Origin of the sequence: Rhizobium metallidurans, assembly GCF_014196505.1 — a bacterium.
Lineage (GTDB): Bacteria > Pseudomonadota > Alphaproteobacteria > Rhizobiales > Rhizobiaceae > Rhizobium > Rhizobium metallidurans.
Genome location: NZ_JACIDW010000003.1, coordinates 1 through 56,212, shown reverse-complemented (window position 1 = coordinate 56,212; position 56,212 = coordinate 1). Strand labels below are relative to the sequence as shown.

Here is a 56,212-nt window from a genome sequence, read left to right as displayed (position 1 = left end):
TACCCCATTTCGCGCAATGATATTCCTCTTCACAGAAGAACTATATGACGTTTACGTTAACGTCAATAAATGAGCCCGATCCTGCCATGGACGACCTTTCCTTTTGATCGTCGCGCGCCGTATAAACGCAGCGAACAACAGGAGACTTCAAAATGGATCTGGGCATCAAGGGCAAACGCGCGCTCGTGCTGGCATCGTCGCGCGGGCTTGGCCACGGCATCGCGGTCGCCTTAGCGCGCGAAGGCGCAAATGTGCTTTTGTGCGGACGCAGCGGCGAAACGCTGGAGGCGAACTGCAAGGCGATCAATGCCGAGGGCAAGGGCAAGGCCGACTGGATCTGGGCCGATCTTTCGGAGGAGAACTTCGTCGAGACGGCAACGGCAGCCGTCAAAAGCAAGCTCGGCGGCGTGGATATCCTGATCAACAATACCGGCGGCCCGACGCCCGGCACCACCGAGGACATGACGGCCGAGCGGCTGGAGACCTATTTCTTCTCCATGGTCCTCAGGGTCATCACGCTCACCAACGCGCTGCTTCCCGACATGAAGCAACAGGGTTGGGGCCGCATCCTGACGGTTGCGTCCTCGGGCGTGATCGAGCCGATCGGCAATCTCGCGCTTTCCAACACGCTGCGCCCTGCGCTCGCCGGCTGGAGCAAGACGCTGGCCACAGAAATCGGCCGCTTCGGCGTCACCACCAACCTGCTGCTTCCCGGCAGCATCCTGACGAGCCGGCTCGACGATCTCGACGGCGCGGCCGCCAAGCGCACGGGCAAGAGCATCGACGAGATCCGCGTCGCCAAGGAAGCGGCCATCCCGGTCGGGCGGTATGGCAAGGTGGAGGAGTTCGCGGCGACCGCCGCCTTCCTGTGCAGCCAGCAGGCGAGCTATATCACCGGCAGCCTTGTGCGCTGCGATGGCGGCGCCGCGCGATCCCTCTGATCGCAAACGACAATCGGGCGCCAGCCACCGGCGCCCGACCATGGTTGTGTCACATTCACGCCATCGTCGATCTTTTTAGAATATGAGAACATTACGAAAATTTAAGCCATTCTATCCACTTAGTGATGCCCTTGCGGGGATTGTGTCTTTTTCGTGCCGCAATAAACGTGGCTGAATAGGACATACTCAACAGCCCCCGACCGGTATCAACCATGAAGAAACTCTGGATCAGCACCTGCCTTATCGCCGCAGCCGGCTTCGGCGCGTGGCACTACAAGGATCGCATTCCCTATCTCCAGCAATTCGGACCGAAACCGACCGAGCAGGCCGATGCCGCCGGGGGCAAACAGGCTGGAAGCGATGGATCCCAGCAGGGTGGCGACCAGAAGGGCAAGGGTCGCAAAAGCGGCGGGCCGACGCTGGTGAAGACCGTGGCCGCCGCAAAGACGGTGCTGCCGCGCGACGTTACGGCGTCCGGCTGGGCCGACGCCGACGACAATACGACGATCGCCGCGCAGGAACAGGGGCTGGTGACCGAGATCATCGCCACCGACGGTGCCACCGTCAAGCAAGGCGATCTCATCGCCAAGCTCGACAGCCGAACGGCACAGGCCGCGGTCGACAAGGACAATGCGATGATCGTGCGGGATACCGCGACGGTCGCCGAGGCCGAGACGGCGCTTACCCGCGCCTCGGAGCTGTTGACGTCGAAAGCCGGAACGCAGCAGACCTATGACCAGGCGAAGGCCGCGCGCGACACCGCCGTCGCCACCGTCCAGGCGGACAAGGCGACGCTCGCTTCCGATCAGGTCCTGCTTGAGCATACGGAGATCAAGGCGCCGTTCGACGGGCGGCTGGGCGACGTCGCCGTCAGCCCCGGCGCCTTCGTGACCGCGGGTGCGGCGATCGTTACGATCGCGAAATACGATCCGATCTACGTGAAGTTCCACCTACAGGAGCGCGATCTCAGGCAGTTGAAGCAGGCGCTCGCCGCTGGTCCCGTCGATGTGACCACCGTGCCGCCGTCGGACAAGGGCAAGCCGCGCACCGGGCATATCAGCTTCTACGACAACACCGTCGATACCGCGTCCGGCACCATCCTCGCCAAGGCGAAGTTCGAGAATGCATCGGGTGCGCTGTGGCCCGGCCAGTCGGTCAACATCGTCGTGCATTTCAACGACAACGAACAGCAGGTCGTCGTGCCGACGGTGGCGGTGAGCCCCGGCGCCGACGGCTTCTACGCCTTCGTCGTCAACGACGGAAAGGTGCGGCTGGCGCCCGTCACCGTCGCCCGCGCGAATGGCGGCTATACGGCGATCTCGGCGGGCCTTTCCGAGGGTGACCATGTGGTTATCGAGGGTCAGGCGCAGCTCGTCGACAAGCAGGCGGTGAAGGAAGAATTCGATAGCAAGGCGATCAACGTCGCCGCGGCCGATCAGCCGAAGACAAGCGAAACCATCGTGGCGGGCGCGCAAGAATGATACCGAATTTCTGTATCCGGCGCCCCGTCGCCACCACGCTTCTCGCCATCGGCGCCGTGCTTGCCGGCATCGCCGGTTATCAGCTGGTGCCGGTGGCAGCCCTGCCGCAGGTCGATTTCCCGACGATCAACGTCTCGGCGGCACTGACCGGCGCCTCGCCGAAGACGATGGCGACGTCGGTCGCGACACCTCTCATCAAGCAGTTCGAGACGATCCCCGGGATCAGCGAGATCAGCGCCACCAACTCGCTCGGCAACACCAGCATCGTGCTGCAGTTCGATCTCAACCGCAATATCGACGCGGCCGCCGCCGACGTTCAGGCGGCGATCTCGCATGCGACGCGGCAGCTGCCCGACAACATGACGACGCCGCCGAGCTATAGAAAGACCAACCCGGCCGACGCCCCCGTCATGCTGCTCGCCGTGCAGAGCGATACGATGCCGCGTAGCAAGCTCGATGAAATCGCCGAGAACATCATCTCGCCATCGCTCTCCACCCTGCCCGGCGTCGCCGAGGTCTCGGTATTCGGCGCCCAGACCTATGCCGTGCGCGTCGAGGTCGATCCGAACAAGCTGCTGAACCGTGGTCTTGGCATCGATACGGTCAACAAGGCGATCCAGGCCGCCAATAGTCAGGTTCCCGTCGGCACCCTGCAGAACGACAGCCAGAGCATGACGATCAACGCCGACACGCAGCGTACCAACGCCGAACAGTTCCGCAGCCTCGTCATCGCCAATCCCGGCGGCGCGCCGATCCATCTCAGCGATGTCGCCGATGTCGAGGACAGCGTCGAGAACCAGAACACCGGCAGCTGGTACGACGGCAAGCAGAGCATCATCCTGGCGATCCAGCGCCAGCCGGACGCCAACACCGTCGCCGTGGTCGATGCGATCAATGCGAAACTGCCGGCGCTGCACGCCGAGATACCGGGATCGGTGACGACGCAGGTGATGAACGATTCGGCCAAGCCGATCCGCGACGCGATCTCGGACGTGAAGTTCACGCTGTTCCTGACGATCGGCCTCGTCGTACTCGTCATCTACCTGTTCACCGGCCATCTGACGGCAACGCTGATCCCGGGCCTCGCCGTGCCGTTGTCGCTGATCACGACTTTCGGGATGATGTATGTGCTGGGCTACAGCGTCGACAATATCTCGCTGCTCGGGCTGACGCTCGCCGTCGGCCTCGTCGTCGACGACGCGATCGTGATGCTGGAAAACATCCTCCGGCACGTCGAGGGCGGGATGCCGATGCTGGAAGCGGCGATCAAGGGCTCGGGCGAGGTCAGCTACACGATCGTTTCCATGTCCGTCTCGCTGATCGCGGTGTTCATCCCGATCCTTCTGATGGGCGGCGTGGTCGGGCGCATCTTCAACGAGTTCGGCATGGTGGTGGCGATCGCCATCGTCGCATCCGCCATCGTGTCGCTGACGGTGACGCCGATGCTGGCCTCGCGGCTCGGCAGCGGCCATAGCCAGCCACCCTTCTTCATCCGCTGGTTCGACGCCGGCTTCGAGCGGACGCTGCGCGGCTACGACCGCGCCGTTGGCTGGTGCCTGGCGCATCGCCCGGCCATTCTCGGGCTGTTTCTCGCCTCGATCGGCCTGACGGTCTACCTGTTCATGACGCTGCCGACGAGCTTCTTCCCGACCGAGGATATCGGCCGCCTCAACATTTCCACCCGCGCCCGCCAGGACATCTCCTACCCGGCGATGAAGGACCTGCAGAACCAGGCGGCGGCGCTCGTCAAGCAGAACCCGGCAGTCAACCACGTCATGTCGATCGTCGGCGGCAATGCCCGCAGCCCGCTCAACAACGGCACGATGTTCGTCGAATTGAAGGACAAGAAGGACCGGCCGCCGCTCGACCAGACGCTGCGCGAACTGCGCGCCAGCATCGGCAAGATCCCCGGATTGCAGGCCTTCATCACGCCGCAGCAGAGCTTGCGCTTTGGCGGGCGGCAGACCGCCAGCCAGTATCAGCTGGTGGTTCAGGCGCTCAGCGCCGACCAGACAAACCTGTGGGCCAACAAGATCCAGCAGGCGATGCACGGCGATCCGCGCTTTACCGACGTGACATCGGACGCGCAGAACAACGCGCTGCAGGCCGATATCAAGGTCGACACCGAAAAGGCCGCCGCCTTCGGCATCACCGACGACCAGCTGCGGACGACGCTGCAGGAAGCGTTCGGCGGATATGCGGCCGCGCAGATCCAGTCGACCGGCGACAGTTACGACGTGCTCGTCGAGTACGACACCAACGCGCCCTGGGACGACCAGAAACTTCAGGGCATCCGCGTGGCCTCGTCGAGCGGCGCGCTGGTTCCGCTGTCGAACTTCGCCACCGTGCAACGCACGACCGGTCCAGTGACGATCAACCAGACCGGGCAGCTGGTCTCGACCACGGTATCGTTCAACCTGCCCGCCGGGCAAGCGCTCGGCGATGCGACGGCGGCGATCGACCAGATCAAGAAGGACATCGACATGCCAGCGGACGTGTTCACGTCCTATGGCGGCACGGCGCAGATCTTCGAGCAATCGCAGAGCAATACGCCGCTCTTGATCCTGGCGGCGGTGCTGACGATCTATGTCGTTCTCGGCGTCCTCTACGAGAGCTTCATACACCCTCTGACGATCCTGTCCGGCCTGCCGGCCGCCGCACTCGGCGCGCTTCTGGCGCTGAAAGTCATGGGCTTCGACCTGTCGATCATCGCGCTGATCGGCCTCCTGATGCTGATCGGCATCGTCAAGAAGAACGCGATCATGATGATCGACGTGGCGCTGGAGAACCTGCGCTCCGGCACCGGCATGACCTCGTCCGAGGCCATCCACGAAGCCTGCGTGCGGCGTTTCCGGCCGATCATGATGACGACGTTCTGCGCGCTGCTCGGGGCGCTCCCGATCGCGCTCGGCTCGGGCGCGAGTTCGGAGCTGCGCCAGCCGCTCGGCATCGCCGTCGTCGGCGGCCTCATCGTCAGCCAGGCACTGACGCTGTTCATCACGCCCGTCATCTTCGTCGAGATGGGAAAACTCAGCGACTGGCTGCTCAGCTTCGGGCGAAAGAAGACCGAAGACCTGGACGAGGAGCCAACGCGGGCCATCGCGGCGGAATGATGTCACGGGCGCCCATCGGCGCCCCGTTTCATTTTGCGCTTCCGCGTCTTGAATAAGACAGACCGCTGTGGCATCACGCGCCCTCCTGAATTCGGGCGTCCCTTGGCGCCCCGGCGGAGCGATTGCTCCAGTCTCCAGCAACGATCGACATTGAGAGGTGCGAGCATGGCTCAAGCGCTAGGTCTGGACTTTGGCACGACCAACACCGTACTTGCGACCGCGGACGGCAAGACCACCCATTCGATGGGCTTCACCAGCTCGGCGGGCGAAAGCGACAGCATGCGTACGGCGCTGTCCTTCATGAAGGACGGCAAGCTCGGCGCTTCGGCGCTGAAGGTCGAGGCGGGCCATGCGGCGATCCGCCAGTTCATCGACAATCCCGGTGACTGTCGCTTTCTGCAGTCGATCAAGACATTCGCCGCCAGCGCCCTCTTCCAGGGCACGCTGATTTACGCCAAGCGCCACAGCTTCGAGGACCTGATGGAGGTGTTCATCCGCCGCCTCAGCAATTACGCCGGCAGCAACTGGCCGTCGGACGTGGCGCGCATCGTCGCCGGCCGGCCGGTGCATTTCGCCGGCGCGAGCCCCGATCCTGTGCTGGCGACGCAGCGCTACAACGAGGCGCTGTCGCGCTTCGGCTTTCCGGAGGTGCACTATGTCTATGAGCCGGTCGCGGCCGCCTTCTACTTCGCGCAAAACCTGAAAAGCGACGCGACCGTGCTGGTCGCCGACTTCGGCGGCGGCACGACAGACTATTCGCTGATCCGCTTCGAGACCGTCGGCGGCCAGCTGAAAGCTACGCCGATCGGCCATTCCGGCGTCGGCATTGCTGGCGATCACTTCGACGCACGCATCATCGACAACGTCGTCGCGCCCGAAATCGGCAAGGGGAGTCATTTCAAGAGCTTCGACAAGATCCTTGAAGTGCCGACCAACTACTACTCCAGCTTCAGCCGCTGGAACCAGCTGTCGATCTTCAAGACCTCGCGCGAATATGAGGATCTTAAGAAGCTCGTCAGGACCGCACTCGAACCCGAGAAGCTGGAACTCTTCATCGATCTCGTCGACCACGACGAAGGCTACCCGCTGTATCAGGCCGTGTCGGCCACGAAGATGGCGCTGTCGGCGGCCGATGAAGCCGAATTCAACTTCTCGCCGCTCGGACGCGCCGGAAAGCGCATGGTGGCACGCGCCGATTTCGAAAGCTGGATTTCAGACGATCTCGCGCGCATCGAAGGCGCGCTCGATGATGTGCTCGAAAAGACCAACACCGAAGCGGGCACGATCGACAAGGTGTTCCTCACCGGCGGCACATCCTTCGTTCCGGCGGTGCGTCGCATCTTCACCGAGCGCTTCGACACCGATCGCATCGAGACCGGCGGCGAGATGCTCTCGATCGCGCACGGCCTGGCGCTGATCGGCGAACGCGACGATATCGCGCAATGGACAGTGCAATAGGCCGGGATGTGGCGGCTGCGCACTTTCATTGAGGCCCTGGCTTCGGTAATGTCGCGCCCATGATCTCCGTCAACGACCTCTCTCCGGGCGAACTCGCAGCACTTCTGCATTTCCATGCGGATGCCGGCGTCGAGTGGCTGCTGGAGGACGAGGCCGTCGATCGCTTCGCCGAATTCGAGGCGATGAAGGCGGCGCGACGCAGCGCCGCCCCTGCCCCACAGGCTCCGGAAGCGCGTGAAACGGCTTCGCGTGCGGCGACCGCCTCCACGCAGCGCGGCGCGGCCCAACCCGAGCGCTCGGCACAGCGTCCGCAGCCAGCGATCCCTGACAGCGAAGCGATCCAGCAGGCACGCTTCGCCGCCGAAAGCGCGCGTTCGCTGTTGGAACTGAAGACCGCGCTCGAGGCCTTCAATGGCTGCAATCTCAAGCACAGCGCGCGCTCGACGATCTTTGCCAGCGGAGATGCTGCGAGCGGTATCATGCTGATCGGCTCGGCGCCCGGCGCGGAGGACGATCGCGAGGGGCAACCTTTCGCAGGGCGCCCCGGCCAGTTGCTGGACAAGATGCTTGCCGCGATCGGGCTCGACCGCGCCGGCATCCTCCTGACCCAGGTCATTCCATGGCGCCCGCCGGGCAATCGCGTCGCCTCGCCGGCGGAGATGGACATCTGCCGTCCCTTCATCGAGCGGCAGATCGCGCTTGCCGAGCCGAAAGTGATTCTCCTGCTCGGCAATTTCGCGGCGCGGGTGTTTTTCGGCGAAGGCGACACCATTCACGGCTTGCGCGGCCAGTGGCGAGAAATTGCCGCAGGCGACCGCGTCGTCCCCGCCATCGCCACGCTGCATCCGCAGGATCTCTTGACCGCTCCGGTCAATAAGCGCTTGGCCTGGAACGATTTATTGGCATTTCAGGAAAAATTGACGGAAATCAATTCTGCCTCCTAAATAACCAACATTGACAGATTTGCGACAATAGCCATGCGCATAGCGCATTCCTGCCGCGTATTCCTATGCCTTGTGAAACCCATTGTGCGCTGCAATATTATCAGTGTGTCTTGGGAGGAATCATAAGGAACCAAGGCCATGAGCAACACTCGTCGTCCTACACACTGCAGATTTGAAACCTTGAGAACCGCAAACAGCCACGGCCGCACCACGCAGAGCTACTGCCGCACCGGCTTCGCCGCCAACGAGCAGATGATTGCTCGGGGCACTGGCGCAAGCGGTCGCATCGTGCGCCCGGCCGCCATCTTCGCGGATTTTCAGCAGTATTGATCGCAGGGTTCGGCCACCCGCCGTCCCTGCCGTTTTCCGGCTATTCTCATGACGACCCGCCTTATCTCACTTCTTTGCAAGATCGACGCCATCGAGCATATCCGCGCGGCCGTATGCGCGGCGCAAGCCTACGATAGCGAATCCTGACGCGGCGCCTTCGGGCAACACGCCAAGATCTACTGCTTTCCCGACATCTCGCTTGCGGCGTGAAACGCCTGGTCGACATAGGCGAACTTGATCGCCTGCCACTGGCAATATTCCTCGACGAACGCGCGCGAGATCCAGAGCGGCGGCTTCTTTTTGTCGACGTCCCATCCCATGAAGCCGTCCTGCGTCGCCTTGGCGAAGAGGCGCTGCAAATGGGTGCGCGATATCATGAAGTCGGCCGCCAGTGCCCTGCTGTCGATCGGGCCGACGAAGAGGCGGTCGGGATGCTTATCCTCCGGATCGATCCTCGACATGAGATAGTCGACGATAAGCCCGCCGGCGTCGTTCCACATGAAGAGCCCAACCCGCTTTGGCGGCTCGCGCCAGGCCGGATCGCGCAGGCAATCGCGCGCGATGCGCGGCTGCATCATCCGTATCCACCCGGGATTCGCGCGGAACCGCTCCGCCCTGTCGCCGTCATCGAGAACGTCGAGCGCCAGCAGGTTGGACCAGACCCAGCCGACCATCGCCTGTTGCGCGGTCTCGGCCACCTCGTAGCGGCGCGGTCGCTTGCGCTCTTCGCCGGGAACGCAGGTGATGAACTTGTAGGTCGCGACTTCATCGATGTAGCTGCGGATCGTGTTGCGGCTCGCCGCCTTGAAGGCGGTAATCTCGGATGTCAGCGCCGTGGCCGTCAGCCCCGACGATGCATCGCCGTCAACGCGCTCCATGCTCAGCGCATAGGCGACTTGGGTCAGCAGCCAGCGCTGGTGCGACGCAAGCAGGCGCGCAAGCCTTGGCCCAGCATCGAACATATCGCGCATGCGGCCTGCGTGAAATCGAATACCCAAAATGAACCTGGGATCGGCTATCAGGTCTCTGGCACTAAACGGCATTTATCTCCCGGACGGCGCTCGACTTGCCCATGCACAAGCTCAGCAACATGAAGCCGCCACTTATTTTCAACATAAGAGTGTATAAATAAATGAAAATTGCTCATGTTTACAAAGCATGGCGGGCGCTCGCGCGCCACCCTCAAATTCCGTGGGAACGTTTGCTCGGGATCAAAAATGCATGAGTTTTGCGACACTTAGCCACACAATTTCGTGACCATGTCGTTACGGAGAACTGGCCTTTCGCGCAGCCGACCGCTCGAGTTCCAGCTGATGCTCGCGGTAGATGATGAAAATGCCGGCGGCGACGATGACGGCGGTTCCGATCAGCATGCTGGTTGTCGGGATGTCGTCGAACACGAAGTAGGCGAGCACACTGCCCAGAACGATGGACGAGTATTCGAACGGCGCGACGGTCGAGACATCCGCATGGCGGTAGCTTTCCGTCAGAAAGATCTGTGCAACGCCACCGCAGAAGCCGGCGGCGATCAGGTAAAGTTGTGGAGCGAGATCGAGCATGTCCCAGCCGAAAGGCACCGTGAACAGCGAGAAGACCGAGGCGGTGATCGAGAAATAGAGCACGATGGTCGAGGTCTTTTCTTCCTCGACCAGCTTTCTCACCTGGATCATGGCAAGGCCGCCGAGAACGGAGGCGAGCAGCACCGTGACCGCGCCGATCGCCTGCTCCGTCTCGACACCGCCATCGCGAAACAGCGTGAGTTTCGGCCAGGACACGATCGCCACGCCGATCAGGCCGACGAAGACCGCGCTCCAGCGATAGATGCGCACCGTCTCGCCGAGAAGCAGCGCGGCGAAGACCACCGCGATCAGCGGCATGGCATAGCCAAGCGCGATGGCTTCCGGCAACGGCAGATGCAACAGTCCGTAAAAGCCGAGCCCCATCGAGATGATGCCAAGCGTGCCGCGCTTGAGATGACCGACCGGATTGGTGGTGTAGAACGACGTCTTCAGCTGCCCGCGATAGGCAAGGAAAGCCACGATCGGGAACAATGCGAAAAACGACCTGTAGAAGGTGACCTGGCCGGGCTGGATGCCGGCGCCGGCAAGCTTGATGAAGGTCTGCATCCCCAGAAACAAGACGACGGAGGTGATCTTGCATGCGATGCCTCGCATCGGATTTTCGAATACCGGCCGCATGTCAGAAACTCGCGAATTCACCATTTGAACGTCGGGGGATCGCATCGGATTCGATGCCTGCCCAATGTGCCAGCGGTTCGTTCGAAAGAACAGGATAAAACGTCGGAAAAGCGCGGTGTGCGTGCGGCGTCGGCCGGAAATGTGTCGTTTGCCCCTCGGAAGTCGGGGAATTTGGCGAAACCGCCCAATAATAATCGGCGTCGATCCGCGCCATTAACAGTTTGAGAACCATAAACTCGCATTGATTCTCCTATTGCACACATAGCTTTTCATAGATCCACAACTTAAACCTGTTTCAGGAGGCATGCTCATGATGCCGTCTACGACACCCGAACGCCAGCAGCCGGCGGCAACGCCGCGCTCCATGCGGGTCGTGACAGAGGGGATCGGCTCCGATCTCGAACGCTTCAGCGCCGACAATACACATGTCGTCAAGCAGATCAGGCTACTGGCGATCAACGCGCTCATCGAAGCGGCGCGCGCCGGCGAGACCGGCAAGGGCTTCGCGGTCGTCGCCAACGAGGTGCAGCGTCTCGCCCAGATCGCCAGCGAGATCGCCGGCACGTTCGAGAGCAACGTTCTCGGCCGCATCGGCCTTTCGCGCCGAATGGCGGATGGGCTGGTCAACGAGCTCGAAGGCGTGCGGCTGACCGACCTTGCGCAGACGCTCGTTCAGCTGATCGTTCGCAATCTTTTCGAGCGGACCGCGGATGTGCGCTGGTGGGCGACGGACGCGGCGCTCTGGCAAACCTTGCAGGAACCCGGCGCGGAAAGCGCCAGCTTCGCGGCCGAGCGTCTCGGCGTCATCAACCGCTTCTATACCGTCTATCTCGATCTCGTGCTGACCGACCTCAAGGGCCGGATCATCGCGTCGGCAAATCCCGATTTCCAACGGCGACTCGTCAATATCTCGCTGGCTGGCGAAGCCTGGTACAAGACGGCGATCCTTTGCCAATCCGGCAGCGATTACGTGGTCGACGAAGTCTGCAACAGCCAACTGCATGGCGGACGTACGACGCTGGTCTATGCGACGGGCGTGCGCGAAGGCGGAAAGCTCGATGGAAAGCTCATCGGAACGCTCGGCGTCTACTTCGACTGGGAAAACCAGGGACAGGCCATCGTCGACAAGGAAGCCAATCTGCCGCCTCAGGTCGCCGACCGTACGACGGTGATGATCCTCGACGGCGCCAAAAGGATCATCGCCTGCAGCAATCCATCCCTGATGTTCAGCCGGTTTGCCCTGCAAATTCAGCATGGGCAGGAGCGCGGCAGCTATTACGACAACAACGGCTCCATCGTCGCCTATGCGAAGACGCTCGGCTACGAGGATTACGACGGATTGGGCTGGTATGGGGTGGTTGTACAACAGACCGAAGATGAGACCGCGATCAAATCGATCCTCAATCTGAGATAGCGAGGTCGGAGCTACAATATCCCTGTTCTCGCGGCAACCAAACACGCATGCGCGACCTTCGGCTTTAGCTTTAGTTCAGACTTTAGTGTAATTATACCAATTAAATTTTAAGGCAGAGCGCCCACTCTGTTTGCGAAGCATTGTCTAAAGGTCTCAGGGAATATCATGCGCACAGATACCGGCCAGGTCATCAATCTGGCAGATTACCGTCCCACCGATTTCGTACTCGAGCGCGTGGATCTGACGTTTGAACTTGACCCGACCGCGACCAAGGTAGATGCCCGCCTGATCTTCCACCGCCGCAAGGGCGCCGATCCCAAGGCGCCGCTCGTTCTGGACGGTGACGAACTCGCTTTGTCCGGCCTGCTCTTCGACCAGACCGAAATGAAGGCCAGCCAATATACGGCGACGCCCGACAGCCTGACGATCCGCAACCTGCCGAAATCCAAGCCGTTCGAACTGACGATCACCACGATCATCAATCCGGAGGCCAACACCAAGCTGATGGGCCTTTATCGCACCAACGGCGTCTACTGCACCCAGTGCGAGGCCGAGGGCTTCCGCCGCATCACCTATTTCCCCGATCGTCCCGATGTGCTCGCGCCCTACACGATCACCATCATCGGCGACAAGGCCGCCAACCCGGTCATGCTGTCCAACGGCAACTTCCTCGGCGGCGCCGGCTATGACGAGGGCCGGGCCTTCGCCGCCTGGTTCGATCCGCATCCGAAGCCAAGCTACCTCTTCGCGCTGGTGGCCGGCGATCTCGGTGTCGTCGAAGACACGTTCGTCACCATGTCGGAACGCGAGGTCACGCTGAAGATCTACGTCGAGCACGGCAAGGAAGCGCGCGCGGCTTACGCCATGGATGCGCTGAAGCGCTCGATGAAGTGGGACGAGGAACGGTTCGGCCGCGAATACGATCTCGACATCTTCATGATCGTCGCCGTGTCCGACTTCAACATGGGCGCCATGGAGAACAAGGGTCTCAACGTCTTCAACGACAAGTACGTGCTGGCCGATCCGGAGACCGCGACCGACCAGGACTACGCCAACATCGAAGCGATCATCGCCCACGAATACTTCCACAACTGGACCGGCAACCGCATCACCTGCCGCGACTGGTTCCAGCTCTGCCTCAAGGAAGGCCTGACTGTTTATCGCGACCACGAATTCTCGGCCGACATGCGCTCGCGTCCGGTCAAGCGCATCGCCGAGGTGCGCCACCTGAAATCCGAGCAGTTCCCCGAGGATGGCGGCCCGCTGGCGCATCCGGTGCGCCCGACCACCTATCGCGAAATCAACAACTTCTACACGACCACGGTCTACGAGAAGGGCAGCGAAGTCACGCGCATGATCGCGACGCTGCTCGGCAAGGATCTGTTCAAGAAGGGCATGGATCTCTATTTCGACCGGCATGACGGCCAGGCCGTGACGATCGAGGATTTCGTCAAGTCCTTCGAGGATGTGAGCGGACGCGACCTGACGCAGTTCTCGCTCTGGTATCATCAGGCCGGCACACCGCTCGTCACCGCCGCAGGCGCCTATGACGCCGCCGCCAAGAGCTTCACGCTCGCGCTCGAGCAGATGGTTCCGGCGACGCCCGGCCAGACCGACAAGAAGCCGATGCACATTCCGCTCAGCATCGCGCTCTTCGCCGAAGACGGCACGCCGCTTGAACCGTCCTCGGTCGATGGCGCCGAGTATGGCGACAACGTGCTGCATCTGACGGAGCGCAGCCAGAAAGCCACTTTCAAGGGCATCGGCTCGCGGCCGATCGTCTCTATCAACCGCAGCTTCTCGGCCCCGATCAACCTGCATTTCGATCAGTCGCCCGCGGATCTGGCGCTTCTCGCCCGCCACGAGACCGATCACTTCGCGCGCTGGCAGGCGCTGACGGACCTCGCATTGCCGACGCTGCTTGCGGCCGCCCGCGATGCCCGCGACGGCAAGCCCGTCGTCGCCTCCAAGGACTTCGTCGAGGCGCTGCTCGCGGCAGCGGCGGACGAAACGCTGGAGCCGGCCTTCCGCGCCCAGGCGCTGGCGCTTCCGAGCGAATCCGACATCGCCCGCGAACTTGGCGGCAACAACGATCCCGACGCCATCCACGCCGGCCGCTCCGCCGTGCTTCAGCAGGTCGCCGACGCAGGCAAGAGCGTCTTCGCGTCACTCTACGACAGCATGACCACGCCCGGCGATTTCAGCCCGGACGCCAGGAGCGCTGGCCGCCGTGCGCTCCGCAACAGCGCGCTCACCTATCTGTCCTACGCCGAGAACGTGCCTGATCGGGCAAAGGCGGCCTTCGATGCCGCCAACAACATGACCGACCTGATGCAGGCGCTGACGATCCTCGCGCACCGCTTCCCCGACAGCAGCGAGGCGGCCGCGGCGCTCTCCACGTTCCATGACCGCTTCGCCGGAAACGCGCTCGTCATCGACAAGTGGTTCTCGGTGCAGGCGACCATTCCGGGTACGAAGGCGCTCGAGCGGGTGTTGAAGCTGATGGACAATCCGCAGTTCAAGCGCAGCAATCCCAACCGGGTGCGCGCGCTGGTCGGCACATTCGCCTTCGGCAACCCCACCGGCTTCGGACGCGCGGATGGTGAGGGCTACCGCTTCCTCGCCCGCGAGATCCTCGATATCGACACACGCAACCCGCAGTTGGCGGCGCGCATCCTCACCTCCATGCGCTCCTGGCGCTCGCTCGAGCCCGCGCGCGCCGAACATGCACGCAAGGCACTGACCGCGATCGCCAAAGCGCCCGCACTGTCGACCGATGTTCGCGACATCGTCGAGCGCACCCTCAAGGGGTGATTTGCAACGCGAGGCGGCCGAGCCGGTCTAAGCCGCCTCCGATGAACCTTGGAAAAATCAGCACTTAGAATCGGTTAACAGATTTTTACCTTTTCCTCTGGACAAGGCGAATCACCAGTGATTCATTGAGTCAGGTTCGGGCGAGCGGCGCAGCGAATCACGAGGGATCAAGGCTGAAAAATGATGAACGTGCGGCGGGCAACCGCGGCCGAGGGACGGCTGCGTGTCGATTTCGAAAGCTTCCGCGCCTGGCGTGAGAGCTTCACCGGCAAGGCTGCCGCCACCTCGCGCCCCTCCTCCTCTTCCCGAAGCTACACGCATGCCGAGTCCGTGTTGAAACGCGCCATCCCCATCCTGATCGTCGCATTCCTGGCTGTCGTCGCGGCCTCGTATTTCTTCGGCATGCTCTCCGAGCACGACCGCATGCAGGCCGCGGCCCGCCACTCCACGACGCTCGCCGCCGCAACGGCCGCCGCCGCCTTCGCGGATTCGGCCGCCATCTTCGACAGCGGCGACGCGTCCGAGGGCCAGGCTCGCCTTGCCCGCTTCCTGCCGCAGGACCGCCTCGGCGACGACGCCTTCGTTCTTCTTGTGCAGTCGAGCGGCAAGGTCTTCGCGGCTTCCGCCGCCGGCGCTGCCTATGTCGGCGCCGGGATCGGCGACTTCTTCTCCGAGGTGTCCGCGATCCGCCGCTTCGGCGACCGGGCTGGCGTCATCGAGACGACCATCGCCGGCCAGCCGCATTACGCGCAGATCACACTCATCGGCGACAGCGGCGGCTATGTGGTCGCGGCGACCTCGCTCGATCGCGTCAGCCAGCTGTGGCGCGAGGAGCTGACGCTCAACGTCACCCTGTTCGCCGGCATCTCCTCGATTCTGCTGGTCATTCTTTACGCCTATTACATGCAGGTTCGCCGCGCCCGCCATGCCGACGAGATCTTCGTCGAATCCAACCTGCGCGTCGAAACCGCGCTGTCGCGCGGCCGCTGCGGCCTGTGGGATTTCGATTTCGACCGTCGCGAATTCTTCTGGTCGCGCTCGATGTACCAGATGCTCGGCCTTCCGGGTGGCGACGGCAACATGTGCTTCGGCGACGCGGCCCGGCTGATGCACCCCGACGACAGCGGTATCTATGAAATCGCCCGTTCGGTCGCCCGGGGCGACGCGGAGCAGATCGACCAGATCTTCCGCATGCGCCATGCCGCCGGCCATTACGTCTGGATGCGCGCTCGCGCGCAGGTCATCCGCACCAATGCCGGCAATGTCCACATGATCGGCATCGCCATGGACGTGACCGAACAGCACCGTCTCGCGCAGCGTTACGCGGAAGCCGACCAGCGGCTGGCGGACGCGATCGAAAGCACCTCCGAAGCCTTCGTGCTGTGGGACAAGAACGACCGGCTGGTCATGTGCAACACCCACTTCCAGCAGGCCTATGGCCTTCCCGACAACGTGCTGGTGCCCGGCACGGAGCGCGCCACTGTCAACGCCGCCGCCGCCCGCCCCGTCATCGAACGCCGGATCGCCGACGCCCATGGCAGCGGCTACTCGCGCACCAGCGAAGTGCAGCTCGCCGACGAGCGCTGGCTGCAGATCAACGAGCGGCGCACCCGGGACGGCGGCATGGTTTCCGTCGGCACCGACATCACGCTTCTGAAGCGTAACCAGGAGCGCCTGCGCGATTCCGAGCGCCGCCTGATGGCGACGATCGGCGACCTCTCGTCCTCCCGCCAGTCACTGGAAAGCCAGAAGTCCGCGCTGTCTTTGGCAAACGCCAACTACCTCGCGGAGAAGGAACGGGCGGAGGCCGCCAACAAGGCGAAATCCGAGTTCCTCGCCAACATGTCTCACGAACTGCGAACGCCGCTCAACGCCATCCTCGGCTTCTCCGAGATCCTGCAGGACGAGATGTTCGGTCCGCTCGGCTCGGCCAAGTACGACGAGTATGCCCGCGACATCCACCACAGCGGCCGGCACCTGCTCAATGTCATCAACGACATTCTTGACATGTCGAAGATCGAAGCGGGCCACATGAAGCTTCAGTGCGAGACGATCGACCTCGCGCCACTGATCGAGGAAAGCCTTCGCTTCACCGCGATCCCGGCACGCGAAAAACGGATCGAGATCCAGCAGCGCATCTGCGATGGCATGACGCTGACGGCCGATCGCCGGGCGGTGAAGCAGATCCTGCTCAACCTGCTGTCCAACGCCGTGAAGTTCACCGACGAGGGCGGCCGGATCGCGGTGCGCACGCGGCGCACCTCGGGCGGCGTGATGCTGACGATCGCCGATACCGGCATCGGCATCCCGACGACCGCGCTCAGCAAGATCGGCCAGCCCTTCGAACAGGTCCAGAACCAGTACGCCAAGAGCAAGGGCGGCTCCGGACTTGGCCTCGCCATCTCCCGCTCGCTGACGACTCTGCACGGCGGGCGCATGAAGATCCGCTCGCGCGAGGCGATCGGCACTGTGATTTCGCTACTGATCCCCGACAGCGCCGCTTAATTTTTGACGACCGACTGGAAGACCTTCCGCACCGTCCTTGACAGCTGCTTCATCTCTCCCTCGAGCGTCTTGATGTCGGGGCAATCCCCGGCCCGGCAGACGAGATCGATGAGACCCGCCGGAGCGTCCTTGGGGTCGAATGGGCCATCGATGCAGAGGCGGATGAGCTGCGAGAGCTCGGTGTAGAGCGCGAAGGCCTTGATGCAGCTATCCAGATCGGCCGCCGCCATCAGCGGCGCGGCGAGCTCCCTCAGCGCTTCGCCGGTGCTGACCCCATTGACCTTGACCGCGACATCCTTCGCCGGCGCGATCAGCGCCAGATATTGCGCGATGAACTCGATATCCACGACACCGCCGGGGACGAGCTTGAGGTCCCACATGTTGGCCGCCGGCTTTTCCTGTTCGATCAGCGCGCGCATCTCGGCCACGTCCTTCGCCACCTTCTTCACGTCCCGCCGCATCGACAGCACTTCCACGATCACGCGCTCGACGTCATCGATCAGGCTGGCATCGCCGCAGATCAGCCGCGCGCGGCTCAAAGCCATGTGTTCCCAGGTCCAGGCTTCCTCGCGCTGGTATTTCGCAAACGAGCCGACGCGGGTGGCGACCGGCCCCTTGTTGCCCGAGGGGCGCAGGCGCATGTCGACCTCGTAGAGCACGCCCTCGGCCGTCGGCGCCGATAGGGCGGCGATCAGCCGCTGGGTGATGCGGGTGAAGTAGCGAACCGCGTCCAGCGGCTTGGCGCCGTCGGATTCCTCGGCTGCGTCGTCGTAGTCGTAGAGCAGGATGAGATCGATGTCGGAGCCCGCCGTTAGCTCGAAGCTCCCGAGCTTGCCCATTCCGGCGACGGCGACGCGGCCGCCGGGGAATTTGCCGTGCGCCGCCTCGATCTCCGAGAGCACCGCATTCAGCGCCGCCTCGACGATCAGATCCGCCAGGTGCGTGAAGGCGCGGCCGGCCATCGCACCATTGATCGAACCCGTCAGCAAGCGAATGCCGATCAGGAAGCGCTGCTCGGCGGCGAAGATGCGCAGCCGGTCCAGCACCTCCTCGTAATAGCGCGCCTGCTGCAGCGAGCCCTTGAGCCGTCCCGCCAGATAGTCCCGCGTCGGCAGCTCGGCCATCAGGCCGGGATCGAGCATGCCGTCGAAGACGTGCGGCCTCGCAGCGATGACTTCGGCGAGCTTCGGCGCCGCCGACATGATGTAGACGATCAGCGACAGCAGCGCCGGATTGCTGCCGAGCAGCGAGAAGAGCTGGATGCCCGCGGGCAACCCCGAGATGAAGCTGTCGAACCGCAGGATCGCCTCGTCGGCGCGCTTGCTTTCGCCGAAGACGCGCAACAGTTCCGGCGTCAGTTCCGTCAGCCGTTCGCGGGCCTCGACGGACTGCGTCGCCTTGTAGCGCCCGTAATGCCAGGTGCGGATGACGCGGGAGATGTCGGAGGGCCGCTCGAAGCCGAGCTTGCGCAGGGTGACCAGCGTGTCGGGATCATCGTTCTGGCCGGTAAAGACGAGGTTGCCCGTCTCCGTCGACAGCCTGGTCTCCTGCTCGAACAGCCGGGCATAACGGCGCTCGACGGTCTTGAAGACCTCGACAAGGCGCTCGGAGAAACTCGGCGTGTCGCTGAAACCCATCATATAGGCGATGCGCTTCAATTCACCCTCGGTCTCGGGCAGCAGGTGGGTCTGCTCGTCGCGGACCATCTGGATGCGATGCTCGACGTCGCGCAGGAACCAGTAGGCTTCCGTCAGCTCCTCGCAGGTCTCCTCGTCGATCCACTTGGCCTTGGTGAGCTCGTGAAGCGTTTCCTCGGTGGCGCGCGAGCGCAGCGCCGGCATGCGTCCGCCGGCGATCAGCTGCTGCGTCTGGGCGAAGAACTCGATCTCGCGGATACCGCCGCGACCGAGCTTGACGTTGTGCCCCTTGACGGTGATCGCCCCATGCCCCTTGTGCGCATGGATCTGCCGCTTGATCGAGTGGATGTCCGAGATCGCCGCGTAGTCGAGATACTTGCGGAAGACGAAGGGGGTGAGATCACGCAGGAAGCGGTCGCCGGCGGCGATATCGCCCGCAACCGGGCGGGCCTTGATGAAGGCGGCGCGCTCCCAGTTCTGCCCCCTGCCCTCGTAATAGACCATGGCGGCATCGATCGACACCGCAAGCGGCGTCGCGCCGGGGTCCGGGCGCAGCCTTAGATCGGTCCTGAAGACGTATCCGTCGCCCGTCCGCTCCTGCATGATGCGGACGAGCCGCCGCATCAGCCGCGGGAAGATATCGATCGCATCGTCGGGATCGGACAGAATACCGGCATGCTCGTCGAAGAAAACCACGAGATCGATGTCGGACGAATAGTTGAGCTCGCAGGCGCCGAGCTTGCCCATGCCGAGCACGACAAGGCCCGATCCCTCGCTCGGGCGCGCGACGTTTTTCAGCTGCAGCTTTCGGGCCTCGTGCGAGGAGAGCAGCAGGTGATCGATCGCGGCAGAGACCGTAGCCTCGGCAAGCCTGCTCAGCCACGCGGTCGTCATGCGGCCATCGAAGACGCGGGCGAGATCGGCGAGCGCCAGCAGAAACGCCACCCGGCGCTTGACCGTACGCAGGCGGCCCATGACCTCGCTTTCGTTCGGAGACGCGCCGTCGCGCGGCATCCAGGCGTCACGCGCCTCGAGGATCAGCGCCTCCAGGCGCGGCTCCAGCGGCTCGCTTATCGCAATCGCGAGAATGCCGGGATCGATGTTGGGGATGTCGCGCAGATAGGGCGAGAGCGTCAGCGCCGCCGGGATGAAATCGCGGAGCGCGCCGTCGGTCTTCAGCATGTCGGCCACGGCGGGTTCGTCGGCGCCGATCTTGTGCAGATCGTCAAGCACGAGCTTCAATTCGGTCTTGCTCAACGGCTTCAACAGGCCGTCGATCCCCTCGCTCAGGCTGTGCGTCGAATTCGTCAGCATGCGCCCTCCCTGGCATCAGGTGGCGAAAGTCGAAGCAGAATCAAAGCTGCCTGCGCCACCTGAGGCTAAGTTAGGGTCTGCGACGCAAATGGCCAACAGGCAAATCGGCGCGTCGCCCGCAACGCCTACTTCACGGGAAAGACGAGCGTGACGGCGAGGCCTCTATTGGCCGCCGCGTCCGGCTCGGTGTCGGACAGTTCCAGCTTGCCGCCATGCAGTTCCATCACCGCTTCGACAAGCGACAGGCCCAGGCCGGTGCCGGGCTTGGAGCGGCTCTCGTCAAGCCGCACGAAGCGCTTCAGCACGTCCTCGCGCTTGTCGGCCGGGATGCCGGGGCCATGATCGGCGACCTGCAGGCAGATGGCATCGGGACGGCGCGTCAGCCGCAGCGAGACTTCGCCGTCCGCGCCCGCGGAATATTTCACGGCGTTGTCGATCAGGTTGAAAATCGCCTGGCCGATCAGTTCGCGGTTGCCCTGCACCTCGATGCCGGGTTCGATATCAGTGGTCATGGCAAGGCCCGCCTCGTCGGCCACCGGCTCGTAGAGTTCGGCGCTGTCGGCGACGATGGCCGAGAGATCGATCGTCGTCATCTCGGCGGCGACGGAGCCGGCCTCGACGCGCGAGATCATCAGCAGCGCGTTGAAGGTGCGGATCAGCTGGTCGGATTCCGAAATGATCCCTTCCAGCGCCACGCGGCGGGTATCGGCGTCGGGTGTATCGATCGCGTCGGCGGCCTTGTTGCGCAGTCGCGTCAGCGGCGTCTTCAGGTCGTGGGCGATGTTGTCGGAGACCTGGCGCAATCCCTCGTTCAACTTCTCGATACGGCCGAGCATCGCATTCAGCGACACGGAGAGACGATCGAATTCGTCGCCGGAGCCGCCGACCGGCAGGCGCTGCGAGAGATCGCCGGCCATGATCTTCTTGCTCGCCGCCGACATGCGATCGATGCGTTTCAGCGCGTTGCGGCCGATGCCGAACCAGATGATGACCGCGCCGAGGCCCATGATCGCCAGCGCGACCATCAGCGCCTGCCTGACGAGCACGCGGAACGCCTCCGGCTCGCCGAGGTCGCGGCCGATCAGGATGCGCAGGCCATTGTCGAGCACGTTGATGTTGGCGACAGCCATGTGCGGCTTGCTCTGGCCGGCCTCCGCGTATCGCTGGTAGCGAAACGGCACGCTGGTCCAGCCCTGCTCGTCGAGCACGCCCGGCTGCACGGAGGCGACGTTGCCGGCGAGGATATCACCCGAGGGACCGGCGATGATGTAGAGGTTGGCGCCCGGCTGACGGGCTCGGCGCTCCATGGTTCGCAGGAGCAGGTTCATGCCGCCATTGTCATAGGCGCGCTGAACCTGATCGACCTCCTGCTGCACGGCCTCTCGAATCTGGTTGGTCATCAGCCGCTCGGACATCGCCGTCACGTAGAAGACGAGCGTCGCGGCGCAGATGGCGAAGAGCAGGATGTAGAGAGCCGAAAGGCGGACCGCCGTGGACTTGAAGAGAACCAGGAAGCGGTTCATCCGTCATCCTTGATCATGTAGCCGGCGCCGCGAATGGTTTTCAGCAGCGGCATGCTGAAATCCTTCTCGATCTTCGAGCGCAGCCGCGACACATGCACGTCGATGACGTTGGTCTGCGGGTCGAAGTGATAATCCCAGACGTTTTCGAGCAGCATGGTGCGTGTGACCACCTGGCCGGCGTTCTTCATCAGATATTCGAGCAGGCGGAATTCGCGCGGCTGCAGCGGGATTTCCTTGCCGCCACGGCGCACTTCATGGGCGAGCCGATCGAGCTCGAGATCGCCGACGCGGTAGACGACGTCCTGATCGGGCGTTCCCTTGCGACGGCCGAGCACCTCGACGCGCGCCAGAAGCTCGCTGAAGGCATAGGGCTTGGGGAGATAGTCGTCGCCGCCGGCGCGCAGGCCGGTCACGCGGTCGTCGACCTGGCCGAGAGCGGAGAGAATGAGAACGGGGGTGTGGATGCCCTTGCGGCGCAGCTCGGCGATGACGGAAAGGCCATCGCGGCGCGGCAGCATGCGGTCGATGACAAGCACGTCGTAGGTGTTTTCGGTCCCCATGAAGAGGCCGCTTTCGCCGTCGCTTGCGTGGTCGGCGACGATACCCGCCTCACGAAAGGCTTTCGTGAGATAGGCCGCCGCTTCCAGATCGTCTTCGATGATGAGAATCTTCATGCGGCCGACATTACCCGCCGGCTGTGTTTCGGCAAGGCTCAAAGCGTGATCGTCTTGCTGGAAGGTCATTGTCGTCACCCGCGGTGGTTTGACAGGAGGAGCCGCGCGCTGGCGCGGCCCCTCATTTCAGTCTGAACGCTTAGCCCTGGTTTTCCACCGGAAGGGCCACGAAGCGGCTGCCTTCCTTGGACTGGATCTGGAACAGCGCGCGGGTGCGGCCTTCCTTCTTCGCCTGGTTCAGCACCTTGACCACATCGTCGGCCGAAGAGACTTCCTGGTTGTTGACCGAGGTGATCTTCTCGCCTTCCTTGATGCCCTTGTCGGCGGCGTCGGAGTTCGGGTCGATGCCGGTGATCTGCAGGCCCTTGCCGTCGTCGGCGGGGCCGACCGACAGACCGAGATCGGCGAGCGCCTTCTCGGATGCCGGGGTCTGTGCTTCCGGCGCCTGATCGCCGTCGTCTGTCGAGGCCTGCTGCTGTTCGGCCGGCAGGGTACCGAGTTCAACCGTCACCGGCTGCACCTTGCCGGAGCGCCATACGGAGAGCTCGACCTTCTTGCCCGGCGTCATCGCGCCGATGCGGCGGCTGAGGTCACGGGCGTCCTTGACGGTCTCGCCATTCACAGCGGTGACGACATCGCCAGCCTTGAGGCCGGCCTTTTCACCCGGCGTTCCGGCCTGCGCCGAAACGACCAGCGCGCCGCTTGCCTCGGACAGGCCGAGCGAATCGGCGATATCCTTGTTGACCGGCTGGATCTGCACGCCGAGATAACCGCGCGAGACCTGGCCGTTCTTCATCAGGTCGGCGACGACGTCCTTGGCGGTCGAGGCGGGGATGGCGAAGGCGATGCCGACGCTGCCGCCCGACGGCGAGAAGATGGCGGTATTGATGCCGACCACCTCGCCGCTGAGGTTGAAGGTCGGGCCGCCGGAGTTGCCACGGTTCACCGCGGCATCGACCTGGAGATAGTCGTCATAAGGACCGGAGCCGATATCGCGGCCGCGGGCCGAAACGATACCCGCCGTCACCGTACCGCCGAGGCCGAACGGGTTGCCGACGGCCACGACCCAGTCGCCGACGCGGACGTTGTTGTCGTCGGCCCAGTTGACGTAGGTGAACTTCTTGCCCTTGCCGTCGACCTTCAGGACCGCGAGATCGGTACGCGGGTCCTTGCCGATCAGCTTGGCCTCGAGTTCGGTGCCGTCCTTCATGACGGCGACGAAGGCCGCGCCATCTGCGACGACGTGATTATTGGTGACGATATAGCCGTCTTCCGAGATGAAGAAGCCGGAGCCCTGGGCGACGGGACGCAGGCGACCCTTTTCGTCATGCTGGCCCGGGCCGCCTGGAGGACGAGCGCCGGGAGGTCCACGACGACCCTGCTCCTCGCCGAACTGGCGGAAGAACGGCTTCAGCGCATCGGGCACGTCATCGAAGTTGCGGCCGCCGAAATCGAAGGAGAAGCCATTGCCTTCTTCCTCGGAGACCGGCTTGATGCGGCTTTCGACGCGAACCGACACGACGGCCGGAGAAACGGCGTCGACGACATTGGCAAAGCTCGGAACGGACGGCGCCTCGACCTTGACCGCCTCGGCGTAGGACGGCGTGAGTTGGAGAGGAATGCCGGTCGCCAGAACGGCGGCGGCGAGGCCCGCGACGGTCGAGGCCTTGAGCACGGTCGACAGTGACGGAGCTTTGATAGTCTTCAGCATGAGACGCACCTTTTTATATTCAGATCCACGGGACCGGCGGTTACCGGATCGGTCAATGGATGAAGATATAGAACGGCACACCTTACTGCGAACTGTCCGAGGCATGAAAAATTCGTAATGTCCGTCCCTTTCGCGCGAATGGCGGACAAACGGACGGCGCTACTTCTTCAACAACTCGTCCAAACGGGCCCGCTCGTCCGTCGTCAGCGGCGATCCCGTCGGCTGTCCCGCATAGCGCCGGGCGAAAACGACGAGCGACAGAGCGCCCAGCAACGCCAGAAGGATCGGCGCGCCCCACAGCAGAACCGTCTTCGTCCCGAAGCGCGGCTTGAGCAGAACGAACTCTCCGTAACGCGACACGATGTAGTTCATTACCTGTTGGTCGCTGTCGCCATCGGTCAATCGCTTCCTGACCAGCAGCCGGAGATCTTTCGCCAGTTCCGCGTTGGAATCGTCGATCGACTGGTTCTGGCACACCATGCAGCGCAGTTCGGCCGATATGGCGCGCGCTCGGCTCTCGAGCGCGGGATCGGCCAGCATCTCGTCCGGATTGACCGCGAAGGCGGGAACCGACAAGCCCAGCAGCATGATAGCCAGAAGCAGGCGACGTATCATTCGGCCGGCTCCATGGCGGGCTGCACGGGCCTTGCCTTGCGGCGCGGGGCGCCGACGCGCAGACGCCGGTCGCTGAGCGAGACAAAGCCACCGATCGCCATCAAGATCGTGCCGCCCCAGATGAACAGGATGAAGGGCTTCCACCATATGCGCACGACCATGCTGCCGTCGTCGGCGGCATCGCCCAGCGAAACGTAGAGCTGGCTCGCGCCGAAGGTGAGGATGCCGGCTTCCGTCGTCGGCATCTGGCCGGCTGTGTAGATACGCTTGGAAGACCAGAAATCACCCACCTCGTCCACACCCCTGGACACGGTGAAATGGCCCCGCTCTTCGGTGAAGTTCGGGCCGTTGGCCTTCTTCATGCCGTCGAAGCGCAGCCGGTATCCGCCGGCGTCCGTCACCTGGCCCGGCTTCATCTGAATGACACCCTCCGTCTGGAACGTCGTCACCGCCACGATGCCGAGCACGGTAACGCCAAGCCCGCCATGCGCGAGCGCCGTGCCGAAGGCCGAGCGCGGCAGTCCCTTGAGGCGTCGCCACGCGATATCCAGCCGCTGCTTGCCGATGCCGGCACGATACCAGAGGTCGGCGATGGCGCCGAAGACCATGAACAGGCCGGCGGCCAGGCCGAGGACCGACAGGATCGGCCCGCCGTGCTGGATATAGAAGAAGACGAGCGCGACGACGAAGGCGACGATCGCCACCATGTAGAGCCGCTGCAGGGCGCCAAGCATATCCCCGCGCTTCCAGGCGAGAAGCGGCCCGAAGGGCACGATGACGAGCAATGGCGCCATCAGGAGGCCGAAGGTCATGTTGAAGAAGGGCGGGCCGACCGAGATCTTGTCGCCGGTCAGCGTTTCCAGCACCAGCGGATAGAGCGTCCCCGTCAGTACGGTGCCGCAGGCGACCGTCAGGATCAGGTTGTTGACGACAAGCGCGCCTTCTCGGGAAATCGGCGCGAAGAGGCCGCCGGCGGTCAGCCTCGGCGCCCTGAAGGCGAAGAGTGACAGCGAGCCGCCGATGAACAGCAGCAGGATGCAGAGAATGAAGAGCCCGCGCGAGGGGGCGCTGGCGAAGGCGTGAACCGACGTCAGCACGCCAGAGCGCACGAGGAAGGTTCCCATCAGCGACAGCGAGAAGGTCAGGATCGCAAGCAGCACGGTCCAGATCTTCAGCGCCTCGCGTTTCTCCATGACGAGCGCGGAGTGCAGCAGCGCCGTACCCACGAGCCAGGGCATGAAGGAAGCGTTCTCGACCGGATCCCAGAACCACCAGCCGCCCCAGCCGAGCTCGTAATAGGCCCAGTAGGAGCCCATGGCGATGCCGAGCGTCAGGAAGGTCCAGGCGGCCAGCGTCCAGGGGCGGACCCAGCGCGCCCAGGCAGCGTCGATGCGGCCCTCGATCAGGGCCGCGACGGCAAACGAGAAGCAGACGGAGAAGCCGACATAGCCGAGATAGAGCAGCGGCGGATGGATGGCGAGACCGATATCCTGCAGGATCGGGTTCAGGTCCTTGCCCTCGGCAGGCGCCGGGTCGAGGCGCTCGAAGGGATTGGAGGTCAGCAGGATGAAGAGCGCGAAGGCCACGCAGATCCAGGCCTGCACCGAGAGCACATTGGCCCTCAGCGTCTCGGGCAGATTGCGTCCGAAGAGGGCGACGAGCGCGCTGAACAGGGCAAGGATCAGCAGCCAGAGGAGCATCGACCCTTCATGATTGCCCCAGACGCCGGAGTATTTGTAGATCAGCGGCATCAGCGAATGCGAATTTTCCCAGACGTTCTTGACCGAGAAGTCCGACGAGACATGCGCGTAGGTGAGCGTGGCGAAGGAGAAGGCGACAAGCAGGAAGGTGACCAGCGAACCGATCGGCCCGACATCCATCATCGCCTGGTCCATGCGCCTGGCGCCGACCAGCGGGACGACCGAAACGACGATCGCGGTGGCGAGCGCCAGGATGAGAGCGTATTGGCCGATTTCGATGATCATTTCCGCGCCTCGTCCTCTTTCCAGAGCCCCTGCTGCTTCAGCCTGTCGGCGACGTCCTTGGGCATGTATTTCTCGTCATGCTTGGCAAGCACGGTATCGGCGGTGAAGACGTCGCTGCCGCTTTCGAAGGTGCCCTCGGTCACCACGCCCTGCCCCTCGCGAAAGAGATCGGGAAGAATGCCGGTGAACCGCACGGGGACCAGATCGCCCGAGGCATCGGTCACCGCGAAACGCACCGTGGAACCCGCCCCTCTGATGACGCTGCCCTCGCCGACCAGGCCGCCGAGGCGGATACGGGTTCCAGGCGGCACCGGGTTGCTCGCCAGATCCGCTGGCATGTAGAAATAGGCGACGGAATTGCTGAAGGCGAACATGACCAGCAGCACGGCCGCGACGATGAAGCTCATGCCGCCGCCGATCACCGCAAGGCGTTTCTGCTTGCGCGTCATTGCACCGTTCCTTGTGTCGCCGTGGCGTCCGCCGGCAGACCGAGCTCGCGGGCGAGCGCGACCAGCTGCTTGCCCTTCTCGCCGTCGGCGGGGAAAGCGGCAAGCCCGCGCTGCAGCGCCGCCGCCGCGCGGTCCTTGTCGTTCAATACCATATAGGAGCGAACCAGCCGCAGCCATCCATCCAGATTGTCGGGATTCTCGGTCAGCTTCGCGTCGAGACTGTCGACCATGCCGCGGATCATCTGCTGGCGGTCGCCGCTGTTCATCTGATCGGCTGCAGCGACATCGGCCTGCGTCGGTCCGCCGAGCGGGGCCGGCGCGGCGGAAGCGCTGCCGGCGGCCGGCGTGCCGCCGTTTTCGCCCGCTGCCGTCTCGGCGCCACCCTTCTGGGCTCCACCGTTCTTCGCGCCACCGTTCTTGGCGATATGCTCGTTGACCAGCGGCATCCATGGCGCATCGGCCGGAGATTGGCTGGCGATCGCCTCGAAGCCGGCGCGGGCCTCGTCGGCCTTGCCCGCCTGCTCCAGGCCGAGCGCGATGTAGAAGCGGGCGCGCGGGTTTTCCGGTTCCAGCGCCAGCGATCGCGTCAGCGCGTCGCGGGCATCGTTGGTCACCACGCCGCTCGATGCGGCCATCAGCGTTTCGGCAAGCCCGTCAAGCCGGACCGGCGTTTCGCCGAGCAGCCGGATGGCGTTGCGGTAGGCTGTCTCGGCATCGGCGATGCGCATGGTGTTGAAGTAGATCGGCGCCAGGATATCCCAGCCCTTGCCGTCATCGGGGTTCTGGGCGAGATGCCGCTCGGCCTTGGCGACGAGAATCGCCATGTCGTTGCCCGGATTCTCCAGGCGCGCCTGGAGGGGCTGCGAGGGCAGATCGGGCCTGCCCATCATGATGTAAAGACAGAGCCCCGTCAGCGGCAGCAGCACGATGACGAAGAGCTCGGCGGCGCGTCGATATCCGCGTGTCTGCCTGGGAGCAGCGGCAACTCCGGCGCTCGACACGGCAATCAGCCGGCGGCCGATCTCGGCGCGGGCGTATTCGGCCTCCTCGGCTGAAATCAGGCCGACGGCGCGGTCACGGTCGAGCTCGGCAAGCTGGTCGCGGTAGACGGCGCTCTCGCCGGCACGGCTATCCTCCCCCGCCTTCGAGCCCCGCATGAGCGGAAAAAGCAGAATAGCGGCGACCGATGCCGTCATTACGGCCAGGAGAATCCAGAAGATCATCATCGCCAATTACTCGAAGCGCGTGATCATTCCAATATGCAAAGCCGCGATGACGATGATTTGAAGCAATTTGCCGCATCTTACCGGACAGGCGAGACGTCCGGCGTTCGTTCAGCCCAATGGCGACCAGCTGCCATCGCCGTTGCGGCAGGCCGAACCGCGCGCCAGCGTCTCCTTGCCGTCGATGGTGAGCGTGTGGCTGTACTGGCGGCAATTCTGCGAGCCGACCTGATAGGGCGCCGAGGCCACGACCTTGCCGCTGACGTTGCGACCGCTCCACGCGACCGCCTGACCGGCGGCCGCCCCTTCGAGCGCGCGATATTCGGCTTCCAGCGCCCGCTGTCGGTCGCTGTTGCTCAAGGTCACGCCGGTTCGCCCGACGATGCCGCCCTGCAGGGCTTCGATGATGGAGGCGGAGGCCGAGGTCTTGTGTCCGCCGAAAAGGCTGAACGACGGGCTGCTCTTCGTCGTCTGGCAACCGGACAACGTCACGCATGCCACGAGAGAAAGACCAATTATGCCTTTTGAGCGAAGTATCATCCAGCTGAACCCGAACAAGGTGTCAAACGCGCCAAAGATGCAGGCCCACCCGCCTCAGGCCAAGGTAAAGCATGCTATGCAAGTGCCTTTCTGGCATCAAGCCGCCCGTCACGCAACATCCTTTGTCACGCCGGGAAGAATAAGGCGCGCTTTCAGCCCGCCCCACTCGCCGCGCGACAGTTCCAGACGCCCCTGATATTCGTTGGCGATCTCGGTGACGATCGACAGGCCAAGGCCGGTGCCGGGCTTGCTCTCGTCGAGCCGGCGTCCGCGTTTCAGCGCCTCGCGGATCTGGTCGGGCTCCAGACCCGGACCATCATCCTCGACGATCGCCTCGACCCAATGGCGGCGGGCGCTGCCCTCCCCGCCCTTGACGTCATCGGGCGCTTCGGCGACCGAAAGCCTGACCTTGTGCACGGCGAAGCGCGAGGCATTCTCCAGCAGGTTGCCCACGACCTCTTCCAGATCCTGCTGCTCCAGCGCCACGGCCAGATGCGGCGGATTGACAACAAGGTCGAATTCCTTGTCGACGTTCAGGCGGCGCATGACGCGCACCAGCCGTTCCAGCGCCGGCTCGGCGTCGGTGCGGGCGAGAACGGACTCGCGCTGGGCGGCGATGCGGGCGCGGTTGAGATAGGATTGCACCTGGCCCTGCATCGATTCCGCCTGGCTCTTCACCAGCTCGCCATGCGAGCGCTCCAGCACGCGCGCCTCGTTGAGCAGAACCGCGATCGGCGTCTTCAGCGAATGCGCGAGATTGCCGACCTGCATGCGGGCGCGCTCGACGATGCGGCGGTTGCTGTCGATCAGCGCGTTGACCTCGTTGGCGAGCGGCAGGATTTCGCGCGGGAACTCGCCCTTCAGCTGCTCGCTTTCTCCGGCGCGGATGCGCTCCAGCGCGGCGCGCGCCTTGTCGAGCGGCTTCAGGCCATAGAGAATGGCGAGCGCGTTGACGATCAGGCTGCCGACGCCGAAGCCGGCGAGCGCGAGATAGAGACTGTGGGAGAAGTTACGGACGTCGTCCTCGACGACCCCGACATTGCCGGTGACGCGAAAGCGCGCCGCGCGTCCGTCGGTGTCGAGCACCACTTCCGTCTCGGCCACCTGGATACGGTTTTCGGAGGTGTCCGTCACCTGGTAGTAGCGCTCGTAATTCTTGTCGAACGGCGCTTCCAGTACGGAGGGAACGGGGATGGTGGTGACGCCGAGCGAGGGCGAAACCAGCGGCGGGGCGGTGTAGGTCCCGAGCGGCTCGACCATCCAGTACCAGCCGGTCTTGGGCTGGGCGAAGCGCAGGTCGCCGAGCTGCGGGCTCCCCGACAGCGCGCCCTGATCGCCGATCGCCACAGAGTTTATGACGTTGTAGAGCTGCGCGCGCAGGAGATCCTGAAAGCCGCGCTCGGCGCTCTTGCGATAGAGCGTCGAGATCAACAGGCCGATCACGACAAGCGCCACGGTCGACCAGATCGTGGTCAGAAGCAGGACGCGTGCGGTGAGAGACTTAATTCGCATTGGTCGGCGCTTGGATGCGGTAGCCGAGACCGCGCACCGTTTCGATCAGATCGACGCCCATCTTCTTGCGCAGGCGACCCACGAAGACTTCGATCGTGTTGCTGTCGCGGTCGAAATCCTGGTCATACATGTGTTCGACCAGCTCGGTGCGCGACACCACCTCGCCCATGTGGTGCATGAGATAGGCAAGCAGCCGGTACTCGTGCGAGGTCAGCTTCAGCGCCACACCGTTGACCACGGCCTTGGAGGTCTTGGTGTCCAGGCGGACGGGGCCGCAGACGATCTCGGAGGACGAATGGCCGGCGGCGCGACGGATGAGCGCGCGGATGCGGGCCAGCACCTCCTCGACGTGGAACGGCTTCGTCACATAGTCGTCGGCGCCCGCGTCGATGCCGGCGACCTTGTCGCTCCAGCGGTCGCGGGCCGTCAGGATCAGCACCGGCATGCCGCGACCGGCGCCGCGCCACTTCTCCAGAACGCTGACGCCATCAAGTTCGGGAAGGCCGATATCGAGGATGATCGCGTCATAGGGTTCGGTATCGCCGAGGAAGTGTCCCTCCTCGCCGTCGAACGCCTGATCGACGACGTAGCCGGCCTCCTTGAGCGTATCGCTCAGCTGACGGTTCAGATTGACGTCGTCTTCGACTACCAGGATGCGCATCGGTCCGCTTTGCTCCGCTTAATGTCTTCGATGTCTAGATAGGGCGATTCTGCCTACATCGGAACCTTGACGGTCACTTTACGCGGTCGCTGGCCGTTGCCCTGGACGAGCACGGTGATGATGCAACTGTCGCCGGAGGGCTGAACGGAGAGCAGCTGCCCCCCGGTCTTATCCACGACCTGCTGGGCGGCTTCACTGCAATCGCCTGCTACGCGCACCAAAAGGTTGCGCGGATTATCCGGTGAGGGCGACGGTACCGTCAGCCAAACGGCCAAGGCTGCGACGCTCATAGGAGAGGCCATGTGCTATGCTTTCAATGGATACCAACTTGACCTGACTATGTACTCAGGAGACCTGAATGGCAAATGAATGCACTGTAATCCGGGGCTTTTCAGGGGGGCCGCGCGCGGGCGGCAAGGCAGCTGGGACCGTTGCTGTGGCCGGAAAGGCACGGTCGGCGGCAGCGCGCCCGCCGCCGCGCGCCCATCCGATTCACGTTTTCGGTTTGATCACCGATGTCGCGGTCACCCGCCCGTAGACCGCCAGCAAGCCACCCAGCGCGCCCGCGATATTGACGATCGCATCGACGATCTCGCCACGATCGGCGGTCGCGATGTCCACACCCGTAAAGTGCAAAGCCGAAGCGATCATCGCAACGACGGCGCCCCATATCGTCTTCGAGCTGTACCAGTTTTTCAATTCAGGCATCGTGCTTCTCCTTCCGTTGAAATGTCATGTCTGAAAGATCGCCCGCGCGGGCAGCCCAAGCGGCACGCGCTCGCCGATCTGGCGAATGCCGACCGCGAGGCTCGTCCGCCGCCCGCCGAAATCGAGCACCTCGTCGGCGAGCGGATAGGTCCATTCCGGCGTCCCGACCTCCGCCGCCCGGATCACGGCGTCGGCACCGTCCAGCACCTCGACCCGGTAGCGCTCGAAGGGTTCGTCGAGGGGAATGTCGGCGCCGGTCCAGCTGTCGGCATTGTCGCGTCCGCGCCGTGTCCACGAAATCCGGGCATCGCCGGCTTCGGTGCGTTGGCAGCGCAGGTGAACCGGAGCGAGGGGTGTCTCGGCCCTGAGGCCGCCCGCGAACGTGAACGGCCCCGCCATCGCAAGCGAACCGGCCGCCTCGGCGATCCAGTTGAGCGACAGGCCGGCCTCGTCGCCACGCAGACCGAGCGGTTTGACCGCCTCGTCGAGCAGCACGACCGCGGCACCCTCGGAAAGGCCTGAGACCATCGCGTCCTCGGTGCCGGCAAGCGCGCGCAGCAATCCTCTCAGCCGCCAGCGGCCGGCCGCGATCTCGTCGGCGTGCAGGAAGGACAGGATTTCCCAGACGCCGCTCACTGAGCGCACGGCCAGCCGATTGGCGCCGTTCAGCACCGATATCCCGGCCGCCGAGGACAGTTCGCCGTAAGCGAGATCGACGGTCAGCGCCTGCGACCAGTCGAGGCGGCCGGTGACACCGGGCGCAAGTGCAGCCACAAGCGTTCCCGTGGTTGCCGGACGGTCGAAGAGCGCCCTGCCCCGATATCCCTCCGTCGTCGCCGACGACGACAGGCCGACCGTGCGCCACGGCTTGGCGAAGACCCCGCCACGCGCGAAGCTCGTCGCAGCCTCGCCGTCGAAACCCGGGAGATCCATGAGGTGCACGACGGGCTTGAACAAATTCGACGCGGTGCCGCCGCCATTGCGGCCGTCGGTCATGGCCGGCGGCGCGCCGCCAGCGGACGGCGCAAACGCCCGCGCCTCGATCCGGCGCGCATCGCCATCCTCGATGCGCGACACCAGGAAGCGGCCATCGGGGCCATCGGTCAGCGAGACGACATCGCCCGGCTGCACATCCAGCCGGCCCGGCGCCAGCGAGAAGCGCAGCGAGCGGCGGGCGATGCGATTGTCGCGCAACAGCGCCTCGGCCGCATGGAGCGCCGTTTCCTCGGCGAGAACGGCCGGCAGATCCTGCTTGATCAGCCGGCTCGTCGCCTGCCCGGCGCGGTGCGAGCGGGCGCTTGCCTGCTCGTAATCGAGATCGGGATTGTAGAAGGTCATCACCGCCTCGGCGGCGAAATCGCTGTCGTGGCCGCGGGTCTCCTGCCACAGCGGCTCACCCTCCCTGTCGACAAGCGTTGTGATCGCCAGCGCCGGCATGCTGGCGCGGGCCCGCGAGCGGAAACGCAGGAGGCCGGCATCCTCGAAGACATCGATCTGGAATGCCTGCAGCAGCGGCTCGATCAGGTCGCGGGCGGAACCGAGCTCGCCCTTGACGTAGCCGATCAGGTCGCCGCTCACCTCGGAGATGTCGAAGTCCGAAAAGCCATGGTCGCGCAGCACCGCCGCCATGACGTCGGCCAAGGTGCCGGCCCCCAGCCTGCCGTTCAACCAGTGCCCGGTGCGCCAGTTGTTTCCGTCCGACCAGATATCCGTCGACAGCGGAAAGGCCGGGAATGGCCGCGCGTCCCAGCACCAGACGAAGAGATGCGAGGGATCGACCATGCCGGCAGGCGCATCCTCGCCGGCCCACCGCAGATGGTGCGCCTCGATGAACCGGCGCTGCATGCTGTCCGCGCGCATGCCGGTCGAAAAATACGGCGCCCCGCTTTCGGCCGACTTCGGGTCGGCGAAGACATTGGGCTGGTTGGCGCCCTTGTCGACGGCGCCGCAGCCGAGTTCGGTGAACCAGACCGGCTTCGACGATGCTACCCAGGCCGTCGGCTGACCGCGCTCGGCGCCGCCGATGCGCTCGTAATGCGGATTGGCCCACCAGGCGGCGATATCCTTGTAGCGGAAAACCCAGGGCTTGCCGGCCAGACCATCGGTGATCGGGCTGCGCTGCCGGGCTTCGCGGGCATCGCCATCCTGGTAATACCAGTCGAAGCCCTCGCCCGCGCTTATCGCCGCCATCAAGGCGTTTCGATCGTCGGCAAGGCGGAAGCCGTCGGGATTGGCGCTGGCCAGATCGCCGTCGCGCCAGTCGGCGAGCGGCATGTAGTTGTCGATCCCGACGGCATCGATCGCGGGCGAGGCCCAGAGCGGGTCGAGATGGAAATAGACGTCGCCGCTGCCATCCGCCGGGTGATAGCCGAAATACTCGCTCCAGTCGGCGCCATAGGTGATCTTGCTTGAAGGCAACAGCGCCCTGACATCGGCCGCCAGCCGCACCAGCGCCTCGACGAAGGGAAAGGCATCCGCGCCGTCGCGCAGCTGCGTCAGGCCGCGCAGCTCGGAGCCGATCAGGAAGCCGTCGACGCCGCCGGCGAGACGCGCCAGCTGCGCGTAGTGCAGGATGAAGCGCCGGTAGCTCTGCTCGCCGCCGGGATAGGTCACATCGCCGCCCGCGATCGTGAAATCGCTTGCCCGCGCATTGCCGGCGAAGGCCTGCACCTGGCCGCGCGCGACCGCCGTACGGTCGGCGCTGCCTTGTCGCCCCGGCGCCGGGTCGCAGGTGATGCGGCCGCGCCAGGGATAGGACGCCTGACGCGCGCCGCCATAGGGATCGGCGAGCGCGTTGTCGGCGGGAATGTCCATCATCACGAAGGGATAGAGATAGACCTGAAGGCCCCGCGCCTTGAGATCGGCGATCGCCGAGAGCACGCTGGCATCATCGGGCGTGCCGCCATAGGCCGGGCCGCCATTGCTGCGGCTGACGAGACGGGCGGCGGCGCGCGTGACGCCGGAGACGGACCACGGTGCGCTTTCCTCCGCGCGGCTCGAAACCTCGACGCCGGGCACGACACGGCATTGGCCGGCGCGCAGATCGGTCCCGAACCAGGAGACGACGAGCGCCACGCGTTCGAGATTGGGGCAGAGCGCCATCAGTTCGTCGATCGAGATATCCCAATCGCTTGCGCCGCGCAGGCTGTTGCGGTTGAGAATGCGGGCACTGCCGGCACCGAGGCTTTCCGAGACCTGGGCAAGCTGGTAGCCGTGCTCGGTGGCGCCGGGGATGATGCAGACGGCCCTGATCTCATTTTCCAGTTCGCCGACCGATCGCACGACCTCGAACTGCAGCAGCGGAATGCGGTTTCCGTAGGCATCCAGCGGCAGCCGTTCGAAGACGACATAGGCAAGACCGCGATAGGCGGGCGCGTTGCCCGCACCCTGCTTGGCCTCGACCAGCGGATCGGGCAGCTGCGCCTCGTCGCCACGGTAGACACGCATCTCGATCCCCGTCAGGTCGAGTTCCTTGCCATCGGCCCAGACGCGCCTGACGTGCCCGATCGGCCCTTCGGCGAGCCCGACCGCGAGATTGGCGAAGTAGCGGAAGCTCTCGACCCGGGTGCCGCCGGTGGCCTTGCCGCCCTGCCGCTCGGTCGTCACCTCCTCCTCGAAACGCGTCGCCCAGATCAGCGTGCCGCCGACGCGGACGCTGCCATAGACGCGGTTGACCGCCGTGCCCTCGTCGGCGCCGGGAATGCGGGCGCTCGACAGGCGGGCGCCGCGCACGGTGGAGCGGCCGTTGATCAGCGCTTTGTCGACGACGCTGCCGGCAAGAGCGCCCGCCGCGCGGCCGATGATGGCGCCGACAGGGCCGAAGACGCCGCCGAGTGCCGCGCCGGCCGCCTGGAAGAGAAGCGTTGCCATTTTTCTCTACCTCTCCGGAAAACGAAAGACGCCCGAGATGCGCCGGCGCCAGCTCGGCACCAGCGGCGAGGTCACCACCGCCGCCTGCTCGTAGGCATGGATGAACCGCCGCTCGCCGCAGAGGATGCCAGCATGCTTGGCGGCCAGCTGCGGGCGCCAGCGAAACAGAAGCACGTCACCCGGCCTCGCCTCGACAAGCGGCAGTGGCGGGCCGAAATGCCGGAGTGCCGCCTCCATCAGCCGATCCCCGCCGCCACGCTCGGCCCAATCGGGCGCATAGGGCGGCGGGCGCTCCGGCTCCTGTCCGTAAAGCTCGCGCCAGATGCCCCTGATGAGCCCGAGACAATCGCAGCCGACGCCCTTCAGCGAGGCCTGATGCCTGTAGGGCGTGTCGATCCAGCCTTCGGCCAGCCGCAGCACGTCGTTGGCGATGCCGGTGCTCGCGATATCGGTCATTTGAACAGCGCGCTCCCGTCGTGAAGGCTCTCGCCATCGGCGTAGGTGTAGGCGAAATCGGTGCCGGGGATGTGCGGGAAGCCGCGAAAGTTCAGATGGTTGGCGAACTTTGCCCGGCAGGTCGAGAAGGCCTTGTCGCAGCCCGCCGTGAGCACGACGCGATCGCCCGCCCGTGGCGTCGCCTCGAGCGGTAGCCAGAGCGTCACCTCCAGGAGATCGTCCTTCACCGCATGCGTCTCGATCTCCAGCCGCTGGCCGTGATTGCCGCCGTCGATAAAACTCAGTACGCCGAACCGGAAGAAGCCGTCGGGCACGGCCCTGATACCCGAGAGCAGGAGCCGGCTGGCATCCGGCACCGAGACCACGACGCCTTCGGCGCGCATGCCGGGCGCCAGGAGATCGACGCCGCATCTGCCGTCGCCAAGCGTGGCGTCGCAGCGCCTGCCGTAGACGCGCCCCTGCGGCTCGTCGAGGCGGCTGGCGAAGCTGCGCAGTTCCGCCTGGAACTTGCCCGCGTCGCGCGTGACGTCACCGATTTCCTGAAGCTTCAGCAGCATATGCTGGTCGGGTTCCGCCCAGTTGACGAGAAGGACCTCGACGCGAGCACCGTCGTAGCGGCCGCGCTTGAGGTCGTCCTCGGTGATCGCCGCGCTGGAGAATCCGCCGGCGACATCGCTGGTGGCGGCGGGCAGGCCCGCTTCCTCTTCCGCGGCACTGGCGGAAAAGCCGCTCGCCGCCAGGAAGGTGGTGCCCGAAAACGTCAGGTCGCGATCGTGTTCGGTGAACCCAAGCACGACGCCATCGCGACGCGTCACCCGCCAGGCCCGGCATACCGTGGTGGCGTCGCCCGAAAGATGCGCCTGAAGCGCTTGCGGAATATGCCTCATGGCACGATCTCCATCAGCGGAATGCTGGGAATGCGCCCGGCGTTGAAGGCCGAGAGGTTGACGTCGATGCGCCCGGTCGCAAAGCGTACCGGCACGTCGAACTGGAACCCCGCCGTCACCGACGCGCCCTGTTGCGGAACGGCATCTACCGCGAAAGTGACGATGCCGGTCGCGACATCGCAGGCGAAGGCGGATGCCGGCCGCGGCACGCCATCCACCGCGACGACGACCGAGCCCTCGACGGGCTTGGCGATCCGCCGCGTGGCTCTGGCCCCGGCATCGCCATAGGTCTTGACGAGCGGGAAAGCGGCGGTCACGCCGTCGCCGATCCCGATCGGCTGGTCGCCCGGTCCGATCTCGGCACCCGGCCGGGTCGAGGTCCAGTCGACCGGGTCGCGGAAGCGGAAGCCATAAAGCTCGCCGCTACGCGCCTCGAAGAATTCCAGCACCTCGTAGAGATCCGCCACCGAGCGCAGGCCGGAGCCGGCGTCATAGCTGCGGCGCGCATCGCGCCAGCGGCTGTTGCGGCTTTCGCGGCCGTTGGAAAGATTGACGATATCGGTGCGCCTGACCGGCCCGCCGCTCGTCGACAGCGACAGGCGGAGCGGAAAGCGCGCCTCGTGGAAACCGGATGTCATATTGGCCTAGCCCTCACAGGTTGCGCTGGCCGCGCATCGCGGTGCGCGCCAGCATCGAGGAAATCTGCGCCTCGCTCTTGCGGAAGCTTTCCGCATCCGTCGCGGTGACGTTGAAGACGATCTGCGGTGCGGCCGCGGCACCCGATGCGGCGACGCCGAGCGAACCGTCGGCACCACGCTTCAAGGGCAGGATCGCCTCGCTGCCCGCCTCGCCCATCAACCCCGTGTCGCCGCCGAGAGGGAAATAGGTGGGCTGCGACACGACACCGCCATCGGCGAAGGGCAGCAGCTTTCCCGCGCCGCCGAAAAGGCTCGATGCGGCGCCCGAGATCATCGTCTCCAGCGGCTTCAGGCCTGCCGAGAGCGCGATATCCGTCATGCGATTGGCCAACCCGCGCAGCACGTCGTCCAGCCCCTTGCCGCCGGTAACCGCGCTTCGCAGCGCCCCCGACAGCGCCGAGCCGAAGGAGCGCGAGCGGCCTTCGAGATCGTCGAGCGCGCGCCGCAGCGTTTCGGCTTCGTCGGTCATGGCCGACAGGTCGGCCTGGTCATCGGTCATGGTCGTTCCTCGCTTCGGATGTTGCCCGGCTGTCGGGAAAGCGCGCCATCAGCCCGTCGAGATCGGCGCGGGATACGGGGGCGCGCGGCGGCGAAAGCCCGCCGGCGGCCGCGTGAAACTCCACGGGCGTCATCGCCCAGAAGGATTGCGGGGGAAGCCGCAGCAGGCAGAGACCGACATGCAGAACCCGCGCCCAGGGGAATGGCGTGGCACCCGCATTGTCCGTCGTCTTCACGCCCGCTGCGGCCAGAGGGGGCGCGCGGAGGCGTCCGCGCCATCCCCCAAGAATGTCGCCGTCAGCAAATCGCCGACGATCGCGGCATAGCCGCCGATGCCGCCCTCGACATCGGCCTCAGCCACATCCTCGTCGGAATAGAGATTGCCGCCGCCGCGCAGGCCGGCGCCGATGATGCGGATCATGTCGGCCGCCTTCAGCCGACCGCCGGCGAAACGCTCGGCCAACCCGTTCAGGCTGTCGACCGAAAACGCCGTCTCGAGCTCGGCCAGCGCGCCCAGCGTCAGGCACAACACCCGCCGCTCGCCGTCGATCTCGGCCTCGATCTCGCCGCGCCGTCGATTGGCCCTTCGCCCGCCAGCTGCCGGCCCTCCCGCATGGCCCGACAAAGCCTGTCCGCGTACGGTCCCGCCCGCCATCACAGCGCCTCGAACGATATCGCGCCGGCCGATTCCAGCGCCAGCTCGAACATCACCTCGCCATTGTATTGGCCGGAATATTCAAGCGCACTCGCCTGGAACGGGCCGGTGACGGTGCCGAAATCCGGCACGACGATCTGCCAGCCGAGGATCGAGGCATTGAAGAAGGCGTTGCGCACCAGCTGGTCGGAGGCCGCGTCCTTGAAGATGCCTGAACCCGACACCGAGGCCCGCTGCACGCCGGCCCCACCCAGAAGCTCGCGCCAGCGCCCGGCGCTTTCGGCATCGGTCACATCCACCGTCTCGGCATTGAAGGCCAGCCGCTTCGAGCGCAGCCCCGCCACCGTTTCATAATCCGTGCCGTTGAAAACCCTCAACAGCAGGTCCTTGCCCTTCTGCGCCACCATGGCCTTATCCCTTCCACGAAAAAGGGCGCCCCGTGAGGGACGCCCGCGATGTCATCGACGATGTGTTTTTAACGATCGGCCGGGGGCCGGCCGTTCAGGTCGCCTGAGCCAGCGAAGCGACGATGTCCTTTGTCGGCAAAAGCAGCGTGCGCTCGAGGCCCTTGGCCGCGCGAAAGCCGAATTTCAGATAGAAGGCCTCCGCCTCGTCGTCCAAGGCATGAACCATGACGGCGCGGAAGGCGACCGAGCGCGATGAGGAGACGACGGACATCAGCGCGTGTTTCAACAACGCCCTGCCCAGCCCAACATTCTGATGGCGGCGGTCGACCGCAAGCCGCGCCAGCAGCGCAACGGGTATCTCGCCCGGTGCCCGATGCCCCTTGACCTGCCTCGGCGCGCTGTTGCGGCTGATCATGCCCGCGCACAGCGAGTGATAGCCGACGACGCGGTAATCCTCGGTCGCGATGACGACGGTCCGGGTATATTCCTGCTGCTGATTGTAAAGCGCCATGTCCTTCAAAAAGCCATCCAGCGCCGGCTTGCCGCTGTCGAAATCATCGACGAGATGGTGTTCGCTGAGAGGAACGGGCTTGCGAAACATCCGTCAGTCGATCCATTCGGCGTTGGATTTGAACAGCGCCACCAGCTTGTCGTTCGCCTTTGCCGGTTCGTCGAGAAGCCCCTTGACGGCATCGAAGACGGCCGCATCGACACCGATGAAACGCTGATCCAGCAACTCCTTCTGCGCCGAATAGAACGCCGCTTCGGTCATGAATGCCGTGAGCGACTTGCCGCTGACGGCGGCGGCACGCGCGATGATCTCGCGCGTCTCGGTATCGATGCGCAGGTTGATGGTTTCGCTTTTCTTGACGCCGGGCATGTCAGTCACTCCGCATGCACATCCATAAATTCGTATGAACAATGTCTATACAGAAAGATGGCTCAACCGTCCAGACGTGGGCTGTCAGCCGCCCGAAACCCCGACCACCATCTCCGTCACCGCCCGGAACCGGATCTCGGCGACATGCAGCCGCGTCTTCGGTTCGCGGCGGGTGCGGGTCGATTGGTGCAGCAGGCCGACGAGGTGGTGGGTCTCCAACGACAGCGGCGCGTCTTGCAGCAGTGCGCGCAGGCGTTCCGCGATGGTGGATGCCTGCCCGCGGCCGCCGGCGTCGGTCCAGATCTCCAGCGTCAGCAGGTGCTCGGCGCCGGTTTCGGTCGCCGTCGAATAGTCGTTGCTCGCGATGTCGGCGACGACGACGGCGGGGAGTTTTCGGCCCGAGACCAGCCGGTCGCGCAGGCCTTCAGGGCCGATCATGGCCGATAGTTCCGCATCGTCGGCGAGGCGTGCCTGGATCGCCGTCAGCAGCTGGTTCGCGGCGCTCATCGGCTTTCCTCCTCGCACAGGCAGACGAGATAATTGCCGCGCTCGTCGGGGTCGCGCCAGGCGCGGATCGAAAAGGCGCGCGCGCCCTTGCGCAGCCGCATGCCGGCCTTGAGATCGTCGCGGAAGCGCAGCCAGACGCGGTGGGTCAGCGTGAAGACGTCGGCGCCCGCCTGCTCCTCGCGGAGTTCGCCGACAGGTTCGATGCGTGCCCAGAAGGAGGCGATTTCGGCAAACGCGACGGTAGCGCCGCCCTGCCCGTCCGGCGTCTCGACCGGCGCTTCCAGCGCCAGCCGCGCGGTCATCTGGCCGGGGTCGAAGAAGACCGAGCGCATCAGAGCCTCCTGATCATGAAGGGCGCTATCAGGCGGTCGTAACCCGAGGGAATATCGGCCGGCTGATCCTCCGCCGCGACCGTGCCGCGAAACGAAAACATCTGCGTGACATGCATCAGCATCGCCCGCTTCAGCGTATCCGGCACCTCGGCGCCGCTCTCGCCGAAGCCGGCGGTGAAATCGATCTCGATGCCGTTGATCGGCTGGCCCGCACTTATGGCGCGGCCGAGCACGAGACGCGCCGGGCGGGCGCGGCCGTCGAGGATGTGGCCGGCCAGCGGCAGTTGGACCTCTTCGCCGGATGCATCGTAAAGCCTCAGGCTTTCAATGGTTTGGACCGGACCTCTCGCGATCTGAATCACGCCGTCTTCAGGAACTGAATCAAGATAGAGGCGCCAGGTCTGGGTGATGAGGCTGAGGCCGGTGGTGCGCTCCAGATGTTCGCGGGCGGTGCGGATGAGGGAGATGAGCAGCGTGTCCTCGTTGGTATCGTCGAGGCGCAGGTGGGATTTGGTCTCGGCGAGGGTGATGGGTTCGGATGCGGGTGGGGTGATGAGGGCGTAGGTCATGGGTGGGGTTCCTGGTGGTGTGGGTGTGGTGGGTGGGTGCCTTTGAGAGGCTGGAGCAGGTGGCCCCCTCATCCGCCTGCCGGCACCTTCTCCCCGCTGGGGAGAAGAGACTCGGGGTTGGCCGCTCGCTCCATCTTCCCTTCTCCCCCGCGGGGAGAAGGTGGCGGCAGCTCAGGTGCAACTTGTTGCACCGGGGATGAGGGGGCTCCGGGCACAACGCAAACCACGTTCGAGACCGCGCGGCACAACCCACACCCCCTCATCCACTCAACTCACCGCAAACTTCACCAGCTTGATCGCCTCGAAGTTCTGCACCCCGCCGCCGACCCGTTTCGTCGTGTAGAACAACACATACGGCTTGGCCGAATAGGGATCGCGCAGCACGCGCACCCCCGTGCGGTCGACCACCAGATAGCCCGCACGAAAATCGCCGAAGGCGATCGACAGCGCATTGGCGGCGATGTCGGGCATGTCCTCGGCCTCGACGACGGGAAAGCCGACGAGCGAGGCTGCTTCGCCCGCCGTTGCCGGCGGCTGCCAGAGGTAGCGGCCTTCGGCGTCCTTCAGCTTGCGCACCTCGGCCTGGGACTTGCGGTTCATCACGAAGTTGGCGTTCTGGCGGTGGCCCGCCTTCAGCGAATAGATCGTGTCGATCAGGGTGTCCGAAGCGCCGGTCGCCTTGAAGCCGCCGGCGGCGCCGGTGGCGATGTAGCCGAGATTGCCCCAGCTCCAGGCGCTGTCGGCGACAACAGGATAGGCAAGAAGACCCTTAGGCTTGTTGACGCCGTCGCCGGCGACGAAGGCCGCACCTTCCTGCTCGGCGAAGACGGTGTCGACCTCGCTCGAGATCCAGGCCTCGATATCGACGGCGGCATCGTCGAGCAGCGCCTGGGTGGCTGCCGGCATGGCGTAGAGTTCCATGGTCGGGAAGCTCAACTCGGCAAGCTGGGCGCTATTGGTCTGAGGCCGCGCGGCGGTCTCGGCCACCCAGCCGGACGCCATGCCGGAGATCGCGAAGGGCTTCTTCAGCACCGCGCCGGAAACCTGACGCACCGTGGCGATCGAGCGGATCGGCGAGACCACGGAAAGGCGGCGGCCGATCGCGCTGTCGGTCTCGTCGGGCACGAGATAGCCGCCATCGGCACCCGAGCCCGAGGACATGGCCTTGGCCTCGATCTCGCGCAGGCCGGCCTCGTCGCCCCGGCGGATGTACTGCTCGAAGGCCTGCTTGTGTTCGGTGATCTCGGCGCTCGCCGATGCGGTGCGGCCAAGCGGCGGGCGCGCCTTTTTCAGCGCCAGCTGGTCCAGGACCTTCTTCTGCTCGTCCATCGCGCGGCTGATGCGGTCCATCTTGTCGCGGGTGACGACATCGGACGTCAGCTTCTGCTCGATCTCACCGAGCCTGGCATCGTTGGTTTCCTTGAAGGCCTCGAAGGCTTCCATGAACTCGTCGAAGGCGGCGGTCATTTCCGGCGCGGCCTTGATCTCGGGTGCGGCCTTCGCGTGGGAGGCGGCAATCTGCGTGTCGGTCATTGCGGGATCATCCTTTCTGGAGGGTCTACTTGAATGTGTCTTGCAGCATCATCCGGGCGGCCCGGCGCATGGCGCGGACGAGCTCGGTCTCCTTGTCGCGGAACCACCGCGCATTCTTGATGTTCTGCACGCGGGCGGACGGCAGCATCGGGAAGGTCACCACCGAGATCTCCCAGAGATCGGCCTCGAGGATGCGGCGCACACCGGACTTGGCATCGGTCTTGGCGCGGACGGTGCGAAAGCCGATCGAGAGGCCATCGAGCGCGCCGTTCTTCAAGAGCTGATGCACCTCGCGGGCGCGGCTGACGCCATCGGCGAGCACGCCCTCGACATAGAGCCCGCGGCTATCCTCGCGGATCGTCTTCCAGGCGCCGATCGGCTCGGCCGGATCGTGCTGGAAGAGCATGCGCACGCCAGCCGCACCACGCGTCTTCAGCGAACGCAGAAAGGCGCCGCGCTCGATCGCGTCCTTGCCGAGATCGACCTCGCCGAAGACGCTGGCATAGCCGGAAAAGGTGCCGTCACGGCTGAGGCCACGCAGCTCCAGATTGGCGAACTTGCGCGTATCCGCGCCGGGAACGGCCCGGGTGGACAGGCGCGTGGGGGTTCGCGCCAGCGCGCGGCTTGCGGTCATGATCATGCTCCTCGTTTCATGGTTTTGTGGCCGGTGCCTTACCGATTGCGGGCGCCGTAGCGGCCGGCGATGCGCTGGAGAATGCCGAGCCCCCACCAGGCGCAGAGGCTGGATGCGGCCGAGCCCGACAGCATCACCTCGGACACGGAGAGCTGGTCGGAAAGCTGCAGCTGCTCGGCGATCCAGAGCCCGCTCGGGCCGCCGAAGATGAGACCGCAGGAAAGACCGGTGAAAAACCGGCTCGCCGCCTCGCGCCGGCTCTTCGGCAAAAGATAGATCAGCGACACGGCGGCACCCGCCGACGCGCCCAGCGCCCTGGTCGCCCAGAGCCCTGTTTCGTTGGAGAAATCGGCCATTGGTTTGGGCCTTTGTGTGTGGTGTGTGGGGGTGCGCGAGGCGCACGTCTTCCACCGCAGCGATGCTGCGGCCGATTCAATTCTGCTGTCTTTTGAGTCTGTTGCGGATAGCCGTTCTAAGATTGAGTCCGACGGTTCACACGATGAATCAATTACCGATGAGATCAGCCCAACGAGGTTCAAAACCCGCGCGGCACCCGTGACGCGTCAGTCGCTCTCGTCGAGCCCGTCGTCCCTGTCCAGTTGCTCGCGCTGTCTGCCGTGGGTGATGTTGGAGACCATGATGGCATCGTGGCCGATGCGGTAGGTGATGATATAGGGGCCGACGACCAACTGGCGGCGTCCTGTCAGCACAGGCACGGGAGCGCCGACCTGGGGATAGGCGGCGAGCCTTCTAATGCCGCCTTGGATTCTTGCCATGGCGGCGTCGGCAGCGCGGGAATTGAACGCGCTGAGATAGCCATATTCGTGGCTGAGATAGTCCGCGGCATCCTTGGAAAGAATGACCTTCATCATGCCGCGTCATCTCTGGGAGACGATGTCAGTTCCCGCATGAACTCCTCGAAATCAACGGTCTCGCCATTGCGGATCTGCTCTTCGCCCTTCAGCGTCTGCAGAACATCATTCCCCTCTTCCATGAGGTAATATTTCAGCGCCCGGACGATGACCCAGCTACGGCTGCGGTCGGTGGCCTTGGCGATGGTCTCGATGTCCTTCAACATGTCTTCTGGAATGCGCAGGGCAATCGGGTCGGAGAGAACGGGCTTGGTCATCGGCTGGCTCCTCAATTTGTAATACGGTGTATAACAAATTTCGAAACAGGCCTCAACGTCAGCTCCGCACTCGTCGTCCTGACGACGTTGCGAAACGTCAGCGATATCCGCCGTCCGCGTGGGCGCTTCTCGCCATCGACGATATCGGCAAGCCGCGCCGGAATCTCATGCGTCCATTCATAGCGCGCCGGGCCATCCATTTTCAGCAGCGAACGCGGTTCCAGCGTCAACGTCCGTTTCTCGCCGGTGGCGGGATGACGGAAGATCATCTCGCAAGTTGACAGGAGGCTGAGCGAGGCGATGTTGTCGCCGAAACAGGGGACGCAATCGACGTGGGCGCTGATCCCCTGCCCCGGATGATATTCGTTGGCGATGACCTGATCAGGCGGCTCTACGAAGTGCCGACCCGATACTAGGCGGGCAACCACGTCGCGAAGCCAATCCGGCAGAGCCCCAAGATAGGCATCACCGGTCACCGCCCGGGCGCGATAGTCATAACGATATCCGAAATGCTGGACGCGGCGCTTCAGGGTCTCGTCCCATGGCGACCCATCCAGCGCCGCGACGAGCGCATCGGCCATCTCCTCGGAGATGAAATCCGGCTGGTATGTCAGACCGTCGGGAAGCGCTGAGTGCATCGGCATAATTTACACTCTATGCCTGCACTTAGCCAGACGCCCCCTCAATACCCCACCGCCTGCCGCTTCTCCTCATCCGTCAGAAACGCCGCCTCGCCCAACCGTTTCCAGAGCTCGCCGCGTTCGGCGCCGAGACCCGCGACCTTGTCGAGATCCGGTTCCAGCCGCAGCCCGTCGCCGTAGCCTGCCGCCGCCCAGGTCGACAGCGTCGCCAGCGTGCGGGTCAGCATCGGCAGCACGGTCAGCCTGTAGAAGGCGCGGTTGGCTTCCTGGTAGTTGGCGTAGGTGTTGTCGCCGGGGATGCCGAGCAGCATGGGGGGCACGCCGAAGGCGAGCGCGATGTCGCGGGCGGCACCGTTGCGGGCCTCGACGAAATCCATGTCCTTGGGCGAAAGCCCCATGGATTTCCAGTCGAGCCCGCCTTCGAGCAGCAGCGGCCGGCCGGCGCGCATCGGGCCGGAATAGCCCTCGTCGAGCTCCTGTTTCAACCGCTCATACTGATCGGGCGAAAGGTTGCCGCCCTCCTTGGGCTGGTAGACGAGCGCGCCGGAGGGGCGCGCGGAATTATCCAGCAACGCCTTGTTCCAGGCGGCGGCCGCATTGGAGAGATCGAGCGCCACCTGGGCCGCCGCCAGCGGCGGAAAACCGAGATGATCGTCGAGCGGGTGGAAGAGCTTCAGATGCAGCAGGCCGATCCCATCCGTCTCGACGGGAAAGCGGCGGACGAGCCCGCCGGCGCGGTAGTCATAGGCCTCCGTCCAGCCGTCGCGGCCCTCGACGATGCCGATGCGATCCGGCCGCAACAGGTGCAGCTCGCGCAGCGCGCCGCCGATCTCGACCGGCTCGACATAGGCATTGCCCGACAGCAGCAGGTGGCCGTAGAGCACCTCGAAGAAATCGGGGCCGCTCATGCGGGCGTTCGGCTGGAGCAGGAGATGAAGCAGGGGGTGATCGGGCCGCTCGCTGTCCTGCTCGTAGATCAAGAGCGGCACCGAGGCCGCCGCCTCCGAAATCATCCTCACGCAGCGATGTGCCACCGGATTGCGCATGAAGCCCTCGCGCGACAGGGCCGCGTAGGAGCGCCCGGTCCAGCTCGCGCTGCCCTGCGATGTCAGCGACACGAAGCCGGTGGCGGCTTTTCGTTCGGGTACGTCATGACGTTCGGGCACGGGCTTGCGGCCCGCCGGGGAGCCCCACGGCAGGAGAGATCGAAATTTCATGATCCGGTTTCCTGATGTTTGCGACCGGCGTTTGGCCGGCCGATGCTGTCGCGTTACGCGGCGGCCATGCTCATGCCGCGAAAATTGTTTTGCTTACGGGTCTCCGCCAGCAACATCTCAATCGACCTTCTCCGCGATCGCCTCGCAGATCCAAGCATTCAGCGACTTGTCCTCGTCGGCCGCGGCCATGGCCGCGCGGCGGTGCAGCGCGGGGTCCATGCGGATGTTCAGCGAGCCCTTGAAGGGCCTCTCGGGATCACGGCCTTCGTCGATGCAGGTCTGGATATAATCGTCGATCAGCGCCCGCGCGGTTGCTTCCACCAGCCTGGAATCCTCGCATTCCGCCAGCAGGAGATCATCGATGTGCAATATCCTTATGAACAGCGTGCCGTCCTGATACTCGACCGCCGCCTGATAGCCCTTGTAGGTGATCGGCTTCATAACTCGTTCCTGTCGATCAGATAATTGCGTATCTGGTTGACCATGTAGGGTTTGATCTCGTTGCCGGGATGCGGCTCATGAACGATGATGACCTTTTTCGTCACCGCGTGCACGAACTTCCGGCCCGAACCAGTGCCGGCCTTCAAGTCATAGCCCAGTCCGCTCAGCAGCTTCACCAGCTTGCTGTAAGGAAACGGCCCCCTGCAGGCGCGAAACTCATCTTTCAGCGTTTCAAGGCGCGTCATCCGTCACCCCGGATACGGAACCGCGCAGTTGCTCCACCGCAACTATTTTTTAGTTGCAGATATCTTTCTACAGATAATCTTCGTTCGCGGCAAGTCAACTGGCGGCAACCTTTGCGTCAACCCGCCCACAACCTATCAATGCAATCCGGCGGGGAAAACGCCGCCATTAGAGGGAGCCGCCTACAGCCCAATCACCCCAGCGGCTGCTTCACCGCCAGGTCGCTCTCGTAGTCCGCCGCCATGCGCAGTTCGCGGATGGGGCGAACGAGGCTGGTGGAGAGCTGGTAGTTCGGGTGCGCCTTGTAGGCGGCGAGCGCCGCTTCGTCGTCGAACTCGCCGTAGACGACAAGATCGACCTCGGTGCCGAACTGGTCGGTCTTCACGTTGGTGCCGATCTCCAGCAACCGGGCGTGCGGGATGGCCGTCAGGATAGACAGGCCCTCGCGGACCTTGTCCATGTTTTCGATCGGCGCCGTGAAGAAGACGATGTGACGGATCACGCGGGACTCCTGTATGTCTGATGAGGGCTCAGCCCATAAGCCGGGCGATACCACGGCAAAGCCACTGCTTCAACCGGGCGAACCAGCCCCGCGGGCGGTCGGGGCGCAGGGCGGCGAGAAAGGTCTTGCCATAGCCCGCCAGTTTTTCGGCCCGGTCGGTGCCGTTGACGATGCGCCGCGCGTTGATCCAGTCGTCGCTCGTGGCGTTCAGATGGTCGGCAAGCTTGTGCCTGGAGAAGCTGCCCCGCACCATGCCCTCGATCAGGATCGACACCGCCGGCCCCATCTCCATCGCCCGGTCGGGATTGGCGACGAGATCGATGCCGACGAGCGGGCTCATAGCCTCGTAGTTGCGCTTGTGGGTGAGCTGCACGAGGCCGCGGCCGAGCCAGCTCTTGCCGTCCTCGTCGGGCCGCCAATAGGGCGTCTTCACCCAGGAGAGCTTGCCGCCGGCGAAGGCTTTTTCGAGAATCTCCACGGCGCGGGCATCCGTCGTCGCCAGCGTCTCGCGCACGGGCTGCATGGTGTAGGCGGTCTCGTGGAAGGCGGTCGCCAGGATATAGGCCAGCCAGCGGGGGTCGGCATCGGGCATCCGCTCCTCCCAGAAATTCAGAATCGCCGTCATGCCCTCGACCTGCCCTGCTGAAAGCGTGCCGTTGAACAGCGTGCCGCGCACCGTGTCGAAGAAAAACCGCCTGTCGATGTGGATAACCATAGCGTGTAATCCTAAAAGCTAATGAGCACTTCGTGTCCTTAATCGATTAAATTTATTTTAATCGTTTAAAGCGTTTAAGGCCCTGATTTACAGACCGTTTGGCGCGTGGCAGTGATGATCCATCATTCAATCCGTCTCTGGAGGACCGCATGACGCAGCCCGTTCACAGCAATCAGCCAATCATTCCGCAGCACGTGACGGACCAACTCGAAAGCGAGTGGCGTCAGGTTCGCCCGGTGCCGCAGGCGCCGCGCCCGGCCCCGCAGCAACAGCAGCGTTAAGCGCAAGTGCCAGGGGGTGTCAAACACCCCCTCGTCTCCAGGCATTGCGGAATTTCATATTCCCCGCACCCTCGGCTCGCCGCCACCTTCAAGCATCAATGCCGTCAGCGCCCAGACCAACGCGTCCAGCCGGTCGGGAGAACGGCCCGAGGACAATCCGTCCGGGCCGAAATCGCACATCTGATCCTCCAGCGCCATGAAACGCCCGGCATGGGCGACACGCCCCTGCTCGTAGAGGGCCGCCACCGGCTCGGCGCGCAGGAACTTGCCTCGCGTGGCGCGCACCGTCGCCACCGGCAATGTCTCGTCGATGCTTTTGAGCATGGCGGTCACCATGTCGCCGCCCTGGTTGATCTCGGCCACCACGCGGTCGGCGGCGAAGCGGCGATAGGCTTTCGCCACCGCGCTCGCCCAGCCGGCCGGGCTCGCGCCCTCCACCGAACAATCCGCCAGCACCACCGCGCGGCCCGCGCCATCGAGGCCGGCCACGACGATGCCGCAGCAGGAATTCGGCCCGGCCGCCGCCGGCGGATCGACCGCCACGACGATGCGGCGCAGATCGCCGGACATGCGTATCGTCACGGCGTCGAACATCTCGCGGCGCCACAGCGCATCCTCGCGATCCTCGATCAGCTCACCATCGAGCTCCTGGCGCCCCAGCCGGGTGCCGCCATAGCGATTTGCCAGCGCCTCGATGAAACCGGGCGCCAGGTTGTGTTGATTGTCGCGGGTGCTGATGCGTGTCGTCAGCGTCGCCGGGTCCGATATCAGCGCCTTCAAGAGCGGCACCGGGCGCGGCGTCGTCGTCACCAGCTGGCGCGGCGCGGTGCCCAGTCTCAGGCCAAACTGCAGCATGTCCCAGGTCTCCTGCCCATGCTTCCATTTGGCGAGCTCGTCGCTCCAGGCGAAATGGAATTGCGGCCCGCGCAGGCTTTCGGGATCTTCCGACGAGAAGATCTGCGCCACCGCGCCGTTCGGCCAGACCAGCCGGCGGCGGGATATCTCGAACTCGGGACGACGGCTGCGGGCGATCCGCATGATGCCCGAGATGCCGTCGATCATCACCTCGCGCGCGTCGCCCAGCGTTTCGGCGATCAGCGCGATGCGCAGATCCGAGGAGCGACCGGCGCTGGCAATCGCATGCACCCATTCGGCGCCCGCCCGCGTCTTGCCGGAGCCGCGCCCGCCCATGATCAGCCATGTGCGCCAGTCTCCGGGCGGCGGCTGCTGTTCGTCGCGGCCGGTGAAGGCCCAGAGATTGCCAAGCGAAGGCCAGAGCTTCAGCCGTTCCGCGAGGTCCTCGGCGGGAAGGTCGAGCATGTCGGCCGGCGAGAGATTGGGCTGGCCCAGAGCGGCGCCGGCGCCGGCTTCGGCATCGACGCCACCTTCAACATTAGCCTTTGCGCTGGTATGGACGTTGGCGTTGGTGGGCACACCGTTCGTCACAGCGTCAACCACCGGCGCCTCACCGGAAACCGCCGCTGCCACCGCCCCGCTATCCGGCTGCGCCATGTCCTCGATCAGCCCAGCGGCAGAGCTGACTGCACCCAGGATCACCGCGCGGTCATCAGCCCGTTTCGCCACGATCGCATCCATTTTATGACTGTAGTCCAGCAAGGCGCCAGCGACCTTGCCCGTATTGGCGTCCGCCACGCGCCGCTCAATCCGGTTCGGCTTCGCGGCTGGCAAGCGCTGGTCCGTCGTCAATGGTTGGGGGAGCGCCGTCGCGCTGCCATTCGGCCAGCAATTGGCGGGCGCGGGCTTCGGCTCGCTCTTCGATGCGTGCGAGGAATTTCGCTTTGACATGGTCGAGCCCCCTCGCCGCTTCGCTGTCCTCGGCGGCCTGCTCGCGGTCGCGGGCGAACTGGCGCTGCAGCTGGTCGATTTTCTCGAGCGTGCGCACGATCAGCGACATGGCATCGGTCGCGGCCTTCAGATCGGCGCGGGCAAGCTTTGCGGCGGCATCATCGCCACCGCCCGACGCCACCTGCTCGGCCGCCTTGCGCAGGTCGCGAAAGGCCGCGAACTGCTCACGCATCTCGGCCGTCATCTCGTTCAGGAGCACGCGCAGCTCTTCGGCGGGCGATGCGGCGGATTTGGTCTCCAGCAAGCAGGCCTCGGCTACTGCCTTCGCCCTGTCCGCGTCGAGCGCCTGCGAGGGATCGACGTCATAAGCATGGTATTGGGAGGCATGGTGAGCCGGCCAGAGGCCAAACAGCTCCGGCGCGAAATCGTCGATATCGGTCATGGGGACATCCCGTGGCAACAGGCGTTGCGTGGAGAAGCGGCGGTGCCGGCGGCAATGATCGACCAGCCAGGGGACCGTGCCCCTCGCCGCGCCCTGCCCGCAACTTTCCGACTATGCCATAACCCTATCAAAGCACCGTTACGCCGTCAAGGATTATTTTCCTATTGTCGGAAAATCCTCCTGCAACGTCCCGTCGAATTGCAATTTATCTATGTCTAATCTATTGATAAATATAGGTTTTCTGGCGTTTCTCCCGTTCATCTCAATGAATCCTCAAGAAAGCCGCCGCTAGAACGGATCGCAGCAAAGGGCGATCGACATGCAAGCCATCCAGATACGACTAGCGGAGATTATCGAGGCATTGAGCAAGGCGCTCGACCTCACGGAGGGCCAGCCGCCCGGCCATTGCATCCGCGCCTGTTACATCGGCACCCATATCGGCCGCGAGATCGGCATGGCCGATGAGGCGCTGCAGGAGCTTTACTATACGCTGCTCCTCAAGGATCTCGGCTGCAGCAGCAATGCGGCGCGGATCTGCGAGCTCTACATGGCCGACGACCTCTCCTTCAAGCGCGACTTCAAGCTGGTCGATGGCAGCCTCAGCCAAGTGCTGCGCTTCGTGCTTTCGCATACCGGCATGCAGGCCGGCCTCGCCGAGCGCTTTCGCGGGATCGTCAACATCCTGCAGAATGGCGGGCGGATCGCCACCGACCTGATCCAGACCCGCTGCCAGCGCGGCGCCGAAATCGCCAGACAGATGCGCTTTTCGGAAGGCGTGGCTAATGGCGTCCTCAGCCTCGACGAACACTGGAACGGCGGCGGCAAGCCGCTCGGGATTTCCGGTGAGGACATCCCGCTCTATTCGCGCATCGCGCTCTTGTCGCAGGTGGCCGATATCTTCCAGATGAGCGCCGGTCGCGACGCCGCCATCGCCGAGATCGGCAAGCGTGCCGGCAGTTGGTTCGACCCTTCGCTTGCCGCCGCCTTCATCCGCATCGCTGGCCGCGACGCGTTCTGGGAGACGCTGCGGTCCGAGGCGCTGGAGACCATCGTCCTCGACAGCGAACCCGGCCAGCAGGCGATCATGGCCGATGACGATTATCTTGATGATATCGCTGCCGCTTTCGCCCGCGTCATCGACGCCAAGAGTCCCTACACGTCAGGCCATAGCGACCGTGTGGCGCTGTTTACCGACCTGATCGCCGAGGAGATGGGGATCGACGAGAAAGGCCGCCGGCTGTTGCGCCGCGCCGCCCTTCTTCACGATATCGGCAAGCTCGGCGTCAGCAACAGCGTGCTCGACAAGCCGGGCAAACTCGATGACGAGGAATGGGGCCAGATGAAGCGCCATGCCGAGTTCTCGGAGATGATCCTGTCTCATATCGGCGCCTTTTCCGACCTCGCCCGCATCGGCGGCGCCCATCACGAGCGGCTGGATGGCAACGGCTATCCGCGCGGGCTGATGGCCGATGAGATCCCGATGGAAGTCAGGATCGTCTCGACCGCCGACGTGTTCGACGCACTCACCGCCGACCGCCCCTATCGCGCCGCCCTGCCAATCTCCAAGGCACTGTCGATCCTCTGGGAAGGCGCCGGCCAGGCGCATGATCCCATCTGCATCGAGGCGCTGCAGCGGGCGCTTGCGAGGACCGATCTGGAGCGGCCCGAAAGCGCTGAGCAGGAAGAGCGCGCGGCTGCGTGAGTTTTTCTGATTGGCCTCTCAATATTCTACTGTGCTAAAATAAAGATCATGACCCGCGAAGAGCTTGCATCCTTCGCGCTCAGCCTGCCCGAGGCGGTCGAGAGCGCGCATCACGGCACACGCGATTTTCGCGTGCGAACCAAGATTTTCCTGACGATGCCGGAACAGGATTATTGCGTCGTGCGGCTGACGCCGGAGCAGCAGCACATGACGCTGGCGGTCTCGCCGAAGGAGACGGTCGCGGTTCCCGGCGGCTGGGGGCTGCGCGGCTCGACGCGGCTGTTCTTTCAGCTGGCGAGCGACGCGCTGGTGCAGGATCTGGTGCGCCGCTCCTGGCAGAACGCCGCGCCGAAAACCCTGCAAAGACAGTTCGTTGTCATCCCTTCTCCATAAGTCGATTCAGCCAGAACCAACTCAGCGATTGCCCACCTCATCGGGCGTCTTCGGCGCATCGTCGCCCACCGTCAGCGGCCAGTCGACCACATAGTCCTCGTAGTTGTCGACATCGATGCCGGTTTCGTCGATGGTGCGTCCGCGCGCCGAAATGCCGGCGATGTGCACCGTCTCCGGATCGCCCGAGACCAGCGGATGCCACCAGTAGAGGTCGCGTCCCTCGTTGAGCAGCCGGTAGCCGCAGGTCGGCGGCAGCCATGGGATCTCGTCGACATTCTGCTTGGTCAGCTGCACGCAGTCGGGCACGAAATCCCAACGGTTCGGGTAGCTGGAACACTGACAGCTCTCGCCATCCAGCAGCTTGCAGCGGATCGAGGTGAAGTAGATATCGCCGCTCTCCCACTCCTCGAGCTTGTTGAGACAACAGAGACCGCAGCCGTCGCAGATGCTTTCCCACTCGGCATTGGTCATCTCGTTCAGCGTCTTTTGCTTCCAGAAGGGTTGCTCTTCCATCATTCCGTTCTTGCAACAGCACCCGCAAAATCGCGTGAGTGCTTTCCATTTCTCTTGTTCTTCCGTGGCAAATCAACCAAAGATTCACCCTGTGCCGGTAACCCCGGATGCGAGCGGCAGATTTGCCATAGTTCGACGTCAGGCTATTCCACGTCGAACCGACTGATCGGGCGGGAATATAAGACGTGACGGATCCGGACAATCCAGAAAAGCAGCCGCGCAAGAAACGCCACTTGCTGCTGAAGATCGATTCCTGGATCGATTCCACGATCTGGAACGCCGGTTTCCGCTCCGCCGAAATCTGGGAAGACATCACCATCTTCTTCCGCCGCTTCCGCGTTCGCGGCTGGAAGCGCGCGGTGTTCGAGGTCGCCGGCGAAGGCCTGACATGGGGCTCGGTCGGCGCCGTCTTGATGCTTGCCCTTGCCCAGCCAGCCTTCGAAGCTACCAAGGAAGATTGGCGCAATCGCGGCGACTACGCCGTCACCTTTCTCGACCGCTATGGCAACGTCATCGGCCATCGCGGCGTCATCCACCAGAATTCGGTGCCGATCGACGAGCTGCCCGACAGCCTGATCAAATCGGTGCTGGCGACCGAAGACCGCCGCTTTTTCAGCCATTTCGGCATCGACGTGATCGGCCTGTTCCGCGCCATGGTCACCAATGCGCAGGCCGGCGGCGTGGTCCAGGGCGGCTCGACGCTGACGCAGCAGCTCGCCAAGAACCTGTTTCTCTCCAATGAGCGCTCGATCGACCGCAAGATCACCGAGGCCTTCCTGGCGCTCTGGCTCGAAGCGAACCTCTCGAAGAAGGAAATCCTCTCCACCTATCTGGACCGCGCCTATATGGGCGGCGGCACCTTCGGGGCGGCGGCGGCGGCGCAGTTCTATTTCGGCAAGAACATCACCGACGTCAACCTCGCCGAATCCGCCATGCTGGCCGGTCTCTTCAAGGCGCCGGCGAAATACGCGCCGCATGTCAACCTGCCGGCCGCGCGCGGCCGCGCCAACGAGGTTCTGACCAATCTCGTGCAGAGCGGCATGATGACCGAGGGCCAGGTGATCGCCGCGCGGCGCAGCCCGGCCACCGTCGTCGACCGCAACCAGGTGGAATCGCCCGATTTCTTCCTCGACTGGGCCTTCGACGAAGTGATGCGGCTTTCTCCGCGCTTCAGCGAGCATTCGGTGATCGTCCGCACCACGATCGACATGGGCATTCAGAACGCCGCCGACGATGCCATGGAGACGTCGCTGCGCGAATTCGGCGAGAGCTACAAAGCCAAGCAGGGCGCGCTGGTGACGATCGAAAACGGCGGCGCCGTGCGCGCCATGGTCGGCGGGCGCGATTACGGCGAGAGCCAGTTCAACCGCGCCACCAAGGCGATGCGCCAGCCGGGCTCGTCCTTCAAGGTCTACACCTATTCGGTGGCCATGGAGAACGGCATGACACCGGACAGCATCGTCGTCGACGCGCCGATCTCCTGGGGCAATTGGAGCCCGCGCAACTACGAGAACCGCTACGCCGGCCGCGTCACCGTCGCGAACGCGATCGCGCAATCGATCAACACCATCCCGGTACGCCTTGCCAAGGAGAAGTTCGGGATCGCGCCGATCCGGGCGATGGCCACCAATCTCGGCGTCGAATCGCCGGTTCGGGACGACGTGACGATCCCGATCGGCACCTCCGAAGTCACGGTGATGGACCAGGCGACCGCCTATGCGGTGTTCCCGGCCGGCGGCTACCAGTCGCGCCGGCACGGCATCACCCAGATCCTCGACTATAGCGGCAAGGTTCTCTACGACTTCGAACGCGACGAGCCGCCGGCCAAGCGGGTGCTCTCCGAGAAGGCCGACGCCTACATGAACCAGATGCTCTCGCGCGTGCCCTATGTCGGCACGGCGCGCCGCGCGGCGCTCGACAACGGCATCCTGACGGCGGGCAAGACCGGCACGACGCAGGCCTACCGCGACGCCTGGTTCGTCGGCTATACCGGCAATTTCACCACCGCCGTATGGTTCGGCAACGACGACTACACCTCGACCAACAAGATGACCGGCGGCACGCTGCCGGCCATGACCTTCAAGCGGGTGATGGACTATGCCCACCAGGGCATCACGCCGCGCCAGATCCCCGGCGTCACCGCCCCCCCGCCCCCCAAGACCATCGCCGCCGCCGACGCCCCGCCACCTCTGGTGCGCCCGCGCATGCTCTCGGTGGAATCGACGAAGTTGCTGAAGGATATCGGCGAAGGGTTGAAAACGGCCGCGCCGCTGGCGCCGCTGAAGGTGGCGAGCGCGCAGTGACGTCGGACTACTCGCAGAGAGAGTCCCGGACCTAACGGCACTGCAAAGCCGCAGCCGACAACCAATTGTTTCCACAACGAAATATCACCCGCGACGTCATCCTCTGGCTTGTCCCACTATTGTCCGGTTTAACTCCCGGTCAATTGCAGCGAGAATTGTCTTGGGTCCGTTGTGGGGCTTTCGTGCGGTCTTTTCAGAGTGTCGATGG

Annotated in this window: 55 protein-coding genes; 13 read left to right on the top strand and 42 right to left on the bottom strand. The window is 64.5% G+C overall.

All coding sequences use genetic code 11. From position 1 onward, the window contains the following. Nucleotides 1–152: 152 nt before the first annotated feature. The 6 genes from GGQ67_RS06915 to GGQ67_RS06890 all read left to right on the top strand — a co-directional run bounded on the left by GGQ67_RS06915 (nt 153) and on the right by GGQ67_RS06890 (nt 8,267). Nucleotides 153–941: an SDR family oxidoreductase gene (locus GGQ67_RS06915; RefSeq protein ID WP_183899464.1), complete on the top strand. Its 789-nt coding sequence runs from the start codon at nt 153–155 to the stop codon at nt 939–941. Nucleotides 942–1,153: 212 nt separating this feature from the next. Continuing rightward, the gene (locus GGQ67_RS06910) at nt 1,154–2,422 is read left to right on the top strand and encodes an efflux RND transporter periplasmic adaptor subunit (protein ID WP_183899463.1); all 1,269 of its coding nucleotides are present in this window, start codon (nt 1,154–1,156) and stop codon (nt 2,420–2,422) included. After that, nucleotides 2,419–5,535, top strand: coding sequence for an efflux RND transporter permease subunit (locus GGQ67_RS06905; RefSeq protein WP_183899462.1), 3,117 nt, complete (start codon nt 2,419–2,421; stop codon nt 5,533–5,535). The genes GGQ67_RS06910 and GGQ67_RS06905 overlap by 4 nt, the downstream gene beginning before the upstream one ends. 165 nt (nt 5,536–5,700) lie before the next feature. Next, on the top strand, nt 5,701–6,993 hold the full coding sequence (locus GGQ67_RS06900) for an Hsp70 family protein (RefSeq protein ID WP_183899461.1): 1,293 nt from the start codon (nt 5,701–5,703) through the stop codon (nt 6,991–6,993). A 59-nt stretch (nt 6,994–7,052) separates the two neighbouring features. Further along, nucleotides 7,053–7,937 carry a uracil-DNA glycosylase gene (locus tag GGQ67_RS06895; RefSeq protein ID WP_183899460.1) on the top strand — a complete coding sequence of 295 codons (885 nt, stop codon included), beginning with the start codon at nt 7,053–7,055 and terminating at the stop codon, nt 7,935–7,937. A 180-nt stretch (nt 7,938–8,117) separates the two neighbouring features. Continuing rightward, nucleotides 8,118–8,267: a hypothetical protein gene (locus tag GGQ67_RS06890; RefSeq protein WP_246400141.1), complete on the top strand. Its 150-nt coding sequence runs from the start codon at nt 8,118–8,120 to the stop codon at nt 8,265–8,267. A 176-nt stretch (nt 8,268–8,443) separates the two neighbouring features. Here the strand turns inward: GGQ67_RS06890 and GGQ67_RS06885 are convergent, their stop codons facing one another. Further along, nucleotides 8,444–9,238 carry a hypothetical protein gene (locus GGQ67_RS06885; protein WP_343056488.1) on the bottom strand — a complete coding sequence of 265 codons (795 nt, stop codon included), beginning with the start codon at nt 9,236–9,238 and terminating at the stop codon, nt 8,444–8,446. 294 nt (nt 9,239–9,532) lie between these two features. Next, nucleotides 9,533–10,465 carry a DMT family transporter gene (locus GGQ67_RS06880; RefSeq protein ID WP_183899457.1) on the bottom strand — a complete coding sequence of 311 codons (933 nt, stop codon included), beginning with the start codon at nt 10,463–10,465 and terminating at the stop codon, nt 9,533–9,535. Between the two features lie 310 nt (nt 10,466–10,775). Between GGQ67_RS06880 and GGQ67_RS25480 the strand changes: the two genes are divergently transcribed. From GGQ67_RS25480 to GGQ67_RS06865, 3 genes are all read left to right on the top strand, one after another. Continuing rightward, complete coding sequence (locus GGQ67_RS25480) at nt 10,776–11,879, top strand: methyl-accepting chemotaxis protein (protein WP_183899456.1); 1,104 nt, start codon at nt 10,776–10,778, stop codon at nt 11,877–11,879. 165 nt (nt 11,880–12,044) lie between these two features. Next, a complete protein-coding gene (gene pepN / locus GGQ67_RS06870) occupies nt 12,045–14,693 on the top strand; it encodes an aminopeptidase N (RefSeq protein WP_183899455.1) in 2,649 nt (882 codons plus the stop codon). Nucleotides 14,694–14,873: 180 nt separating this feature from the next. Continuing rightward, entirely contained in the window at nt 14,874–17,198 is a 2,325-nt protein-coding gene (locus GGQ67_RS06865; protein ID WP_183899454.1) for a PAS domain-containing sensor histidine kinase, read from the top strand. Here GGQ67_RS06865 and GGQ67_RS06860 read toward each other — a convergent pair. From GGQ67_RS06860 to GGQ67_RS06680, 37 genes are all read right to left on the bottom strand, one after another. Continuing rightward, nucleotides 17,195–20,149: a bifunctional [glutamine synthetase] adenylyltransferase/[glutamine synthetase]-adenylyl-L-tyrosine phosphorylase gene (locus GGQ67_RS06860; protein WP_183899453.1), complete on the bottom strand. Its 2,955-nt coding sequence runs from the start codon at nt 20,147–20,149 to the stop codon at nt 17,195–17,197. The genes GGQ67_RS06865 and GGQ67_RS06860 overlap by 4 nt on opposite strands. A 125-nt stretch (nt 20,150–20,274) precedes the next feature. Beyond that, nucleotides 20,275–21,672 carry a sensor histidine kinase gene (locus GGQ67_RS06855; protein WP_183899452.1) on the bottom strand — a complete coding sequence of 466 codons (1,398 nt, stop codon included), beginning with the start codon at nt 21,670–21,672 and terminating at the stop codon, nt 20,275–20,277. Further along, entirely contained in the window at nt 21,669–22,346 is a 678-nt protein-coding gene (locus tag GGQ67_RS06850; protein ID WP_210279579.1) for a response regulator transcription factor, read from the bottom strand. The genes GGQ67_RS06855 and GGQ67_RS06850 overlap by 4 nt, the downstream gene beginning before the upstream one ends. Before the next feature lie 139 nt (nt 22,347–22,485). Further along, nucleotides 22,486–24,057 carry a Do family serine endopeptidase gene (locus GGQ67_RS06845; RefSeq protein WP_183899450.1) on the bottom strand — a complete coding sequence of 524 codons (1,572 nt, stop codon included), beginning with the start codon at nt 24,055–24,057 and terminating at the stop codon, nt 22,486–22,488. A gap of 159 nt (nt 24,058–24,216) precedes the next feature. After that, entirely contained in the window at nt 24,217–24,672 is a 456-nt protein-coding gene (locus GGQ67_RS06840) for a cytochrome c-type biogenesis protein (RefSeq protein ID WP_183899449.1), read from the bottom strand. Further along, nucleotides 24,669–26,657 carry a heme lyase CcmF/NrfE family subunit gene (locus tag GGQ67_RS06835; protein ID WP_183899448.1) on the bottom strand — a complete coding sequence of 663 codons (1,989 nt, stop codon included), beginning with the start codon at nt 26,655–26,657 and terminating at the stop codon, nt 24,669–24,671. The genes GGQ67_RS06840 and GGQ67_RS06835 overlap by 4 nt, the downstream gene beginning before the upstream one ends. Beyond that, a complete protein-coding gene (gene ccmE, locus GGQ67_RS06830; protein ID WP_183899447.1) occupies nt 26,654–27,106 on the bottom strand; it encodes a cytochrome c maturation protein CcmE in 453 nt (150 codons plus the stop codon). Before ccmE ends, GGQ67_RS06835 begins: the two co-directional genes overlap by 4 nt. Beyond that, nucleotides 27,103–28,329: a c-type cytochrome biogenesis protein CcmI gene (gene ccmI / locus GGQ67_RS06825; RefSeq protein WP_183899879.1), complete on the bottom strand. Its 1,227-nt coding sequence runs from the start codon at nt 28,327–28,329 to the stop codon at nt 27,103–27,105. The genes ccmE and ccmI overlap by 4 nt, the downstream gene beginning before the upstream one ends. Before the next feature lie 111 nt (nt 28,330–28,440). Beyond that, the gene (locus GGQ67_RS06820; RefSeq protein ID WP_183899446.1) at nt 28,441–28,869 is read right to left on the bottom strand and encodes a hypothetical protein; all 429 of its coding nucleotides are present in this window, start codon (nt 28,867–28,869) and stop codon (nt 28,441–28,443) included. Between the two features lie 108 nt (nt 28,870–28,977). Then, entirely contained in the window at nt 28,978–30,381 is a 1,404-nt protein-coding gene (locus GGQ67_RS06815) for a sensor histidine kinase (protein ID WP_183899445.1), read from the bottom strand. Then, entirely contained in the window at nt 30,371–31,042 is a 672-nt protein-coding gene (locus GGQ67_RS06810; protein ID WP_183899444.1) for a response regulator transcription factor, read from the bottom strand. Before GGQ67_RS06810 ends, GGQ67_RS06815 begins: the two co-directional genes overlap by 11 nt. Before the next feature lie 53 nt (nt 31,043–31,095). After that, nucleotides 31,096–31,344, bottom strand: a complete 249-nt coding sequence (locus GGQ67_RS06805) for a KH domain-containing protein (RefSeq protein WP_183899443.1) — start codon at nt 31,342–31,344, stop codon at nt 31,096–31,098. A gap of 190 nt (nt 31,345–31,534) precedes the next feature. Further along, nucleotides 31,535–31,750: a hypothetical protein gene (locus tag GGQ67_RS06800; protein WP_183899442.1), complete on the bottom strand. Its 216-nt coding sequence runs from the start codon at nt 31,748–31,750 to the stop codon at nt 31,535–31,537. Nucleotides 31,751–31,774: 24 nt separating this feature from the next. Next, on the bottom strand, nt 31,775–35,620 hold the full coding sequence (locus tag GGQ67_RS06795) for a baseplate multidomain protein megatron (RefSeq protein WP_183899441.1): 3,846 nt from the start codon (nt 35,618–35,620) through the stop codon (nt 31,775–31,777). Between the two features lie 6 nt (nt 35,621–35,626). Further along, a complete protein-coding gene (locus GGQ67_RS06790; RefSeq protein WP_183899440.1) occupies nt 35,627–36,076 on the bottom strand; it encodes an NlpC/P60 family protein in 450 nt (149 codons plus the stop codon). Next, nucleotides 36,073–36,963 carry a DUF2163 domain-containing protein gene (locus tag GGQ67_RS06785; RefSeq protein WP_183899439.1) on the bottom strand — a complete coding sequence of 297 codons (891 nt, stop codon included), beginning with the start codon at nt 36,961–36,963 and terminating at the stop codon, nt 36,073–36,075. The genes GGQ67_RS06790 and GGQ67_RS06785 overlap by 4 nt, the downstream gene beginning before the upstream one ends. Continuing rightward, nucleotides 36,960–37,601 (bottom strand): DUF2460 domain-containing protein, encoded by a 642-nt coding sequence (locus GGQ67_RS06780; RefSeq protein ID WP_183899438.1) that lies wholly within the window; start codon nt 37,599–37,601, stop codon nt 36,960–36,962. The genes GGQ67_RS06785 and GGQ67_RS06780 overlap by 4 nt, the downstream gene beginning before the upstream one ends. A 13-nt stretch (nt 37,602–37,614) precedes the next feature. Beyond that, nucleotides 37,615–38,160 (bottom strand): phage tail tape measure protein, encoded by a 546-nt coding sequence (locus GGQ67_RS06775; protein ID WP_183899437.1) that lies wholly within the window; start codon nt 38,158–38,160, stop codon nt 37,615–37,617. Beyond that, nucleotides 38,150–38,395, bottom strand: coding sequence for a rcc01693 family protein (locus GGQ67_RS06770; protein WP_183899436.1), 246 nt, complete (start codon nt 38,393–38,395; stop codon nt 38,150–38,152). The genes GGQ67_RS06775 and GGQ67_RS06770 overlap by 11 nt, the downstream gene beginning before the upstream one ends. Next, nucleotides 38,392–38,814 carry a gene transfer agent family protein gene (locus tag GGQ67_RS06765; RefSeq protein WP_246400140.1) on the bottom strand — a complete coding sequence of 141 codons (423 nt, stop codon included), beginning with the start codon at nt 38,812–38,814 and terminating at the stop codon, nt 38,392–38,394. The genes GGQ67_RS06770 and GGQ67_RS06765 overlap by 4 nt, the downstream gene beginning before the upstream one ends. Continuing rightward, the gene (locus tag GGQ67_RS06760; protein ID WP_183899435.1) at nt 38,814–39,221 is read right to left on the bottom strand and encodes a phage major tail protein, TP901-1 family; all 408 of its coding nucleotides are present in this window, start codon (nt 39,219–39,221) and stop codon (nt 38,814–38,816) included. The genes GGQ67_RS06765 and GGQ67_RS06760 overlap by 1 nt, the downstream gene beginning before the upstream one ends. A 94-nt stretch (nt 39,222–39,315) precedes the next feature. After that, nucleotides 39,316–39,822: a GNAT family N-acetyltransferase gene (locus GGQ67_RS06755; protein ID WP_183899434.1), complete on the bottom strand. Its 507-nt coding sequence runs from the start codon at nt 39,820–39,822 to the stop codon at nt 39,316–39,318. Nucleotides 39,823–39,825: 3 nt separating this feature from the next. Next, nucleotides 39,826–40,101, bottom strand: coding sequence for a type II toxin-antitoxin system TacA family antitoxin (locus tag GGQ67_RS06750; RefSeq protein ID WP_183899433.1), 276 nt, complete (start codon nt 40,099–40,101; stop codon nt 39,826–39,828). 84 nt (nt 40,102–40,185) lie between these two features. Beyond that, nucleotides 40,186–40,608 carry a DUF3168 domain-containing protein gene (locus tag GGQ67_RS06745; RefSeq protein ID WP_183899432.1) on the bottom strand — a complete coding sequence of 141 codons (423 nt, stop codon included), beginning with the start codon at nt 40,606–40,608 and terminating at the stop codon, nt 40,186–40,188. After that, the gene (locus tag GGQ67_RS06740; protein ID WP_183899431.1) at nt 40,605–40,940 is read right to left on the bottom strand and encodes a phage head closure protein; all 336 of its coding nucleotides are present in this window, start codon (nt 40,938–40,940) and stop codon (nt 40,605–40,607) included. Before GGQ67_RS06740 ends, GGQ67_RS06745 begins: the two co-directional genes overlap by 4 nt. Continuing rightward, nucleotides 40,940–41,509 (bottom strand): head-tail connector protein, encoded by a 570-nt coding sequence (locus GGQ67_RS06735; RefSeq protein WP_183899430.1) that lies wholly within the window; start codon nt 41,507–41,509, stop codon nt 40,940–40,942. The genes GGQ67_RS06740 and GGQ67_RS06735 overlap by 1 nt, the downstream gene beginning before the upstream one ends. A gap of 267 nt (nt 41,510–41,776) precedes the next feature. Then, entirely contained in the window at nt 41,777–43,042 is a 1,266-nt protein-coding gene (locus GGQ67_RS06730; RefSeq protein WP_183899429.1) for a phage major capsid protein, read from the bottom strand. Nucleotides 43,043–43,067: 25 nt separating this feature from the next. Beyond that, nucleotides 43,068–43,676, bottom strand: a complete 609-nt coding sequence (locus GGQ67_RS06725) for an HK97 family phage prohead protease (protein WP_425503757.1) — start codon at nt 43,674–43,676, stop codon at nt 43,068–43,070. Between the two features lie 38 nt (nt 43,677–43,714). After that, nucleotides 43,715–44,032, bottom strand: a complete 318-nt coding sequence (locus GGQ67_RS06720; RefSeq protein WP_183899428.1) for a DUF6107 family protein — start codon at nt 44,030–44,032, stop codon at nt 43,715–43,717. A gap of 207 nt (nt 44,033–44,239) precedes the next feature. Beyond that, nucleotides 44,240–44,548: a type II toxin-antitoxin system RelE/ParE family toxin gene (locus GGQ67_RS06715; RefSeq protein ID WP_183899427.1), complete on the bottom strand. Its 309-nt coding sequence runs from the start codon at nt 44,546–44,548 to the stop codon at nt 44,240–44,242. Then, on the bottom strand, nt 44,545–44,805 hold the full coding sequence (locus GGQ67_RS06710) for a CopG family ribbon-helix-helix protein (RefSeq protein WP_111561014.1): 261 nt from the start codon (nt 44,803–44,805) through the stop codon (nt 44,545–44,547). Before GGQ67_RS06710 ends, GGQ67_RS06715 begins: the two co-directional genes overlap by 4 nt. 11 nt (nt 44,806–44,816) lie before the next feature. Next, a complete protein-coding gene (locus GGQ67_RS06705; protein WP_183899426.1) occupies nt 44,817–45,449 on the bottom strand; it encodes an alpha-ketoglutarate-dependent dioxygenase AlkB in 633 nt (210 codons plus the stop codon). 38 nt (nt 45,450–45,487) lie between these two features. Next, nucleotides 45,488–46,663 (bottom strand): phage portal protein, encoded by a 1,176-nt coding sequence (locus GGQ67_RS06700; protein ID WP_246400138.1) that lies wholly within the window; start codon nt 46,661–46,663, stop codon nt 45,488–45,490. A 117-nt stretch (nt 46,664–46,780) separates the two neighbouring features. Next, on the bottom strand, nt 46,781–47,104 hold the full coding sequence (locus GGQ67_RS06695; RefSeq protein ID WP_183899425.1) for a type II toxin-antitoxin system HicB family antitoxin: 324 nt from the start codon (nt 47,102–47,104) through the stop codon (nt 46,781–46,783). Next, complete coding sequence (locus tag GGQ67_RS06690; RefSeq protein ID WP_183899424.1) at nt 47,101–47,349, bottom strand: type II toxin-antitoxin system HicA family toxin; 249 nt, start codon at nt 47,347–47,349, stop codon at nt 47,101–47,103. The genes GGQ67_RS06695 and GGQ67_RS06690 overlap by 4 nt, the downstream gene beginning before the upstream one ends. Nucleotides 47,350–47,540: 191 nt before the next feature. Then, nucleotides 47,541–47,849 (bottom strand): Dabb family protein, encoded by a 309-nt coding sequence (locus tag GGQ67_RS06685; protein WP_183899423.1) that lies wholly within the window; start codon nt 47,847–47,849, stop codon nt 47,541–47,543. Between the two features lie 28 nt (nt 47,850–47,877). Then, complete coding sequence (locus GGQ67_RS06680; protein WP_183899422.1) at nt 47,878–48,564, bottom strand: glycoside hydrolase family 19 protein; 687 nt, start codon at nt 48,562–48,564, stop codon at nt 47,878–47,880. A 149-nt stretch (nt 48,565–48,713) separates the two neighbouring features. On the opposite strand from GGQ67_RS06680, the gene GGQ67_RS25475 reads away from it, so the two are divergent. Continuing rightward, nucleotides 48,714–48,845 carry a hypothetical protein gene (locus GGQ67_RS25475; protein WP_281393562.1) on the top strand — a complete coding sequence of 44 codons (132 nt, stop codon included), beginning with the start codon at nt 48,714–48,716 and terminating at the stop codon, nt 48,843–48,845. A 54-nt stretch (nt 48,846–48,899) separates the two neighbouring features. Here the strand turns inward: GGQ67_RS25475 and GGQ67_RS06675 are convergent, their stop codons facing one another. Together GGQ67_RS06675 and GGQ67_RS06670 are read right to left on the bottom strand one after the other, a co-directional pair. Next, the gene (locus GGQ67_RS06675) at nt 48,900–50,165 is read right to left on the bottom strand and encodes a DNA-packaging protein (protein WP_246400146.1); all 1,266 of its coding nucleotides are present in this window, start codon (nt 50,163–50,165) and stop codon (nt 48,900–48,902) included. Between the two features lie 340 nt (nt 50,166–50,505). After that, entirely contained in the window at nt 50,506–51,093 is a 588-nt protein-coding gene (locus GGQ67_RS06670) for a hypothetical protein (protein WP_246400137.1), read from the bottom strand. A 319-nt stretch (nt 51,094–51,412) separates the two neighbouring features. Between GGQ67_RS06670 and GGQ67_RS06665 the strand changes: the two genes are divergently transcribed. Beyond that, the gene (locus tag GGQ67_RS06665; RefSeq protein ID WP_183899420.1) at nt 51,413–52,795 is read left to right on the top strand and encodes an HD-GYP domain-containing protein; all 1,383 of its coding nucleotides are present in this window, start codon (nt 51,413–51,415) and stop codon (nt 52,793–52,795) included. A gap of 48 nt (nt 52,796–52,843) precedes the next feature. Continuing rightward, nucleotides 52,844–53,188, top strand: a complete 345-nt coding sequence (locus GGQ67_RS06660; RefSeq protein WP_183899419.1) for an MmcQ/YjbR family DNA-binding protein — start codon at nt 52,844–52,846, stop codon at nt 53,186–53,188. 21 nt (nt 53,189–53,209) lie between these two features. On the opposite strand, the gene GGQ67_RS06655 is transcribed toward GGQ67_RS06660, so the two are convergent. Further along, nucleotides 53,210–53,701, bottom strand: a complete 492-nt coding sequence (locus tag GGQ67_RS06655) for a YcgN family cysteine cluster protein (protein WP_183899418.1) — start codon at nt 53,699–53,701, stop codon at nt 53,210–53,212. A 185-nt stretch (nt 53,702–53,886) separates the two neighbouring features. Between GGQ67_RS06655 and GGQ67_RS06650 the strand changes: the two genes are divergently transcribed. After that, nucleotides 53,887–56,004, top strand: a complete 2,118-nt coding sequence (locus GGQ67_RS06650; protein ID WP_183899417.1) for a PBP1A family penicillin-binding protein — start codon at nt 53,887–53,889, stop codon at nt 56,002–56,004. Nucleotides 56,005–56,212 lie beyond the last annotated feature (208 nt).

Bases quoted from the DNA above. Each gene is read 5' to 3' on its own strand.
- GGQ67_RS25475 (WP_281393562.1), top strand. From the start codon at position 48,714: ATGACGCAGCCCGTTCACAGCAATCAGCCAATCATTCCGCAGCACGTG.
- ccmI (WP_183899879.1), bottom strand. From the start codon at position 28,329: ATGATCTTCTGGATTCTCCTGGCCGTAATGACGGCATCGGTCGCCGCT.
- GGQ67_RS06815 (WP_183899445.1), bottom strand. From the start codon at position 30,381: ATGCGAATTAAGTCTCTCACCGCACGCGTCCTGCTTCTGACCACGATC.
- GGQ67_RS06665 (WP_183899420.1), top strand. From the start codon at position 51,413: ATGCAAGCCATCCAGATACGACTAGCGGAGATTATCGAGGCATTGAGC.
- GGQ67_RS06855 (WP_183899452.1), bottom strand. From the start codon at position 21,672: ATGAACCGCTTCCTGGTTCTCTTCAAGTCCACGGCGGTCCGCCTTTCG.
- GGQ67_RS06680 (WP_183899422.1), bottom strand. From the start codon at position 48,564: ATGGTTATCCACATCGACAGGCGGTTTTTCTTCGACACGGTGCGCGGC.
- GGQ67_RS06670 (WP_246400137.1), bottom strand. From the start codon at position 51,093: ATGACCGATATCGACGATTTCGCGCCGGAGCTGTTTGGCCTCTGGCCG.
- GGQ67_RS06755 (WP_183899434.1), bottom strand. From the start codon at position 39,822: ATGTTTCGCAAGCCCGTTCCTCTCAGCGAACACCATCTCGTCGATGAT.
- GGQ67_RS06780 (WP_183899438.1), bottom strand. From the start codon at position 37,601: ATGACATCCGGTTTCCACGAGGCGCGCTTTCCGCTCCGCCTGTCGCTG.
- GGQ67_RS06800 (WP_183899442.1), bottom strand. From the start codon at position 31,750: ATGCCTGAATTGAAAAACTGGTACAGCTCGAAGACGATATGGGGCGCC.
- GGQ67_RS06795 (WP_183899441.1), bottom strand. From the start codon at position 35,620: ATGGCAACGCTTCTCTTCCAGGCGGCCGGCGCGGCACTCGGCGGCGTC.
- GGQ67_RS06690 (WP_183899424.1), bottom strand. From the start codon at position 47,349: ATGACGCGCCTTGAAACGCTGAAAGATGAGTTTCGCGCCTGCAGGGGG.
- GGQ67_RS06760 (WP_183899435.1), bottom strand. From the start codon at position 39,221: ATGGTGGCGCAGAAGGGCAAGGACCTGCTGTTGAGGGTTTTCAACGGC.
- GGQ67_RS06880 (WP_183899457.1), bottom strand. From the start codon at position 10,465: ATGCGGCCGGTATTCGAAAATCCGATGCGAGGCATCGCATGCAAGATC.
- GGQ67_RS06820 (WP_183899446.1), bottom strand. From the start codon at position 28,869: ATGATACTTCGCTCAAAAGGCATAATTGGTCTTTCTCTCGTGGCATGC.
- GGQ67_RS06865 (WP_183899454.1), top strand. From the start codon at position 14,874: ATGATGAACGTGCGGCGGGCAACCGCGGCCGAGGGACGGCTGCGTGTC.
- GGQ67_RS06730 (WP_183899429.1), bottom strand. From the start codon at position 43,042: ATGACCGACACGCAGATTGCCGCCTCCCACGCGAAGGCCGCACCCGAG.
- ccmE (WP_183899447.1), bottom strand. From the start codon at position 27,106: ATGACGCGCAAGCAGAAACGCCTTGCGGTGATCGGCGGCGGCATGAGC.
- GGQ67_RS06835 (WP_183899448.1), bottom strand. From the start codon at position 26,657: ATGATCATCGAAATCGGCCAATACGCTCTCATCCTGGCGCTCGCCACC.
- GGQ67_RS06895 (WP_183899460.1), top strand. From the start codon at position 7,053: ATGATCTCCGTCAACGACCTCTCTCCGGGCGAACTCGCAGCACTTCTG.
- GGQ67_RS06675 (WP_246400146.1), bottom strand. From the start codon at position 50,165: ATGCTCGACCTTCCCGCCGAGGACCTCGCGGAACGGCTGAAGCTCTGG.
- GGQ67_RS06695 (WP_183899425.1), bottom strand. From the start codon at position 47,104: ATGAAGCCGATCACCTACAAGGGCTATCAGGCGGCGGTCGAGTATCAG.
- GGQ67_RS25480 (WP_183899456.1), top strand. From the start codon at position 10,776: ATGATGCCGTCTACGACACCCGAACGCCAGCAGCCGGCGGCAACGCCG.
- GGQ67_RS06785 (WP_183899439.1), bottom strand. From the start codon at position 36,963: ATGAGGCATATTCCGCAAGCGCTTCAGGCGCATCTTTCGGGCGACGCC.
- GGQ67_RS06705 (WP_183899426.1), bottom strand. From the start codon at position 45,449: ATGCCGATGCACTCAGCGCTTCCCGACGGTCTGACATACCAGCCGGAT.
- GGQ67_RS06790 (WP_183899440.1), bottom strand. From the start codon at position 36,076: ATGACCGATATCGCGAGCACCGGCATCGCCAACGACGTGCTGCGGCTG.
- GGQ67_RS06740 (WP_183899431.1), bottom strand. From the start codon at position 40,940: ATGCGCTCGGTCTTCTTCGACCCCGGCCAGATGACCGCGCGGCTGGCG.
- GGQ67_RS06765 (WP_246400140.1), bottom strand. From the start codon at position 38,814: ATGGCGGGCGGGACCGTACGCGGACAGGCTTTGTCGGGCCATGCGGGA.
- GGQ67_RS06915 (WP_183899464.1), top strand. From the start codon at position 153: ATGGATCTGGGCATCAAGGGCAAACGCGCGCTCGTGCTGGCATCGTCG.
- GGQ67_RS06700 (WP_246400138.1), bottom strand. From the start codon at position 46,663: ATGAAATTTCGATCTCTCCTGCCGTGGGGCTCCCCGGCGGGCCGCAAG.
- GGQ67_RS06725 (WP_425503757.1), bottom strand. From the start codon at position 43,676: ATGACCGCAAGCCGCGCGCTGGCGCGAACCCCCACGCGCCTGTCCACC.
- GGQ67_RS06860 (WP_183899453.1), bottom strand. From the start codon at position 20,149: ATGCTGACGAATTCGACGCACAGCCTGAGCGAGGGGATCGACGGCCTG.
- GGQ67_RS06750 (WP_183899433.1), bottom strand. From the start codon at position 40,101: ATGCCCGGCGTCAAGAAAAGCGAAACCATCAACCTGCGCATCGATACC.
- GGQ67_RS06735 (WP_183899430.1), bottom strand. From the start codon at position 41,509: ATGACCTACGCCCTCATCACCCCACCCGCATCCGAACCCATCACCCTC.
- pepN (WP_183899455.1), top strand. From the start codon at position 12,045: ATGCGCACAGATACCGGCCAGGTCATCAATCTGGCAGATTACCGTCCC.
- GGQ67_RS06910 (WP_183899463.1), top strand. From the start codon at position 1,154: ATGAAGAAACTCTGGATCAGCACCTGCCTTATCGCCGCAGCCGGCTTC.
- GGQ67_RS06850 (WP_210279579.1), bottom strand. From the start codon at position 22,346: ATGAAGATTCTCATCATCGAAGACGATCTGGAAGCGGCGGCCTATCTC.
- GGQ67_RS06845 (WP_183899450.1), bottom strand. From the start codon at position 24,057: ATGCTGAAGACTATCAAAGCTCCGTCACTGTCGACCGTGCTCAAGGCC.
- GGQ67_RS06805 (WP_183899443.1), bottom strand. From the start codon at position 31,344: ATGGCCTCTCCTATGAGCGTCGCAGCCTTGGCCGTTTGGCTGACGGTA.
- GGQ67_RS06905 (WP_183899462.1), top strand. From the start codon at position 2,419: ATGATACCGAATTTCTGTATCCGGCGCCCCGTCGCCACCACGCTTCTC.
- GGQ67_RS06660 (WP_183899419.1), top strand. From the start codon at position 52,844: ATGACCCGCGAAGAGCTTGCATCCTTCGCGCTCAGCCTGCCCGAGGCG.
- GGQ67_RS06900 (WP_183899461.1), top strand. From the start codon at position 5,701: ATGGCTCAAGCGCTAGGTCTGGACTTTGGCACGACCAACACCGTACTT.
- GGQ67_RS06885 (WP_343056488.1), bottom strand. From the start codon at position 9,238: ATGCGCGATATGTTCGATGCTGGGCCAAGGCTTGCGCGCCTGCTTGCG.
- GGQ67_RS06840 (WP_183899449.1), bottom strand. From the start codon at position 24,672: ATGATACGTCGCCTGCTTCTGGCTATCATGCTGCTGGGCTTGTCGGTT.
- GGQ67_RS06655 (WP_183899418.1), bottom strand. From the start codon at position 53,701: ATGGAAGAGCAACCCTTCTGGAAGCAAAAGACGCTGAACGAGATGACC.
- GGQ67_RS06720 (WP_183899428.1), bottom strand. From the start codon at position 44,032: ATGGCCGATTTCTCCAACGAAACAGGGCTCTGGGCGACCAGGGCGCTG.
- GGQ67_RS06710 (WP_111561014.1), bottom strand. From the start codon at position 44,805: ATGACCAAGCCCGTTCTCTCCGACCCGATTGCCCTGCGCATTCCAGAA.
- GGQ67_RS06745 (WP_183899432.1), bottom strand. From the start codon at position 40,608: ATGAGCGCCGCGAACCAGCTGCTGACGGCGATCCAGGCACGCCTCGCC.
- GGQ67_RS06775 (WP_183899437.1), bottom strand. From the start codon at position 38,160: ATGACCGATGACCAGGCCGACCTGTCGGCCATGACCGACGAAGCCGAA.
- GGQ67_RS06810 (WP_183899444.1), bottom strand. From the start codon at position 31,042: ATGCGCATCCTGGTAGTCGAAGACGACGTCAATCTGAACCGTCAGCTG.
- GGQ67_RS06715 (WP_183899427.1), bottom strand. From the start codon at position 44,548: ATGATGAAGGTCATTCTTTCCAAGGATGCCGCGGACTATCTCAGCCAC.